Here is a 57,671-nt window from a genome sequence, read left to right on the forward strand (position 1 = left end):
TGGAGTTTTTCAAGGTTTTTTGTGGTGCGTCGGTTTTTTCGTAATGGCTGGTGTAATTCTACCATTTGCTACTAATTTAATTGAAGCATGGTCAAGTACTGATGTAACCGAAGCAAGTGGTTTGGTTGAAAGAGCAAGCTCTGGGTATTTGCGTTTTAATATCTGGTCACAAATGTTGCTTGCTGTACAGCAGCACCCTTGGTTAGGTTATGGTTGGAATCAAACCAGTGTGGCACAAATGACAGTTTACCATGCTTTCCCAACAGGAGAGTGGACTACCAGTGCACATAATGTACTGCTTGATTTAATTATCTGGAATGGTATTCCCTTGGGTACTGTAATCATTACCTACTTTGCTTGCTGGTTTATTTGGTTAAATCAACAGGCTAAAAATACCATCTCGATTATAGCGATTATGATGGTCTGTACAGTGCTTATTCATGCCATGTTAGAGTTTCCACAGCGCTATGCTTATTTCTTACTTACTTGTGGATTCCTACTGGGTATTGTGCAAGCACAAACTACTGTACTTAAGGGAATTATCCTCAACAAACATCTTTTTCGCTTATCATGGGTTGTAAGTTTATTGCTTATTATTGCAATTCTACGTGATTACAATGTCTATGTTCTGAATAGTAATTTGCTTTTTAATAATAAGCGTCCAAACGCTGAATTTATGGGAAGTGGTAAAATTTTTGTTTTAACACAGTTTGAGCAGCGTTTAAGTTGGATAGAACTTAATCCCCAAAATATTTTATCTGAAGGTGATTTGGTTGAATGGGAAAATTTTATAAAGAATAAGCCTACTCCATATAACTTACGTAAATACGCAAAATTGCTCGCTTACAACGGGAAAGTAGAACAGGCACAGCAGCAAATATTTATTTTGCAACATCTTTATAAGCAAAAAATAACGCTATCGGAATTACTAAAAGAGAAGTAATAAAAAATCCCCTTAAGTATAAGGGGATTTTTTTATGAGAAATTACATTTGGCTCTGGATATAATTTTCAATACCAACATTGCCAATAAGATCAATTTGAGTATCTAGCCAGTCCCAGTATTCTTCTTCTTTTTCTAGAATTTCTTGAACAAGGTCACGAGTGACATAATCTTGCTCTGTTTCAGCTAAAGCAACCGCTTTTTGAATTGCTTCTATATTTTCTTTTACTTTACGAATGTCACAGTGCAGAACTTCTTCTGTGTGTTGACCAATATAAAGCTTACCTAAATGTTGAAGGTTAGGTAGTCCTTCTAAAAATAAAATACGTTCAATGATTTTATCTGCATGCTTCATTTGACGAATTGATTCTTTATATTCAGCAGAGCCAAGCTGCTCAATTCCCCAGTCATTAAACATGCGTGAATGTAAAAAGTATTGATTAATTGCAGTTAAATGATGATACAGCACTTGGTTAAGCTGATTAATGACATCACGATTGCCTTTCATTGTAGCTACTCCAAAACAATTTCTGCCTCAAACTTAATTAAGGCAATCTATAAATCCATTTTAGTGAACAATCATGGAGATGGCGAGTAATTTATGGAACAGCAAATGAAAATCGCAATCAAAAACAACACAATATTAAAAAGGAGGTTTTTATGTCAAAAAAAACCGCTTGAATGAGGAACTATAAAGGTTCCGCAAAAAGCGGTGGAGGAGTCAATAAATTTTGTTAAATATTAATTTTTATTATGCAGCTACAGAAATGCGAGCAGCGATTTCTGCTAATTCTTCGCTAATAATAGCGCGAGCTTCTGGTGCACAGCGTCCACAGCATGTACCAAGATCAAGCAAATCGCGAATTTCACGATAGCTTTCAGCGCCATTTTCAATAGCGTCTTTAATATCCTGATCGGTAATGCCACGACACAAGCAAACGTACATGGGAGTGATCCCCAAATATAAATGCGATAATTGATATTATTGATAATTATTATCGTTTGTCAATGAAATTCATTTAAAATCTCATTTATCATTATTGGGATTTTGGATAAAAAAATACCACCTAAGCGGAAATCTAAAAAGAATTTAGATTTTTATGCCAAGGTGGTTCGTTTTTTAAAAACTAAATATTTAAAATTGGATAGTTTGAAAATTTATATCTTATTGATTAATAATTACAATTCCGTCCATTTCCACTAGTGCGCCTTTTGGCAAGCTTGCTACACCAAGAGCTGCACGTGCAGGGTAGGGCTGAGCAAAATATTCACCCATAATTTGGTTTACGAGTTGGAAATTTGATAGATCAGTTAAAAAAATATTGAGCTTAGCAATATCTGCAAGTGAACCACCAGCAGCTTCACAAACTGCTTTTAAATTATCAAATACACGGCGAATTTGAGCTTCGATACCTTCTACAAGTTCCATACTGTATGGGTCTAAACCAATTTGCCCTGAAAGATATAGCGTATTGTCTACTAAAATAGCTTGAGAGTATGTGCCGATAGCAGCAGGGGCATTTTCAGTATGAATGACTTGGCGGGACATTTGGTTCTCCTTGATTAAATCTATTTCCATCATAATCGATGATAGCTTTGGACAAAAGTATCATCGATTTAATTGATTAAGTGAATTTGGAAAGTTTGATTTTGTTAAGGAAACAAAAATTTATAACCAATAGTCTCTATAAAGATTTAACTTACTTTTGAAATTTCCATTTGTGGAGCAGGAGCGTCTAAACGTTCAATCCGTGGGAAACCATAGTGCATGCGTAAATCACGAATGACTTTTGCAATATGTTTACGGTTATTCACTACAATATTCACAAAAGTTCTTTGCTCATTTGAGTGAACCATCTCTACCCCAGCGTTATTTTTACGACATTGATAGATTAGGTCTGATACCTGTTCATCATTCATTGCCATATAAATAGCGAGGTAGGCTGTAAAACGTACATCATCTACATCATCTGCTTTCCATTGAAGCGGCATGATATTTTCAGGATGTAGATGTTGTTCATGTAATAAGTTATGACAGCGAATTCGATGAACAATTAACCCGCGACGCGTTAAATGTCCTTGAATTGGATCGCCTAGAATAGGGTTGCAACAATGTGCATATTTAACGTCAACTCCTTCAGTACTTTGAATAAGTCGATCTGAGTTTTCTACTTGCGGATGTTTATCATGAGCAAACAGGTGGTTTGCTACAAGCTGAGGTAGTAAATCACCAACCGCAATTTGTTCAAACAATGTATTTTTATTATCAATGTGACGCCATTGCAATAGATCTAGCCAATCAGCTTCAGAAAGATCATTGATTGAACGATTAAAGAGTTTCAGTGCACGAGAAAGGGCTTGTGCACCAACTAGACGTTGTTCTTCGATATCTTGATCTTTTAGTACATGCTGTAATGCACGACGAGCTTTCTGCGTATTAATAAAACTTAGCCAGTCTGGATTTGGTGTTGCCAAAACATCCGTAATAATCTCGATAACCTGACCGCTAACTAATGGTGTAGAGAGTGGTTTAATCTCTCCATCGACTTTTGCACCAACCGCATGGTTACCTAAAAATAAGCTTGCTGAATAAGCAAAATCAACTACGGTAGCGCCTTGCGGTAGCTCATGCAGTTGACCGTGTGGTGTATATACCCAGATTTTTTCTTGGTGTAGATAATCCAGCAAATCATTAAAAGTTGTTTTAGCACATTCGCCGTCAATCAATGTATTTAAGTTCTGCATTGAAGCCTGAATGGCAGAGCGGCAAGTTTGCGGTGCATTTTCACCTAAAACCACCCCAAAACGGGCAGCTTTACGCATGAGCTCGGTTTGAATGGTAAGAGATAGAGTTGTTTTTTCGCCTTTAAGCTTTATCAGTAAAGACTGATTACCGCCGGGTAATGGGCGACGAATATGGTCCTGATACTGGATAACCTGAAAGTTTTCTCTTAATGCTTCTTCTAAGCGGTCACAGTCAGCAATGCTTTGTAGAACTATTTCAAAAGCATGACTATGGGTAAGCTCTTGGAGATCCATCTCGTTTTTAACGAAATGGCGTAATAATTCGATATTGTTATTTTTCTTTTTAATGCGGCCTTGAATGTGATAATTATGCAGAAGTTCAGCGAGGTTTTGTTCCCAGATACTTTGGTATTTACAGCGTTCTGGCTTTGTTTGAAGCAGTGCATTTTGAACGTTATCAAACATATCTAGATCAAGGTTTTGATAACAGAGATTCTCTAGATTATCACCCATTTCATTCATGCCGACTAATCTTGCCATCGGTACAAATATATCAAAAGTTTCTTGAGCAATGCGGGCGCGTTTATCTGGACGTAAAGCACCTAGAGTTGTCATGTTATGATAGCGATCTGCTAATTTAATAATGATAACACGTGGATCTTGTAAGGTCGCTTGCAAGATTTTTCGGAATGAAGCTGCCTTGTTATATTCTTTATCGCTTGATTGACTAAGTTTGGTTACACCATCAACTAGCTCTGCAACGGTTAGGCCAAACTTCTCAATAATATCTTCTTTTGTATATTGAGTATCTTCAATAACATCATGCAAAAGTGCTGCCATTAAAGTTTCAGCATCTAAACGCATGTTTGCAAGAATGCAGCTTACCGCAATCGGATGCAAAATATAGGGTTCGCCACTTTTACGTGTAATGCCAGTGTGCGCTAGATCGGCAAAATCGCAGGCAGCAAGCACTTTTTCGACTTCGCTTACCGATAAGTAAGGGTCGATAATTAATTTGAGCTGTTGCTTGGCTTGGCTGACCTCTTCGCCTGGCATAAATCACCCTTTTTCCTATTGCTGAAAAACTAAATCTATCTGCTTCTTAATGAAAAGCATATTGCGGAACTTGTCAATTTTTTCATTTGAAAAAGTGTATTTTTTTTTCAATGAAAATAATTGCTTTTCTCAATATGTTTAAATATGGGACAAAGCCAAATAAAAAACCATCGCAGAAAAACGATGGTTTTTTTATGAAACAGGGTGAATTAGAAAGAAAAACCTTCTAAATTCAAGCTGTTTGTAGAAAGGGCAAGATCAAGACTAGAAGTTTGGTAATCTTGCTCACGTTGTTTAAGAATTTCTTTCGTAACGTGCCCAGCCGCGATTTCGCGCAAAGAAACTACAGTCGGTTTGTCGTTATCCCATTCTACAGTTGGCTCCATGCCTTGACGTGCCAATTGACGAGCACGTTTACTTGCAACGAGCACAAGCTCAAAACGGTTGTCTACATGATCTAAACAATCTTCAACGGTGACGCGTGCCATAAAAGTTCTCGTTTTGGAATGGTGAATTTGAACAGACTAAATAGTATAAAAGGCTTTCGATCTAGACTCAAGTTATTCCTGTTTTGGTTGAGGAGTAATCAAGTCCTGAATTAAAGTTTGATGACGTTTTGCTTGCTGAGATAGCACCAAACGGTTCGCTGTAATCACAGCTTCAAGCTCATGTAAGGCTTTATTAAAATCATCATTAATAATGATGTAATCAAAGTTCGTGTAGTGCTGCATATCTTCTACTGCACAGCTTAAACGATGCTCAATGACTTCAACAGAATCTGTACCGCGATTAGATAAACGCTGACGTAAATCAAATTGAGTTGGGGGTAAAATGAATATTTGCTTGGATTCAGGGAAAAGTTTGCGTACTTGTTCTGCACCTTGCCAATCAATTTCAAGTAAGACATCGTGTCCTTGAGCTAGCTGTTGTTTTACCGTAGCTTGAGAAGTGCCATAGTAGTTACCAAATACTTCAGCGTATTCGATAAATCCATCATGGTTGACTTGGTCTAGAAATTCATCTTTTGTAGTGAAGTGATAGTGAACACCATCTAACTCACCGGGACGTTGACCTCGGGTTGTATGTGAGACTGAAACATGTAAATTGCTCACACGGTCAAGCAGGGCTTTCACCAAAGATGTTTTGCCCGTTCCTGATGCAGCAGAAACGACAAACAATAGACCCGACATGATATTTTTCCTGATATGATAAAATATCTTCGCTATTGTAGTGTACCGTGCGTTTAAACTGAATAGTTTTAATTGCAAATATTCAAGAGAAATTCCCCTGTTTTATTAATTTTGAGGCTGTTATGGAAATTGTGTTAGCTAATCCGCGTGGTTTTTGTGCCGGTGTTGATCGAGCCATAGCAATCGTCAATCGGGCTTTAGAATGTTTCAATCCTCCTATTTATGTACGTCATGAAGTTGTACACAATAAATTTGTGGTAGATGACTTGCGTCAAAGAGGGGCCGTTTTTGTTGATGAACTAGATCAGGTTCCAGATGATTCAATTGTAATTTTTAGTGCACACGGTGTTTCAAAAGCAGTTCAACAAGAAGCTGAACGCCGAGGCTTAAAAGTTTTCGATGCGACTTGTCCTTTAGTGACTAAAGTTCATATTGAAGTGACTAAATATGCGCGTGAAGGTACTGAAGCTATTTTAATTGGTCATGAAGGGCATCCAGAAGTCGAAGGCACAATGGGGCAATATGACAAATTAAAAGGCGGTGATATTTATCTGGTTGAAGATGAAGAAGATGTTGCTGCACTTACCGTACGACATCCTGAGAAACTTGCATTTGTAACTCAAACAACGCTTTCTATTGATGATACAGCTAAGGTTATTGATGCTTTGCGTGCAAAATTTCCGCATATTCAGGGCCCACGTAAAGATGACATTTGCTACGCAACTCAAAACAGACAAGATGCTGTACGTGATTTAGCTGAAAAGTGTGATGTGGTTTTAGTTGTAGGTTCACCTAACTCATCAAATTCAAATCGATTACGTGAGCTTGCAGAGCGTATGGGTAAAGCCGCTTACCTTGTAGATAATGCTGATCAGTTAGAGCAGTCATGGTTTAATGAGACGTGTAAAATTGGTGTTACTGCTGGTGCCTCTGCGCCAGAAATTTTGATTAAACAAGTGATTCAACGTTTACAAGATTGGGGTGCTCAAGCACCGAAAGAATTAGATGGGCGTGAAGAGAACATAACCTTTAGTCTTCCTAAAGAATTACGTATTCATGTGACTCAAGCGTAAAGTGTGATGTATTTAACATACTGATTTTAAAAAGTTAAACAGATAATTGTTGATATGACAGTTATCTGTTTTTTTATACCCTTTATCTGCTTTGTATTTGTTTTGTAAACATAAGACGTAAAATTTAATTAATAAATAAAAAATTTTAAAGTTTATTTGGGGTGTGGGGATGAGGGGAATTATTCCGCAAGATGGGTTCACCTTGGTTGAGCTTATGGTGACGATTGCGGTCATGGCTATTATCGCGATGATGGCTGCACCATCTATGTCGAATTTATTAGAAAGCAAACGACTAGATGGAAACCAACGAGATCTAATCAATACTTTATCGGAAGCAAAGAGCCAAGCCATACTTGGTCGACAAGACGTTTCTATTAATCTGAATTCAACAGCTTTAAATACTCCCACTTCCTTGAATTGGAAAGCTGATTCCAATAACAGTCTTGAGCTTAAAAATATCGCTGCTGATGGTACGCAGAGTTCGTTAACAGCGACGACTTTAACTTTTAATGCGAATGGGGTGATAACCAACATCACCCAAGACACACTTTTATCTATTTGTAATTCAAAAATAAATAAAAAGAAAATTCTTATTTTAACAAAGCTTGGCACATTAATTTTTAAAGCTGAGGAGACATGTTAATGCAGGGCTCTAAACAAAAAGCTCAAGTTGGGGTGGGTTTATTAGAAGTGTTGGTTGCCCTAATTTTAATTGCGATAGGGGTTTTAGGATATGTTGCCTTGCAAGTCCGTGCTATGGATGCTTCTTCAGAGGCATTAAGCAAATCTCAAGCGATTATGATCATGAGAGGATTAGCAGAAAACATTCGCGTAAATAGTTCTCAAGCTAGTCAGTATCCCGCATTTGTCCGTAGTTATAGCAATTATTCATCTACCACCGCAGCTCCTACATTGTGTTTCAATGCGGCTTGTACACCTTCTCAGCTTGCCCAATTTGATGCATATCAAGCAGCAAGAAATGCTGATCAACTTGGCATGAAAATTACCATGACAAATTGCCCAGGGGTTACAAGCACAATGGCCCAGCAGAGGCAATGTTTGTTTGTTTTTTGGGGAAAAACTGCTCCAGTAATTACAACAAATGAGGGAGTCACGAGCGCGGATGTGTCGAGCTGTATGGGTACAAATGGCGTTTATGTCAATAATTCGAACTGTTTAATGATGGAGGCATATTAATGGCTCACTCATTTGTATTATTGAAACAACGAGGCTTTACATTAATTGAGCTGATGGTTGCATTGGCTTTAGGTCTAATTTTGGTAGCCGCGGCGACTCAATTATTTATTGGTGGACTTCTATCAAGCCGTCTACAAAAAGCAAATGCTGAAATACAAGATAGCGGTATTTTTGGTTTGGAATATATTGCCCGTGATATACGGCTTCTAAATTATGGAAATGTAACCAACCCAATATTAACTGATACAACCCCTTGGGGCGGTGTTGTATTAACTGGCTCAACTGCAACCAATAACAACAATGTTAATTTTGTCCCTAACGTTGGAACAAATACTTATATTGCTGACACATTACTTAGTCGTGGTGCAGGGGATACGGTGAGTACTGTGAGTAATCACTGGAAAGGTCTTTCAAATATACAGAACAGTTCAAATGCTGCTGTGCAAAGTGATCAGCTGACTATCCAATTTATTGCACCTACGAATATGACCAATTGTGAAGGTATAAATGTACTTGCAGGTGATTTAATTGTAGAGCGTTATTTTTTACGTCTGGATAGCAATGGTAGTTCCCAGCAAGATTATGCACTTGCATGTGATGCAAATACTCCCTCTACTGTAGCTACAGCTCAACCGACCACTGTTGCTGGGTTAGGCGACGCTGGTCAAATTGTATTGCCGCGTATTGACCACTTCCATGTGCTGTTTGGTGCAAAAAATGCGGCTGGCAATTTTGCTTATTATACCATTCCCCAATATCGCGCTGCTGCACAGGCTGCCCGAGATGCCACGCCATCTGTGATGCCGCCACGAATTCTTTCAATACAAATATCTGTATTAGCGCGCTCTACTAATAATGCCCAAAGCAAAGCAATAGATCCTGAGCAATCTTTTTTTATGTTAGATCAAACCGTACATGCTTCTGATAATACAACTCGATTCTTACGCCGCACTTATAACTTAACAATTGCTCTACGCAACGCGATGGGGGAAAGTCTATGACCCATTTAATTCATAAAAGTAGATCTAAGGAAAAAGGGGCAACCCTTATTGTTGTGCTTATTATTTTATTGATTGTTATTTCTGTAGGCGTTTTAGCAATAAGAGTGGCTATTGTTTCTTTAAAAGTTGCTACCAATAGTCAAGTGAGCCAATTAAATTTTCAGTCATCTGACACACCTTTAGAACTCATTGTGCAGATGAATCCTACTACCCTAACTAATATTACTAATGTGATTGGTGCCGCACTTAAAGAGCACGAAAGTAACCCTGGTGCGGAATACAACTTTTGTTATAAGCCTGTTTCTACAGCAACAAATTTTGCTCAGACCAGAGGCGCAAGTTTACTTCGAGCAGGAAGTGCTAATAATGCAGTTGTCGAAGATGGCGGAGTGGCTGGTTTCTGCAATTTAACAACTGACTATGGAAGTAATCGTCAAGCAGTGGTTACCCAAGTTGCTGTAAGTGTTCCAACAGATGCTGCTAGCGATATTCCAGGCTCAAATTTACCACGAGGAACAAACACCTCGGAAGGTACGCAACTACCTAAAAGCATGTTGTCTACACAACGTATTCGAGTGATTACAACTGCTTTTTTGCCAGCCTATGCATCTACCTCTATTGAAACTTTACAAAGAGATTGCTTAAGCACGAGTTCGGCAAAAATTAGCGACAATTTTGATACTGCATTAACGGCTAAACAAACATTGGCGGAGTGTTTGGCAAATCATAACGTGCCTTTTAGTACTCAAGTTCAAGAATTTAACTATACCAATAAACTCACTCAAATTACGGCACCAGGTTCATAACGGGGAATATCGTGAAACTAAAATTGAAGAATTTTAAGCCAAATAATTTATGGTATGCCATCTGTTCGAGTTCAGTTGCTTTTACATGGCTAATGACAAGCTCCGTTGTGCAGGCGAGTGATTTACAAATTTATGCTTCACCTACAGCTGGTAAAAAAACCATTGTGATGATGTTGGATACATCAGGAAGTATGACCAACAATAGTTATGGCGAAAACCGTCTGGCTATGCTTAAAAATGGTATGAATGCTTTTTTAGCAAGTAATAATCCTGTTTTAAATGACACTCGTGTGGGGTTGGGAAATTTCTCTGCAAATGGTGATAGCCGAAGTGGGCAGGTTCTAGTGGCTGCTGCTCCTTTAGGAGATGCGAGTACGTTAAATACAGTGGGTTCTCAACGTTATAAATTAAAACAGGCTGTTGCAAATTTAACTGCTGGAGGGTCAACGCCTTCAGCACATGCTTATGCGGAAGCTGCTGCTTATTTGATGGGTACAACGACCTATTCAGAGGCAAATTATGCCATTCGAAAAGATAGCTATATAAGGCGTGTGCGAAAATCTGATAATAGAACGGAATACTCATATTGTACGAATTATCGCGATTCACAAATCGATACTACAAATCTATGGCAACCTTGTCGTTCTAATAACTATTGGAGTAACTGGTCAACTTCTAATCCGGGTGTGGATACGGCAACTGCTTATGATACTTCGTCGGATTGGACCTATTCTTATACTTATTACTACACCACCTTTAATTATGCTGTAGCAAATGCAGATAGTGGTATCCCAAAATCAAAATCAAATGATACAGCTAGCAATCCCAATATTGTTGTAGATAGAAATGCCTCCAATTTAAATGCTATTTACCAATCTCCTTTACCTGCAGTGGCCAATCGCCAGAGTTGTGATGGGCAAGGAATCTACTTTTTATCAGATGGAGAACCGAACAATACCACAAATACACGTTCGGCAACTGTAATGTCGACAGCCCTAGGCAGTACTTTGGGAGCAAATTTTACTTGTTCTGGAGGTTTGTCTAACACTACAGCAGACTCTGGTTGGGCCTGTATGGGGGAATTTGCAAAAAGATTATTTGATAAAACAAAAAACCCAGCTGGAGTGTCTATTCAAACAGCATTTGTCGGTTTTGGTAGTGACTTTTCTAGTTTAAGTTCTTCTGATGTAAAAAATGCCTGTCGTTTAAGTTCGAGAACCCAATCTGACCGTAGAAGTGATGATAATTGTTCGCCGAATCAGACCACAAATGCGGTCACTGCACCTGGTTATGGAAATGGAGGCTTTTTCCCTACCCAAAGTGCGCAAGGTGTAACAGACAGTGTTATCGCATTTATTAATAACTTAGAAAAAGTTCCGTTACAACCCTTAACCACTGGCGCTATCTCAGTTCCTTATGATGCACTAAACCCTAAAAATTTACAGGAATATGGTTACTTACGGGCTTTAGAGCCAAACCCAGCTAACACATACTTAACATGGCGTGGAAATTTAAAGAAATATCATGTTGTTTTATCAGGGGGCAATGCAGGTGCTTTTGAAGCTAACACTGGTGGGTTGGTTTACAATGCAAGTGGGGCTTTTAGAACGGGTACGAAAGATTATTGGAATAGCTCTAATTATAATGATGGAGGTAACGTCTTTTTAGGTGGTTCATATGCAAAAGTTCCTTTACCAATTGCTGGACAAAATGAAACACGTGATGAAGATGGAAATATCATAAAATATTATTACGCAGTACAAACTAAAATCCGCAACTTATTTACTGATGTTTCCGCTGTTGCGGCAGATGGTAGCTTAACGAAAATATCGACTTCTGGAACTAATTTGCTAAAAATTCCAGCTACTCCACCAGAAGGAACTAATCCTTTTGATAGTGTGGCTAATACAGCAAGTTATGTTTTAGGAAAATTTAATGCATCAACTGGACAAGATATTTTAAAAGCTTTCCCGATTGGCTTGAAATTAAAAATATTAAATTATCTAGGTTATTCAACTGATATTAGCGCTACGACTTTACCTTCGTCATTAGTTACATCGAATGAACCCTATTTATCGATGGGCGGTAGTATTCATTCTTTACCGGTGCAGCTTACCTATAATGGAACATTAGATGAAAATGGGAATTTAACATCTGCGCGTGAACAATCTATTCTCTATGGAACGATGGAAGGTGGTCTGCATCTTGTGGATGCTTCAACTGGCGTAGAACAAATGGCTTTCGTTCCGGCTGATATATTAAATGATCCAATTGCATCAAAAGCTTTAGTGGTTGGCCAAAGTGATGCCTCAGCTCCTGCTCACGGTATGGATGGGGCTTGGGTATCTGACCCTGCATATAGTATTACTACAACGGGAAGCGGTAGCTCAGCAGTATCAAAAGTAACTGCAAAGCAAATGAATATTTATGGTGGCATGCGAATGGGTGGCAGCAGCTATTATGGCTTAAATGTCTTAAATCCTGTCTCACCTAAGCTCCTGTTTAGAGTAGGAGCAGATCAAACTGATTATAGTCGCATGGGGCAGAGTTGGTCTAAACCTGTACTTGCAAATATACGTTATAACGGAGTTATTAAACGGGTTATGATTGTTGGTGGTGGCTACGACCAATGTTATGAAAACCCGAATATTACCTTGAGTAATTCTTGCTTTACGAATGGAAAAGCAAAAGGGAATGCTGTTTATATTATTGATGCTAAAACTGGGGAACGCTTATGGTGGACTAGTGATACAGGCTCTAATATAGATAACTCTAATATGAAGCACAGTATTGTTAGTCGCATTAGTACCTTAGATCGAGATGCTGATGGTTTGGTAGACCATTTATATTTTGGCGATTTAGGCGGGCAAATTTTCCGTATCGATCTTAATAATAACCAGACAAAAACAAATTCAACTTATAGCAGTTTCGGTATTCGAGTTGTTCGATTAGCGAATTTAGCAACAAATGACTCAACTTATGATGCTTCGAATGACTATACCGCTGGGAATGCGCCGCGTTTTTATGAACCGCCAACAGTGACAATTCATGATTATGGAATCCGCACTTTTATTACTGTCGGTATTGCTTCAGGTGACCGTAGTACACCTTTAGATGTTTATCCGCTTACAGGTCGTGAGGGGATGTCACCGAGCACCGCATTAAGCGGAAGACCTGTAAACAATGTCTATGGGATTATCGATAAAGACTTTATCAAAAAGAATTTAATGTCTTTAGCTGATAACCAACTTGAAACAAAAGATATTACTCGATTGACGCTTCGAAAAAATCCACAAATTTTACGGTCTGGGGAAACACGAGTAGCACAGATTTTCTTTCCAAACACTGGGGTGGGGCAAAGTGGTTGGTATCGCTCACTTTCTAGTATGAGCGATGGCACAGAGAAAGCTAATAATAGTTTCCGTATTAAAGGTGGACTGAAAGCTTTTGAAGAACCTATGGCCGTTACGGGGACTTTAATTGTGCCTGTTTATGATCCGCAGGGAACAGGCATTGTAGCGGCAGACCCATGTTTACCACGTGTAGTAGGTGAAACTGACCAGCAGACGTTCTGTTTACCATTTGGCGCCTGCCTTAATTCTGATGGGTCAATTGATCAAAATAAAGAGAATGGAAGTGGATTCAAAACACAAACTGGTACTAATTGCCCAGTAGGAGCTTCCGAATGTAATAAAAACGTTATTGGCTCCGGTATTCGTGGCGTAACATTTGTACCAACGGAGGATAACCCACCTGCGACTAATAGTTGTGGGAAATTAAAGCTGTCTGGAAACGAGAGTGGAACGGGCGAGTGGCAATGTACAAGTCACTTAGTTCCTGCGCGCTGGTATGAGCGTTATCGCTAAAGGATGACTTATGAATAAATACTATATCCAACGGTTTAATCAGGGTGTTACCTTGATTGAGCTCATGGTTGTCATCGTGATTGTCGCTATTTTTGCTTCGATTGCTATCCCTTCATATCAAAGTTATAGCCGCAGAGCGACTGCCTCTGCTGCTAAAGGTGAAATTCTAAAATTGGCAGAACAGTTGGAACGGCATAAATCCAAGAACTTTACCTATAGAGGATTTACTACGACATCTGTAACTTTGCCACGGGGTGGTTATACGATTGAAATTAGTGATGATACGACGACAGGAAATTTATTGACGAATGCTGCTGCAAATGGGCAGACATGGGTCATTAAAGCGACAACTACAGATTCAAGAAATTTTAATTTTATTGCTAAGAATTCAGGTTTGCGTTGCCAAAGTTTAACAGCTACGGCTGTTGATAATGACTGTGGTGGAGCAGTCACTTGCAATGTATGTGAAACAAATAGTGAGAATTGGCAATGAAGAATGGTTTTACTTTAATAGAACTCATGATTGTAGTCGCAATAATTGCAATTTTAGCGGCTATAGCTACACCTTCGTATTTGCAGTATTTACGCAAAGGACATCGTACAGCTGTTCAATCTGAAATGATGAATATTGCCCAAACATTAGAATCAGAAAAAATAGTTCACAATCGCTATCCATCGAATGCAACGATTACATCGGTTTATGGTTCTAGTGTCAGTCCTCAACAAGGCCAAGCCTTATATAACTTAGCTTTCGCTAGCATAACTGATTCAAGTTGGGTGTTAACTGCTACACCTATTGCTACTAGTTCTCAAGCTGGTGATGGGATCATTTGTCTTAATGATCAAGGGCAAAAATTTTGGGCAAAAGGTGCAACTGATTGTGCGTTATCTGCCACATCAAATTGGCTACAGTAATTTTAAATTCAAAACTGCGGATAACTCAAAAAATAATCTTTCTTTCAGGGCGAAAATCACGTAGAATGTCGCCCTCTATGAAAGGGGTTTGAAGTGTTGCCGATGGTCGGCGCAGGGATAATCCGTAAGAATTATAAGGCTTTTATCATGGTTGTTATTCGTTTAGCACGTGGCGGCGCAAAAAAACGTCCATTCTATCAAATCGTTGTGACTGACAGCCGCAATGCACGTGATGGTCGTTTCATCGAGCGTATCGGTTTCTTTAACCCGACTGCACAAGGTCAAGCAGAAAAACTTCGTTTAGATGCAGACCGTTTTGCTCACTGGGTTTCTCAAGGTGCTCAACCTTCTGAACGTGTTGCTTCTTTAGCTGCTCAAGCTAAAAAAGCTACTGCATAATTTTTGTAGTAGGTAGCCCATGACATCAACACAGAATGTTCCCGAAGATCGTATTCAGATTGGACAGTTACGTTCAGCTTATGGATTGAATGGGTGGCTCTGGGTGTATTCAAATACAGAACCTATGAGCAACATGTTTGACTACCTGCCTTGGTACATTGAGACCAAGGCCGGTTGGCAAACAATAGATGTAAAACGTTGGAAACCACATGGCAAAGGCCTAGTTGTTGCGTTGAAAGGTGTGAGTGATCGCACTGGGGCGGAAAGCTTGGTTGGCGCTAATATCTGGATTGCTAAGTCTCAACTGCCAAAAGCAGATGTAGATGAATACTACTGGTCAGATTTAAAGGGCTTAACTGTGTTAGGTCTTGATGAAGAAGAACAGGAAGTAAACTTAGGGAAAATTCATGAGTTGTTTGAAACTGGAGCTAATGATGTGATGGTGGTGCATGCTACCCCAGACAGCATTGATTCAGAAGAGCGCATGATTCCTTGGCATAAAGATGTAGTACAACGTGTTGATCTTGAAGCTGGTCGTATTTACGTCAATTGGGGCGTAGATTATTAATCCTTTTAGGATTAATACAGCAGGAAAATAGAGGAGTCTGTAATGTTTTTTGCAGTCATTACGCTTTTTCCTGAAATGTTTGAAGCGATTACAGCCTACGGCATCAGCGGACGTGCGGCAAAACGAGATATTGTACAAGTCACTTGTATTAATCCTCGTGATTTTGCTGAGGGAAACTACAGAAGAGTGGATGAACGTCCATTTGGTGGCGGCCCAGGTATGGTGATGATGGCTGAGCCTTTGGCGAAAGCAATTGCACATGCCAAACAGCTTGCCTCACAAGCAGGACATGTTCATGTTCCTGTGGTGTATATGTCCCCACAAGGCAAAACCTTAAATGAGCAGGCAGTACAGCAGTTTGTTGATTATGACGGCTTAATTGTACTGTGTGGACGTTATGAAGGAGTAGATGAACGTTTGATCCAGCATTACGTTGATCAAGAATGGTCAATTGGTGATTATGTTCTATCTGGTGGTGAACTGCCCGCTATGGTGTTACTTGACAGTATTATTCGCCGTTTGCCGAATGTAATGTCAGATGAACAATCAGCAGTACAAGATTCTTTTGTTGATGGTCTTTTAGATTGTCCGCAATATACAAAGCCTGACCATTTTGAAGGGCTGGATGTACCAGAGGTATTAAAATCTGGACATCATGGCAACATTGAAAAATGGCGTTTTTTGCAGCGATATCAAAGAACTCTAGAGCGCCGACCAGAATTGGTCGAAAACGTAGAGTTGACTAAGCAGCAAAAAAAATGGCTAAAAGATACGCAAGAGAATGGTGGTAATTCTTAATCGTTATTCTCAAGAACGAAAGTTCTGCAACAAGACGAGAAGCAATGCTTCGAGTTAAAGCATAATTCTATTTAATGAATAGTTTTATGTAAATTTAAAGGCTCTTTATAGACATATTGTCGTAAAGGGAAAGATAAACGGGTTGATATGCGCTTTAGCCTCTATCCCCAGCGGAAATTCAGACCTCTTCTGACTCCGCACATATTGGAGATTCCCACAATGAGTGGTAAACATCCTTTAGTTCAAGCTGTTGAAAATGCACAGTTAAAATCTGATATCCCTGCTTTTGCTCCTGGTGACACTGTCATCGTTCAAGTAAAAGTAAAAGAGGGTGATCGTGAACGTCTTCAAGCATTTGAAGGTGTTGTAATCGCTAAGAAAAACCGTGGTTTGAACTCTGCGTTCACAGTACGTAAAATTTCTAGCGGTGTTGGTGTTGAGCGTGTATTCCAAACTCACTCACCAGTTGTTGCTAAAATCGAAGTGAAACGTCGTGGTGACGTTCGTCGTGCTAAACTTTACTACCTTCGTGACTTGTCTGGTAAAGCTGCACGTATTCGTGAAAAATTACCAGCTCGTAAAGCGTAAGCTTATAGCGAGTAAAAAAATGCGCCTTTTGGCGCATTTTTTGTTTAAAAACTATAGTCCTTGAAGTTTTAAACGGTTTGCATGTTGACGGTAAACCGAGACAGGATCGGAAGCGAAAATAGAACGTATACCAAGTACTTGGTTCACTTCATCTAAATGATTCCAGTTGTAATCATCACGAATTGTTTTACCAAATTTGGCACTGCATCGGGAAACAAGTCCATCATTATCACCAAATGGATCGACTACTAAACTACTGCCTGTAAGCGCAATATCAAATGGATCTAATGGGTTGGTCAGCGCTTTATTCCCCGAGAAAGAATACATATAAATACCTTTCTCTTGGTATGTCCCTTCACCACAAGAAGTAGTTGGTACACCCATAGGGAATTGAGCATTAAATTGAGCTGAACCTTGAGTTGATAAGCTATGAGCACCTGCTAAAGAGTCATGCGGATAGCTTGTTGGGTCTAGGCCTCCTGCCCAAGTAATGGCTGCTGAAAACCAGTTTACTAACGTTGCCAGTCCAGACAGAGGAGTACCCTCAACGTTCAGGATCACATCTGCCATTGGTGATCCCTTGTGAGGTGCACCGATCGTGGTGAGTGAGGCAACTTTCTCTGGCATGATACCGGCCACATAGCGAATTGTCGGGCCCCCATGGCTATGACCGATCAAGTTGACTTTAGGCTTACCAGTAATGGCAATAATCTCTTCTACTTGCTGGGCAAGTTGTTCACCACGCACTTCTGTTGAGTTAAAAGGTGACACTCTGGTTGCCCAGACATTTCCTCCATTACGTGCCAGATCAGGAAGGATTTGGTACCAGTAATCGAGACCAAGTGTATCTGTCCCAACTCGGTTAAAACCTGCCATACCGTGGTTAAAAACCAGTGGATATTTGGTTTGTGCATAAGATGAATAGACGAACGAGTTTTTAACTTGTTCAGCATTTGTGGCATGGGCCGCTGAAACACTCAATCCTGAGAGCATTGCAGCGCAAAAAAACATTAACTTCCTTTTCATTTTTTACTCACTATTTTTATTTTGTATGAAAAGCAGCTTCTTACTGCTAGTGCTTGTTTAGCCAGTTCCTAAAAGAAAAGGCTTAATAATTAAATGGCAGTTCACCTCCCTGATCATGGACCGTTTCAAAAGTTCGAAGTCTTAATTGTTCTTGTGATGAGCTAAATTGTTGTTGGCGTAATTGTTGTATGGCTTGGTTTTTAGCACTATCGCTCATATTGCTTTTAATAATTTCATCTCGTCCACTCAAGTAACTTGTAACCCTTTGCTGCCAAGCACTACGCTGTGTATCTAAAGTTTCTAGCCTTTGAGTTGCTTCAGCTCCGACGAGTGCCGTACGCATCTGCCGAAGTTCTTCTGCAGAACCATGACGAGCTTTAATTTGTTTAGTCAGCGTATGTAAATCATCAAGTTTAGAGAGCTCTTGTAGGTTTTGTTGCCAGTCTTCTGGTAGTTGTTCAAAGCGTTCTTTAAGCTTTTGAGCCTTTTCAATTTCACTTAAAGAAGAGTCCTCAAGTATTTGCATACGATCTAGTGTGTAATTCTGATAGATATCTTCAGCTGAGAAGAGCCCCTCAATTTCAGCGGACGAAAAGAAACGTTTTCTTAGATCTTGAATTGAATTAAAGATTTTTTGAAAAAAATTTTTATCTTGTTGTTTTGATGGAGGCGTTTGGATTTGAGCAAGCTGTTCACGGTATTTTAAGTAGCGGGTCCATAAATCCAATATCTGTGAGCGAGCTGGCTCTAAATATTTTCCCTGAATAAATTGTCCAAAGTGATTTTTGATTTGTTCTAAATCATTTTCTCCATATTGGGTAATAAAATATTCAAAGCAGTCACGAGTTTGACTGTTAACGACCAAATGTTGGGAACTATCAATTTTTAACTGGCAGTTAACTTCGGTATCTTGCTGACTTTTACTATGGTAAGCATCTGCATTTAGCTTTGAGTTATTTGTGGGTGGACCTGATGCTAAATTTTGAGCTGTCTTTTCACTGACTTGGGGTGATGTGTTTTTTGAATCAGGACTTAACCAATATACACATGCAATGAGGCTCAAAATAAAAAATCCGAGCACGCACCACAATACCTTCTTCTGCATCCCTTGCATAAAGATATCTTCCTTAAGTTTTAATTTGTTGTTTTTTTACTCGATCATTAATGTGCCATAAAATAAGTGAAAAGGCACCTAAATATTGTGAAAATATCTTGCCGAATTTGCTAACATGTCGGCACTTTTTTCTAGCTTTGTGTTCCAGTAAAAATGACGACAAAAAATCAAAAAATTTCTCGTCGCCATATCAGTGGTGTATTTCTATTAAATAAACCATTAGGCTTAAGTTCAAATGCGGCTTTGCAAAAAGTGCGTTGGTTATACCGCGCCCAAAAAGCAGGCCATACTGGAGCGTTAGACCCCTTGGCGACAGGTTTGCTCCCGATTTGTTTGGGAGAGGCGACTAAGTTCTCACATTATTTGCTGGACTCAACAAAGCGTTATCAAACCACTGTTCGATTGGGACAGACTACAACAACAGGTGATGTGGAAGGGGAGATTTTACAAGAGCGTCCTATTCCTGTTCTTAACCAAGAACTTATTGAACAAACTTTAGAAACGTTTAGAGGCGATATTCAACAAGTTCCGCCCATGTATTCGGCTTTGAAAAAAGAAGGTAAGCCGTTATATGAGTTGGCGAGAAAAGGTATAGAGATTGAGCGAGAGGCGCGTCCAGTCACGATTTATGCTTTAGAGCTTATTGCGTTTACCGAAAATAGTATCACTCTGGATGTAACCTGCTCTAAAGGGACATATATCCGTGTGCTAGGTGAAGATATTGGTGAAGCACTTGGTTGTGGTGGGCATTTAACGATGCTGAACCGGACTCAAACAGGACATTTTGAGCTTATCCCAAGTTATACCATTGAATATCTGGAAAGTTTAACAGAAGAGCAAAGAGAAGCTTTGCTACTTCCAGTTTATGCACCAGTTGACCATTTCCTAAAAATTCAGGTTCCGGAAGGGCGTGAAAAATATTTTTGCAACGGTTTAGAAAGCAATATTGAGCATTCTGCAGAAGCAGAAGTTTTGGTATTTTCGGGTGAGCGCTGTTTAGGCTTAGCCGAGATTACCGATAAAAAACGGTTGGTACCTAAGCGTATCTTAAATTTGTAGTAGATGTAGAGTATAGAGCATGGGCATGGAATGGGACGTTATCCTTAGTTTGATCTTTTTTGCGTTTACTGCGGGAGCAATTGATGCTGCTGTAGGCGGCGGTGGACTCATCCAGATTCCCGGGATCATGAGCACTTTTCCTAACATGTCGACTGCTACGGTGATTGGTACCAATAAAGTCTCATCCATTTTTGGTACTGCATCGGCGGCTTATACATTTGCTAAAAAAGTAAAGTTGCAATGGAAGCTTCTAGCAGTTATTGCCATTTGTGCCTTGATTAGTTCTTTTGCTGGCGCGGCATGCTTATCACTTATTCCTCAATCGGTATTGCGTCCTTTCGTTTTCGTAATGTTGATTGTGATTGCGATTTATACCCTAGTTAAAAAGAACTTCGGTCAAGTTCATACCGAGCAAAAAATTACCACGAAAATGTTAATTTTAGCTGGTATCGGTAGTTTGGCTATTGGTTTTTACGACGGTATTTTTGGGCCAGGTACAGGTAGTTTCTTTATTTTCTTCTTTATCCGTTTTTTACAAGTTGATTTCTTGCATGCTTCAGCTTTTTCAAAAATCGGTAATTTTATGACTAACTTAGCTGCGCTGAGTTTCCTCATCCCAACTGGTCACGCTATTTTACATATTGGTTTGATGATGGCAGCTGCTAACGTGCTAGGTTCTATTGTTGGGGTACGTACTGCACTTAAATATGGCAGTGGTTTTGTACGAATTATCTTTTTAATTTTGGTGAGTATTCTGATTTGCCGTTTGGGCTATCAAATGTTTGTTACGGGTTAAATAAGATTGAAAGTATGAGCTGTTTGAAAAAGGCAGTTCATACTTTTGTGTATCATTTAAAGCTAGAAATATAAAAATCATTACAGAAATTTACTAGAAAGAAAACTGTGTAAAAAATAGTCTCATTTTAAGCTACTTAAACATTATAAATTTCAAAGTATGATAAACCTTGAAATAAAAAAGATTTTTTAGCTAAAAAATGAGGAAGAGAATGAATATTTTCGAAGCATTAAGAGAAAGCCATGAAAATCAACGTAACCTTTCTGAACAACTCATTCAGACACACGGTTTAACCGAAGAACGAAAAGAGTTATTTGATGCATTAAAAAATGAACTTTATGCCCATTCAGTTGCAGAAGATCGTTACCTCTATATTCCTTTAATGTTTGATGATGTCGGTTTAGATATTACGAGACATGCTTTATCTGAACATCATGAAATGGATGAGTTGGTCGAACAACTTGAAAAAACCGATATGAGTAGCCCGAGTTGGTTAGCAACCGCCAAACAGTTGAGTGAAAAAGTCCATCATCATTTAAAAGAAGAAGAACATAAGTTTTTTCAACAAGCCGGAAAAATTCTTAAAGACAGCGAAAAAGAGACACTCGGCAATAAATATTTAAAGGAATATAAAAAGTATAAAAAGCAGCAGTAGAGTAAACCTATGCAGCTTTTTTAGTACTTCTTAAAGTAACACCAATAGAGGCCAGCATTACGCAAGCCAAAGCCACCCATTGCAGCATGCTGATTTCTTCGTGAAGTAATAAGAAACCCGTTAATGCTGCCAATGCTGGTGCTAAACTCGTTAGAGTCCCGTAAGTTAATTTATTAAGTTGTTTGAGAGCCATTAAGTCGAGTGCATATGGAATTGCAGTCGCTAACACTGCAATAAGTAAGGCTTTACCCCAGTACTGTGTTTCAAGTAATGCAGGAGCATTATGCCAGATTCCAATTGGCAATAACGCAAGTGCAGATACACCGATCCCAATCGTTAATGCGTGCATCCCGATATTTTGGGTCACAACTTTATGACCGAAATAGATATAGAAGGCCCAGCAAAGTCCGGCACCTAGCGCACATGCTGCACCTACATACGAGAAATGGTGTTGAATAGGGTTTTGCCAAGGTACCATGAGTGCAATGCCTAACATGGCTAGTGCTACCCAAATGTAGTCGCTCTTTTGTTTAATAGAAAGAAGCGCAAGACCCAATGGACCAATAAACTCTAATCCAACAGCAATACCTTGGGGTAATTTTCCAAGTGAGGTATAAAATAGGATATTCATTAAGCCTAAAGATGCGCAGTACATCAATAAATCACGCCATTTTAAATAAGGTAAGCGTGACCAGATTTTCCAAGATCGGAACATAATTGCGACAATAACCGTTGCAAAACTCAGCCTTAAAACTGTAACGGTGAGAGGGTCTAATGTTGCAATGAGCTGCTTAGCAAATGAAGCGCTGATTTGATATGAGACCATCGACAAAATCATATACAGCACAGCAATAATTGGAAGATTTTGCATGGAAAATACTCTAGCGCTTCATCTGATGTCTAAAAATAATGGTGGACAATTATAACGAATACTGTGTTTTAGCTGGCAAATTTCATTAAATTAACTTGCTACTTTTTCACGTTCTTGGCGAGCTTTTTGGGTGGTTATGGTACAACCAACAGAAGCGGTAATAATGGTTGCAAGTGCTAGCCATTGGTTCCATAACAGATATTCGCCTAAAAAGATAAAACCAGATAGCGCTGCAACTGCGGGTTCTAGGCTCATCAATGTTCCAAAGCTTAAAGGTGTCAAATTGCGTAGTGCCAACATTTCTAAAGAGAATGGAAGAGCACTGGCTAAAATGGCCAAACCAATAAAATAAAAAAGATAGGGAAGTTCAATCACTTGACCAATCGAGCCTGAAAAAAAGGTAATGGGTAATAAGATGCATGCACCTACACTCATTCCCAAGCACACCGTATGATTACCTGAAATACCAGAAGGTTTTTGCCCAGCAATAATATAAAGCGCCCAACAAGACCCTGCACTAATTGCAAATAAAACGCCGATCCAATCTAAGCTATGAGCCTGATTGAAAGGGAAAAGTAAAATCAGCCCAATAATTGCGAAGCTGACCCAAACAAAATCATATTTTTGGCGTGCGTGATATAACGCTACACTTAAAGGGCCAATAAATTCAAAAGCTACCGCAATCCCAATCGGTAAGCGTTCGATCGACAGATAAAATAAGGCGTTCATGCCTGCAAGTGCAAATCCATAAGCTAAAATTGCTTTCCAGCGGACCTGACTAAAATTAATTCGCCAAATTCTAAAAATAAAGGCAAGAATAATTGCACCTAAACATAGGCGCATTGCTGAAACAGTCAGTACAGGGAAGTTCTGAAATAAAATTTTAGCTAAAGATGCGCTACTTTGAACGCTTAACATAGCAAGAATAAGAAAACCCAACGCATGTAGCTGAGATTTCTGGTTTAAAGTGGACATTTTATTATTTGATCAATTGGTATACTTTTCACATGATAATGTAAATGCCCATAAAAAAGCCACAGACATTGCTGTGGCTTTTGACTTTACAGTTCGTATTAGAACAATACGCGCACGCGAATTGTACCTTCGACTTCATGCAACATATCTAAAGCTTCTTGAGAAGCAGAAGCGTCAACATCCATGATGAGGTAACCGATGTCACCTTTAGTCATAAGTGACTGACCAGAAATGTTGATGCCTTGTTCAGCAAACAAGTTGTTGATTTTAGACAATACACCTGGCACGTTTTTGTGGATGTGCAATAAACGGTGTTGACCAGCTGTCAATGGTAATGCGATTTCCGGGAAGTTCACCGCAGAAAGTGTCATACCTTTGTCAGAGTAAGCAACAAATTTCTCTGCAACTTCTAAACCGATGTTTGCTTGCGCTTCCATGGTTGAACCACCAACGTGAGGAGTTAAAATCACGTTGTCTAAGCCGCGAAGTGGAGACTGGAATTCTGCACCATTTGCTTTTGGTTCTTTCGGGAATACGTCAACTGCTGCACCAGCAATATGACCAGACTTGATTGCATCAGCTAAATCTTCAATCACTACACATGTACCACGTGCAGCATTTAAGAAGATCGCGCCTTCTTTCATTTTCGCAAATTGTTCTTTAGTGAAGAAGTTACGTGTAGACGGAACATCTGGCACATGCAACGTTACAACATCTGCAGTTGCTAAAAGTTCATCTAAAGAACCAACTTGGCGAGCATTACCCATTGGTAATTTCGTTACTGCATCATAATAAATAACATGCATACCCATGCTTTCAGCAAGAACTGAAAGTTGAGAACCGATGGAACCGTAACCCACAATACCTAAAGTTTTGCCACGAGTTTCAAAAGAACCGACAGCAGACTTGTCCCAACCACCACGATGACAAGCCGCCGATTTTTCAGGAACACGGCGAAGAAGAAGAATCGTTTCAGCAAGTACAAGCTCTGCAACCGAACGCGTATTTGAATACGGTGCGTTGAATACAGGAATACCACGTGCCATTGCTGCTTTAAGATCAACTTGGTTTGTTCCGATACAGAAACAACCTACTGCGATCAATTTATTTGCAGCTTCGAAAACTTCTTCAGTCAATTGGGTACGCGAACGAATACCAATAAAGTGAGCATCTTTAATTGCTTCTTTAAGCGCTTCGCCTTCAAGAGCAGTTTTACGATAGTCAATATTGGTGTAACCCGCAGCGTTTAAAGTATCGACTGCGTTTTGGTGAACGCCTTCTAACAAAAGGAAACGGATTTTATCTTTAGGTAGTGAAAGATGTTGGCTCATTACGGCTCCGCTACAAAGGCCAAATTTGGTGGCGGTATAATAACATACTGGGCAGCGCTATAGATATTTCGTTTATACCATCGCCTTATGGCAATTTTATCTATGTCTAATCACTTCTGTTTATGGCTTGTCGAGCATTTTAAAATATGCTTAGTAGGGGGATAAATGTGATTTTTCTCTGAAAGCCCCATAGAAAGTATTTATTTACGTTAAACATGTTTTGTAGTGACAGTATCTCTATTCTGAACTTTATCGCTTGCGCGGATACATGTAGAATATAGGAGTTCCTTGAACATTATGGCTTTGCTCAGGTGAGAACCTTGAGAATTATGAGGTCATATCCCACCACAGTTTACTTCTTGCTAGGTCTGCAAACGATGAATGCTCCAGTCGCTTTAACACCTGAGTTACTCACCCAATTAACAGCAATCGTCGGTGAAAACCGTATTAAAACCGATGCTGATAGTCTCGAAAACTGGGGTAAAGATCATACCAAGCATTTTAATCCGAACCCATCGGTCATCGTTTTTCCTTCAACGACTGAACAAGTTCAGGCGGTTGTTAAGCTTGCGAACCAGTTTAATGTTGCGATTACACCGTCAGGTGGTCGTACTGGTCTCTCTGCCGGTGCGGTAGCAACGAATGGTGAAATTGTCATTAGCATGGACAAAATGAACCAAATTCTTGAGTTCTTCCCGGCAGACCGTATGGTGCGTGTTCAAGCTGGTGTTGTGACTGAGCAATTGCAGAATTATGCAGAAGAACAAGGCATGTATTATCCGGTGGACTTTGCGTCAGCGGGTTCTAGCCAGATTGGCGGTAATATCGGTACCAATGCTGGTGGTATTAAAGTGATTAAATATGGCATGACACGTAACTGGGTACTTGGTTTAACTGTAGTGACTGGTAAAGGTGACATCCTGCGTTTAAACAAAGGCATGGTTAAAAATGCAACTGGTTATGCATTACAGCATTTGTTTATTGGTGGTGAAGGCACACTAGGCTTAGTGACTGAAGCAGAAATTAAACTTGAGCGTCAACCACAAAACTTACAAGTTTTAGTTTTAGGTGTTCCAGATTTCGATGCAGTAATGCCTGTGTTACATGCTTTCCAAAAAGACATCGACTTAACTGCATTTGAGTTCTTTGGTGAACTTGCAATGCAAAAAGTTTTAGACCACGGGCATGTACAACGTCCATTTGAAACTCAATGCCCGTTCTATGTATTACTTGAGTTTGAAGCACCATATGAGCCGATTCTCGATAAAGCAATGGAAATTTTCGAGCATTGTATGGAGCAGGGTTGGGTACTTGATGGTGTAATGAGCCAGAGCCTTGACCAAGTAGAAAGCTTATGGCGTTTACGCGAAGATATTTCTGAATCAATCGCGCCGTTTATTCCATATAAAAATGATATCTCAGTATTAATTACTCACGTACCTGCATTTATTCGTGAAATTGATGCGATTGTTCAAGAAAACTATCCAGATTTTGAAATTTGCTGGTTCGGACATATCGGTGACGGTAACTTACACTTAAATATTTTAAAACCTGAAAACTTAACCAAAGATGAGTTCTTTGCGAAATGTCAGGTGGTTAATAAATATGTGTTTGATACCGTTAAAAAATACGATGGTTCAATCTCTGCTGAACATGGTGTAGGCATGACGAAAAAGCCATATTTGGAATATTCACGTTCGCCTGAAGAAATCGAATATATGAAAGCTTTGAAAAAAGTATTTGACCCGAATGGTTTAATGAACCCAGGTAAATTGTTTGATCTTTAAATTAGATCTATTTTGTAGAACTACATAGTTTCTACAGAGTAACCAACAAAGCCATAGCATCATAAAGCTATGGCTTTTGTTTTTGGTGATAAAAATGCAACGTTTATTTTTAATTTCAGCGCTCTGTGCTGGACTTTTCACTGGGTGTGCGACGACCAGTAAATTAATTCCTTTTGTGGGTTCGGAAACTCCGATGCAACAAGTACTTAAAGCCCAGCCTGAGATCGTAAAAGAGCATAACAATACCTCAGTTCAGCAAGTATTTAACCGAGTAGAATCTCCAACAGTTTCCCGTATTACCGTTATCCAAACTGGTTTAATGGATGATTCTATTTCTGCAATCCGAACAGAATATTCATTCAAATTGGTTGATGAAAAGTGGCAATTGCAAAATAAGCAAAAGAGCTACCAATGTGCGAGAGGGAAAGGCTCTAGAGGTTTCCAAACACAACTTTGCTCTTAAAAATAAAAAAGACGATAAATATATCGTCTTTTTTAATGACCTAAATTATAGGCCGCTTTCTAAAATTTTAATTTTGACATCAACGACATCGTTTTTAACTGTCTCATGGTGCGCTTGCATATGAGGTGTAGCTAAATGCGCTTCAAGATGGGCAACACTTTGCCATTTTTCTAGCATGACAATCATGTCAGGCTCTTGGGTTTGGAAGCTCGCATTTGATTTGTGATCAACTAAAGGTTCATAACCATGACAACCATCTTCTGCTAAAACAGTTGGAATGATTTTTTGAAATGCATCCAATACGTTCTGGCGATGCTGTCCACCCGATTTAGTACGAATTTCCGCAATAATGGTTAGCATGGATTTCTCCTTATTAGGCTGCTGCAAATACAGTATTTAAGTGTGCTTTATATTCTTCAACATAACTATCAACGTTAGGCATTTTAATTACGTCATTTACGATAAATGTCGGAAGGGTGCTCATGCCTAAGAACTGATTGGCTTTATGAAATGGTAAATAAACACCATCTACACCTACGCCGTGGAAGAATTGATCTGCATCTTCAAATGCTTCCATTGGAGCATTCCAAGTCAATGACAGCATATATTTTTTGTCATGAATTAGACCACCTGAACCATATTTTTTTGAGGCATCAGAACGGCTACGGCCATCACTTGCATAAAGTGAACCATGACCAGTGGTAAAGACATCATCAATATACTTTTTGACTGTCCAAGGTGCGCCCATCCACCAGCCTGGCATTTGATAAATAACAACATCTGCCCATAAGTATTTTTCAACCTCACTTTCAGCATCATAGTTGCTGTCTGCACGGGTGACTTGGACTTCATGGCCGAGTTCCGTGAGATGTGTGGTTGCTAGGGTGGTTAATGTGTCATTTAATTCACCGTTTGAGTGGGCAAATTGTTTAGCACCATTAATCACTAAAATCTTACTCATGGAGGTTGCTCTCATTAAATTCCTGTATTTGACGCATACTCTATGAGAATTACTGTTGTAGAAAAATGCATGAATAGGAAAAATATTGTTGATAAAAAATCAATAATTATTATTGGATTTCTATTTAAAATTAATCTATCTCATTAATATCAATAAATTTATAACAATTTACAAAGCTCAAAAGGAAAAAGTGGCCTATTATCTTTAGCATTAATTTTGAGTAAATAGAGGGGAAGAGTGATGAAAAAGAATGGTTTGTTGATTATTTTCAGCTTAAGCATATTAACAGCTTGTGCTCCACCTCAAAAATCTTCTGCTCAACTTGCTGATAGTCCTATACAGGCTGTATTACTCGATCAACCAGATCTTTTAAATGATGCAAGCAATTTAGATATTTCACAGCAAATGAATGCTTCGGATGATCCTTCCAGTGCGCAAGTTACTATTTTGCAAACAGAACCTAGTCCAGATGCGGTGTCGAAAACACGTACTGAATATTTATTAAAACGAGATCAGCAAATCTGGAAAATTGTAAATAAAAAGCAAAGCTATCAATGTACACAAGGACAAGATACCCCAGACTTTCAAGTTAATCCTTGTCCTTAATGCTTAATTTTTTATCGAATATGTGGATAACTTTGAGTTTGTGCACAACAAGAATTTGTGGGTCTTTTAGTACAAAAAACTGAAATTTAAGCTTCTTGAAATTGCATGATTGCTGATCAATTTAAAAAGTGCTATTGTTGCGCTCGGCAATTAAGCCAATTGGTAAAAATTACCGAATCTCACGTCATACATTTTTTCTCGTTTTAGACACCCTGTGAATACGGTGTTTCACATTCTAAACATGCACTCTCACGGCATATAAAAACTTAACTAAAGATTGATAGACCATACTGTCATCGTCATCACTACATTATTTAATTCAATATGTAGTTACTGAGACATTTTGGCCGCTATTTTGAAGTGTACAACTCATGAAAAATATTCAAACGACAACGTTGAACCGTACAACGTTGATGTTTCCTTTGGCCTTAGTGCTATTTGAATTTGCGGTTTATATTGGTAATGACCTAATTCAGCCAGCCATGTTGGCAATTACTGAAGATTTTGGTGTAAGTGCAACTTGGGCACCATCTTCGATGTCATTTTATTTATTAGGTGGCGCATCTGTTGCATGGTTACTTGGTCCTTTGTCGGACCGTCTCGGACGTAAAAAAGTACTATTAGCAGGAGTTTTATTCTTTGCTCTATGCTGTTTTTTAATTTTACTGACGACGCAAATCGAGCAATTTCTAGCTTTAAGATTTTTACAGGGTATTGGTTTAACTGTAATTTCAGCCGTTGGTTATGCGGCCATTCAAGAAAGTTTTGCTGAACGTGATGCGATTAAAGTCATGGCACTCATGGCAAATATCTCATTACTTGCACCTTTGCTAGGACCTGTACTTGGCGCTTTCTTAATTGATTATGTGTCATGGCACTGGGGCTTTGTCGCCATCGCAGTATTGGCATTACTTAGTTGGATCGGGTTGAAAAAACAGATGCCAAGCCAGCAAGTCAGTGTAACCAAGCAACCTTTTAGTTATCTTTTTGATGATTTTAAAAAGGTGTTTGCCAACCGCCGTTTTTTAGGTTTAAGTCTCGCATTACCTTTAGTGGGTATGCCTTTAATGCTATGGATTGCTTTATCTCCAATCATTTTAGTAGATGAATTAAAGCTCACCAGTGTGCAATATGGCTTAGCTCAATTCCCCGTATTTTTGGGTTTAATCGTAGGCAACATTGTCTTAATCAAAATTATTGACCGTTTGCCTTTGGGTAAAACAGTCATGATGGGTTTACCGATTATGCTCACTGGTACACTCATTTTAATATTAGGTGTGGTATGGCAAACCTATCTCATACCTTGTTTGCTTACAGGGATGACACTCATCTGTTTTGGTGAGGGAATTAGCTTTTCAGTCTTATATCGCTTTGCACTCATGTCATCTGAGGTATCAAAAGGAACAGTTGCAGCAGCAGTTTCAATGTTACTGATGATGAGCTTCTTTGCAATGATTGAGCTTGTACGTTATCTCTATACACAATTTCATTTATGGGCTTTTGCATTGTCTGCATTTACCTTTATTGCTCTTTGGTTTAGCCAACCGCGAAGTGCTTTGAAGCAGGAAATGCAAGAAAGACTGCAACAAGGCAACAATTAAATAAAAAATACCGGAATTGATATTCCGGTATTTTTTTATTCTACTTAATCTCTTGTTCTAAAAGTTTGTCTTTAAGTGTTAATAGTTCTGGCAAAGTTTCTAGCAATAAACTGATTTGTTTTAACACGAGTGTGTAATTTTCTGAAAAGTGCTCATAAGTAGTTAGGCTTTGAATTTGCGCTAAAGTCTGCTCAAGGAAATTGAAATCAATATAAGCCGGATCAAATAAGCTCTGTTTAAGAATTTGCTGACAATCCAGTAAGAGTTGTAATACCTGTTGATCATCAATTTTTTGTCGTTGGCTTCCTAACGCTGCTACGTAACTCAGTTGGCTGTGGCTATAAACCAAATAACGAAAAGCATAATGGATGAGTTGAGGGTTCGGGTTGGGTTCAGCACTTAGGCTTGAAATCATGTTGGATAGCTCAATCTGAGCGTTATGCGCAGCACGACGAATTCGGCGGTACTCTATATCCTGATTTTTGCCATATTGATATTGCTCAACAATCACATTGAAATAATCTAAGGTCGCTTTGCTGCTTTTATTAATATTATTGGGGATGTTTCGAAAGTTCCAGTCGGGCCAAATAAAGTTTACGGCAAGCCATGCAATAAAGCAGCCTAATAAGGTATCTATCAGTCGAGGCAAAATAATACTGTAGCCAGCGCCTTTTAAGTTGAAAATTAATAGCACCATAAGGGTAGCCATGAGCGTAGCCAAAGCATATTTCTTTTGACGTAAGTAAAAAAAGCAAACTCCACAAATAATTGTAATGATGAGCTGGCCTTCAATACTCGGTACAAAATATAAAATTGGTATTCCTAATAAAACGCCGAGTAAGGTACCAATCGTTCTTAATTTAAGACGGCTTTTAGTCGCAAAATAAGTAATCTGACAGACAAACAAACTGGTGAGTAAAATCCAGTAACCATGCTGCGCAAAGGGTAACAGTGAAATTGCATAACCTGCGGCGAAAACCACAGCAATTCGTATGGCATGCCTAAACAGCGCTGACTGTGGCGTAAGTTGTTGCCGAAGTTTTAAGATAAGATCTGAAAATCCTTGAATATCATCATCAAGTAAATTTAAGTGTTCTTGTCTTGTTTGAGTGTTATTTTCAGGAACAGGTTGGGCATATTGCAGTTGTTCAAACTGTTCATGCATTCCTTTTAAATTATCAAAAATAAGTTTTAAATTTTTAACTTCAAAATTTTGTGGATGTTGTTGTATCCAATCTTTTAAAGAACTTTCCAAATGTCCTAATACTTTCTGACTTTCTTGCGAAGGCTGATATGGCTGGTTATATAAAATACATTGAGCTAAGTCTTGGCATGCTTGTGCTTGTAGACGCAGGTTTTTTTGGAAACGGAAAATAAGATCACTACGGCTAAAATTCTGTTGAATATGTTCGTAATGTAAATAATTTGAAGTGGCTTGCTCGTGAATATCTCGTGCGAAAAAATATAGGTTTAGCCAATAGATACTTTTATTACTGACTCTGGAAGCTTTGAGCCGAGTCAGTAGTGAACTGCGTATTTGATTGAGACTTTGGGCAACTTGCGTATTTTGTAGAGATAACTCATATAAAAGCTGCTCAACATTCTCTTTATTGTCCGGATCAAACAAACGAGCTTTTGCTTGTAGTAGAACAGAGATTTCTTTAAAAATTTGTGAGAGCTTATCTTGTAAGGGAAGTGTCGGTTTAATAATAAAAAATAAAATAGAAGTTAAACCGTACCAGAGAGCGCCATAAACAAAATAAGTAGGTTGTTGATACCAATGTGCATATTCGCCTAAACCGAACATACTATAAATAGAGAGCAAAATAGTACCAAAAGAAATCGTGGCATAACGTTGCCCTAAGGCGCCTAGTAATATGAAAAAAGCGCTTGAGATAGAGAGATATAAAATAAAGAAAATTTTGTAAGGTGCTAAAAAGCCAAGAATACTACTGACTGTAAAAAAGAGCAGGCAGACATAGACCAAATTGCGTAATCGAATACTTAAGCGATCATCAAAGTCTGTTAATGCTGCTGCAATTGCGCCTAAGGTTACGGGAACAATAAGTTGATTATAGCCCAGCCACAGCAAACCTAAAGTTGTGCCAGTAAGTACAATCAGAATTTGCAGGCAATAAATTAAAATAGAGTTTGTCTTAAAGCTATTAAATATTTGGGTCAGATAATTCACGGCTTTTGTTCTAAATTAGAGAATACGTGAGAAAGCAGTATGTAACTTTAAATTTTTATTACTTCAAAAATATTATTCTTTTTATCTACAAAAGTCAGTCATTTTTTAAGATTTTATTAGACTTAAACCAAGTTGTAACGATCAATAAATTAACAAAATTGTGGATATCTTTTTAGATACCCACAATTTGAAAAATACATAAATTATTTAATCACACCACATGCAATTCGTGCTCCACCACCGCCAAGAGGTTGAGGTGAGTCTGAATAATTGTCGCCACCCGCATGGATCATAATCGCTCGACCTTGAATATCAGCAAGTTTCAATCGAGGTGCGATTACGGCAGTTGTCGCAACACCTGTATTATCAACAACTAAAACAGGTAGATCGCCTAAATGGCCAGTGGTTGGAGTACCATGATGAGGGGCTTGGTTCGGGTTATAGTGGCTACCCGCAGCTAAAGCAGCGCCAGGTTTTCCATCTTTTACAGCAGGTGCACAAGAAGCGTTTTCATGAATATGGAAACCACGAGTACCACTTGGTAAGTCAGCAAGAGCAGGGGTAATAATTAAGCCTTTGTCGCTATCTTGAAAGCTAATCGTACCTATTTTTTTGCCAATACCGTTAGCTGTCACTTCATTTACGTCGACCACTTTTTTTGTATGCATTGAGGTTAATGCTTGGGCTGTGTCAGATACAGTTTTAGTTACCGAACTACAGCCAACGGTAAAAAGGGCTGTAAGCGCACAGACTGCGCCAATTTTATTAAACATCTGCATGATTGGATGTCCTTATAAATATATATGATTGTTTGATTCAAACAAACAGAGGTCTGACCTACAAGTTAATTTAAATAGTTAATTTGTATCTAGAAACATTTTTAAATTAAATTACTATGTCACTCTTTATCATTGGACGATTCACTCTCAGAATCATAAATCATAGTCGTTTTTGGCATAGGTTCAGGTTCAATCGTTTCATGTAACCATTCACGCCAAATTGCCAATAAAATAGCCAAAATTACAGGACCAATAAATAATCCAACCAAGCCAAAACTCGCAATACCGCCTAATACACCAAACATAATTAATAAGAATGGAATTTTGGTGGCACCAGAAATGACGAGTGGTCTAATCACATTATCTGAGCTACTAACAATCAGCACACCCCAAACCACAACACCAATTGCTTCCATGGTTTGTCCCTGAGAGAACAACCATAAGCCAACGCCTAAATAAGAAATTGGAGTACCAAATGGAATTAAAGCCAATAAGAAAGTAACAATAGTGAGTACCATAGGGTTTGGTACACCTGCTACGAAGTAACTTAATCCAGCTAAAACAGCTTGAGCAATTGCAGTTAAACCCACACCATAGACTACTGCACGAGTTGTTTCAGAAATTGTATCTAGATAATGATGAATACGAGGGCCAATGACCATTTCTAAAGCTTTACTCACTTGAGATAAAATCATTTGACCATCACGATAGAAGAAAAATAGGCTAAATACTGCAAAGCCAAGTTTGACAATATTTTTACTAATTTCACCAAGCAGCACACGGCCATAACTTAAATGGCTTTGTACCCAAGCTGCGATATTTTGAATCGTACTATTAGGATCGTTATTTAATTCATTGAGTGTACGAGAAATCTCTTTTCCTACAAAGGGAAGATCACGAATAAAATCTGGAACGCTTAAATGACCCGAAAAAACCTGACGTTGTAAATCAAAATATAAGTTACGTCCCTCATGCTGCAAAATAAAAACCGCGCATGTAAAGGGGATACCAACTACCAAAATGACCAGACTAATCATTAGGGTTGCGTTTAAAGTATTACGTGATTCTCCAAAAAAGCGCTGAATTCTTAAATAAATAGGCCAAGTCATATATGCAATGATGGCAGCCCAAAGTACAGGAACAATAAAATATTTCAGGATATTAAATCCTAAAAAAATCAAAATAAAAAACAGCCCAAACAATAAAACGCGCTGTAAATTAGGAGCGTATGGATGCACGAACAATATTTCTCTAATTTTCTACATAGAATAAAGTCATATTAACTGAAAAATAACCTGAGGCAAATTTTAAGGCCGTAATGTAAAGAACCTTATACATCCAGTTTCAAAGGCTAAAATTCCTTTAAAACCACTCAGCTTTATCTTCAATTAACTTGTTTAGCACAGGTTGCCATTGATTTTGGATACTAATAAAGTTCTTTTGCGGTTTATCAAAAATGCTTAAACCTTGCATTGCTAAGCTGCCATAGGCAGTGCGTTCAGCAATCCATGCAACAGGTTCCTGTTCAATTTTTTCAAAGAACTGCTGGATATCTTTTGAGCTTGCACTGTTTGGTTTTACACGGTTAGCAAGAAGCAAAATCTGTACTTTGCCTTTGCGAATACGTTTAATATCTTGTAAATGCTTCAAAAAGCGACGAGTACTGTCTATGTCAAAAAATGAAGGCTGAAGCGGAGTAATAATGGCATGAGCTTCACTAATAAGTTGTTCAGCATGCTCACCTGACAGAGCACCAGGCGCATCAATAATTAAATAGTCCAGATTTTTGGGTGCATCACCAATTGATTTCTCATGACGCCAGTCTAGGCTTTGAATCGTTGCAACGGTATCAGGACGCTGTTTTAACCATTGTAAAGCCGATTTTTGATTGTCCGAATCTGCTAATGCTACTTTATATCCTTTTTGTGCCAATGCTGTTGCCAACGTAATGGCCGTCATGGTTTTTCCGCATCCGCCCTTTTGATTTGCAATAAGTATCGTTTTCATAAATCCAATTATTTTCAGCAGCACATTTGTTTATGTTTTATACCTTAGCATCTTTTTATGTGAAGGAGATGACCACATTTGACAAAAGTTTAAGCTGTTTCGTTATTTTAGATATGATTAGATCTGTAATCTTAATTCGTGCTTTTTAAGGAAAATTTATGTCTGTATGGCTTGCCATGCTTATTGGTGCTGGAATTGGCATTATTATCACTACTCTTATTTTATCAAATACACGTAATGGACGAATTAAGGCTGAATATGAGCAATATATTGCTGAACTTGAACTAGAGCATCAACAAGCGCTTACTCAAGCACAAAAGAGAAGTGTAAATACAAGTCGTGCGGTGTTGAAAGGAAAAATGGCAGAACAATTTGCTCCGGTTTTACCTGAATTTCAGTATTTACCAAGCGATGCAAAATTCATGGGCGATCCGGTGGACTATATTATCTTTGATGGATACACCGATTTTCGCGATGGCGATGGTACGGCAGAAGACATCAATATTATTTTGCTTGATGTAAAAAGTGGAGGAGCTAGACTTACGAAAGGTCAACAGGCAATTGCACAAGCTGTTCAACAAGGTAAGGTTCGTTTTGAAACGTTGAGAATAGATTTCGAAGATTAACAAGCTGTTTAATTCAGCACAAAAATAGACGAAATTGATCTGTATTGTTACTAAATTTCGATATTTTTTTCATCGCTTAAAGCTATTATAAATTGAAGATCTATTCACTTTGATCTAGCAATATTTGAGGTGTAACACGATGAAAAAACAACGTTTGATGATGGGCTTACTCGCCGCGCTTGGCATGAGTTCAACATTTGCATCGACCTCAAGTGAATATAATATTGCCAATGGTTTGAGCCCGATAGAAAAAGATCAATCTATTTCTGTATTACAACCTTTTCAAGGCAATTTTAGAATCTTGGGTTCAAAAGTTTATCAAAATGATGAACAAGCTAAATTTTCTCCTATCGACTATGCAGTAAGTTGGGGATTGTTTGCACAGCCTGAAATCGCACGTCATATTTCAGTGAAACAATATGACCGTTATTTAAACTGGAAAATTCCTAAATTACCTGTTCCAGCAGAGCAAGCAATGCAAATGGTGTCTAACATGCACATCATTCCTGCAAACCCTGAGATTGCTCAGCAGATTAAACAGGTTAAACGTGGTGATTTAGTTTATCTAAAAGGTGACCTTGTCGAGATTAAGGACAAAAATTTGGTCTGGAAATCTTCACTTACGCCGACTGATACTGGTGATGGTGCATGTGAGTTATTCCGCGTTCAGGCAATTCATTGGGTTGAAAAGCAAAATATATAATTTAAAAAAAAAGCCTTCATAAGTTTGAAGGCTTTTTTATAACCACTACATTGCTTATTTCTGTTGCGATGCTTTCCAATATTTTAATTGATTTTGTGCTTGTAAATAGTCGGCAAGATCATTGATCTGTTCATCTTTATTGGCTTGCTTATCACTCAAGTGTTTTTCTTGGTTTTCCCAATATTGATAAAGTAGTCCCTGAATGTAACGGCCCTGCTCAGTTTTTAGATCTAAATCTTTTAACATGGTTAGAGCAGAGCGCACATTATCGAGAGTACGCTGTTGCTCAAACTCTGTAGTGAGGGTTCCAGCTTCATGCATTTTTGCTAATTCACTTTCCATCTCGTCACTCATTTCTGTAAAGCGACGGTCATAATCCTCTAACAGCGCAATATCGTGCGCATCATCAGCAGTGGCAGGGAACGTCTTAACAGGTCTTTCATTCAGTTTTTCTAAAACCTGATCGGTAGATGAGGTGGCAGAAGGTTGCTCCGTCTTAGCAGGCTCATCCGCTTTTTTACAAGCAGTCAGAAATAGGCTAGAGCAAAGCAAAGACATTAATATGATTTGAGGTGTTTTCTTCATAACTTTCAACCAAACCTATTCACTAATTATTTAATGGGTAACGTACTTTTCTGAAAGTGATATGCATACGTAATATATGGAAAATCAATCTGATCTTGAGGACCTAATCCCGTAAAATCATAAACAATTTTTTCAAACTGTGCTTTGAGTTGTAATTGATCTTTTTCAGTCATTGCAGCAATAAAACTCGTAGAGAGTAAACGTTTACTCACGACTTGTTCGACAGAACCATATTGTGACTGTGTAAATGTTTGTAGGCTATCAAATAAAAATAAATCTTGTTGTTCAAATACGCGTTTCCACTTTTCACTATGATAACGAGGTGTATCACCTTCAAGAGGGAGTAGGAAGTCAGCTAAAGCCTTGACCCAATCTGTACGTTCGTCACGTTGATTCCAAACTAGCCCTAAATGTCCTTTTAGTTTTAATACTCTATGCATTTCTGTTAGGGTATCGAGATTGTCAAACCAGTGAAAAGATTGCGCACAAATAATGGCATCAATTTTATGGTCTGCTACAGGAATTGAATTACTAAAAGCCTGTAATGTTTTGATATCAGGATAAACTTGTTGAAGCTGCTGTAACATCTCGCCAATTGGCTCAACTGCAATAACATCAGCATGTGTTTGTTTTAAGTAGGGTAAGAATTTGCCAGTACCCGATCCAAGATCAATAACAGTAGATTTTTCCTGTATTTGTAGGCAATTTTGCAGCCAACTTACTATTTCTGCGGGATAATTAGGTCTAACTTGCTGATATAGTTCAGCAGCTGAGCTGAAGCCTTTTTGAGCGGCAGGATGTAAGGATTGTGTCATATTTTGCGCTTTTTAATCTGACTGGCATCTATAAAATAAGATACTCCGCAATCATAAATTGGCAAAACACCTATTTTGTTTCATTTTTGACGTTGTATGTGGGAGTAAATTTTCTTTCGGTGTGAGCATGGATAAGCAAATTATTTTTGAAGACGAACACATTAGAGCCATTTTTTTACCAGGCAATTCTAATACATTGGTTCTCTCTTTTGGCGATTTGATTACCCGAGCGAGTGGCTTATCTATCAATGCTGAAAAGTCTCTAATTAAATACCAATATAATGTTATTGGGGTAATGCCAAAACAAAAATCATGGTTTCCTCAAGCAAGCATGATTGAGCTGGCAAAAGCGATTTCGCCTATTTTAGAAGGCTTTAAAAATATTGTGGGTTATGGCGGTTCAATGGGCGGCTATGCGGCAATCAAATATTCTAATTTATTGAATATGAACCGTGTGATTGCATTTGTGCCTCAATATTCAATTGACCCTGAACACGTTGAAGACCGACGCTATGCTGAGTTTTTTGATTCGGTAGCAAACAAGGACATGGAGATTCAGCCGCAAGATGTTGATGCAGCGCGTGAATACGTCATTGTTTATGACCCATATTTCTCGATTGACCGTGAACATTACTTAAAAATAAAAGAGCTGTTACCAAGCTTACATACGATTCATTTGCCATTTACTGGTCATGAAGCATTGTCTGTATTGGCTAGTTCAAGTTTATTACATGATTTTATTGAACATGATTTCGATGAAATCTATTTTTATCAGCAAGTTCGTAAGGTCAAAAAACAAAGTAAGTTTTACTTCCGTAATGTACTTGCGCATGTTCTTACCCAACATGATGAAATGTTGTTAAAAATATTACGCCAAAATGATTTTCAGCTAGATGAACGTTATTTTGATAACCCACTTAAACAGGCTATTACACGTAGTCTGATAAAAACAAATCAAGCAACTGAGTTGGACTTTCAAAAGCTCGGTATTAAAGTACAAAGAATTCAAGAAGATGCAAATTACAAAGAAGGCTTGCAGACTAGCTTTGGTTTAATTTTGGTATTCAACCTCATCAACTCAAAATTTGAAAGTTACACGGTAGACACTCTACTGGCGAATAAATCTTATTTGGTTCCAATTGTGGCTGAGCAAACTGGTGTAGTACATATTGAATTAAATAATGAAATTTATTTGTTAGCGATGAATGATCGCAAAGTCATTAAATTGTTCAAGAGTGAAGAGCCTTTAACATCGGATATGAGTCCTTTTCTAATCAAAAAATATTCCGACTGCTTTGCGATTAGCTATAAGCAACTAAATTTATCTTGTGATGAACAAGGGCTGTGTGAATTTACGGAAGGTTCAATTCAACCTACAGAACAGTTGACTACCATCAGCTATTAAAACTTTATAGTGTTTAAATAAAGCTCAGACCTTTAGGTTTGGGCTTTATTTTTTGCTTAAAAAATATTTTTTTATAAACTTATTTGTATATTATTTTAAAATTCATTATTTAAATAAATAGTAGGTTTATTATATGGTGATCTGCTGTATTTAAAGTAGGCATAACTAGTAATATATAAATATTATATTTAAAAATAAATGTGTTTTCCTAATACATAAATTATAGAAATAATATAAGATTAATTAAAATACAGTTATAGCTATAAAAAAATATAAATAAATGTTTTTACTATATATTTTATTTTGACTTGAAGAGCTTGGTTAAAATAAGTTCACTATTCAAAGATAATTGCATATTTATTTTTTTCTCCTAAAATGATTTTTTACTAAATTGTCGTTACAGTTTTTTATATGCAATCATTAAATTATCGGAATAATGATGCATCGCAACATGGAAGTTCTGCACCTTTGAAACGAGCAATGAGTACTCGACATTTGGTGATGATCTCCCTTGGCGGTGCCATAGGTACAGGTCTTTTTTTAGGGTCTGGTGATGTAATTTCCCAAGCAGGCCCAATTGGCGCAATTATTTCTTATTTTTTGGGCGGTTTAATTGCCTATACCGTGATGTTATGCCTTGGTGAACTTGCGGTTCATGTGCCGGAATCAGGTTCTTTTGGGGAGTATGCGCGTCGTTATATTGGTCCGGGTACAGGCTATATGATTACTTGGCTCTATTGGTTAACTTGGACTGCAACTTTAGGAACTGAGTTTACCGCTGCGGCTTTATTGGTGCAGGAGTGGTTTCCATCTACCTCGGTATGGGCTTGGACTCTTTTTTTTGGAGCCTTAGTTTTTTTCCTTAATATTAGTTCAACTCGATTATTTGCCGAATCTGAATTCTGGTTGGCCCTCGTCAAAGTTATTACAATCATCTGTTTTATTGGTTTAGGTCTACTGGCAATTTTTGGCTTTATTCCTTACCAAGGACATGAAACAGCGCCATTATTTAGTAACCTGACTGCTCACGGTTGGTTCCCAAACGGTCTCTTCCCAATTTTTGCTACTATGCTGATTGTTAACTTTGCTTTTTCGGGCACAGAATTAATTGGAGTAGCGGCGGGGGAAGCTGAGAATCCAGCACAGACAGTTCCTAAAGCAATCAATGCGGCTATTTGGCGTTTACTGATTTTCTTTGTTGGTACAATTGTGGTGATTAGTTCATTACTGCCGTTCCAGCTTGCAGGCCTTAGTGCAAATGAAGTAAGTAATAGTCCTTTTGTGACGGTATTTAACTATATTGGTATTCCATACGCAGAAGACATTATTCGCTTTGTAATTATTACGGCTTTACTATCTGCTGCAAATTCTGGTTTGTTTGCTGCTTCACGTATGATGTGGTCGCTTTCGGCAAAAAATCAATTACCAAAAATATTTTCTAAATTAACTCCTTCTGGAACACCGATTGTTGCCATTACTGTAACTATGTTTGGTGCAATTCCTGGATTGCTTTCAGAACAATTCGCGCCAGAAACAATTTTTAAGAATTTGTTGGGCGTTGCAGCTTTTACAATGGTTGTGGTTTGGATTGCGATTTGCGTTTCACAGTTTAACTTCCGTAGACAGTGGTATAAGTCGGGTAAAACAGCAAAAGATTTACGCTTCGCGGCACCTCTTTTCCCTCTTACTCCAATTGTAGGTGGGCTGTTCTGTATCGTTACCTGTATCAGTATGGTGTTTGACCCATCTATGCAAGTTGGTTTTATCTGCTGCATTATTTTTATCATTTTATGCTATGCAAGCTACTTCATTTTTTATCGAAAGAAAGATCTAGTGTAAAGCTAAGCTTTTTAGTCGAAAAATGTGTTTTTAAAGGTCCCGAAAGGGGCCTTTTTTGTGCCTTAAAGGAACTGCAAAAGAAAGAATTTCTGTATTTTTTTTAAAAATGAAGTTTTATTTTTAATCATGAAAACAAATATTGTTTTATAAAATTACCATTTATCGGATTCTTATTAATATTTATTTATTATTAATAGTTGATTAAGTCTATGTTTAGCTTGGTTATTTGATAAAGAGGTTTTTTGGATTTTATGAAATATGAATTAGAAATGGACTTATTATAGATTTAATGTAGAGAGAGTATAATTTTTTGACAAATTTATGAAGGTGATTAATTTTTAAGTTATTGTTATTTATAATTTTAATTTGGTATATTTTTTTAAATTATGATTTTATGTTTTCTATAAATTTTTTTTATTAAAGTTAAGCTTTTTTTAATATTTGTTGTTTTTTTATTATAAAGATTAGTGCGATTTGATTATTTTTTCTCTGCTTATTTATTTTAAAATGTTCTAAATGAGTGTGCTCTATGCTATATTTATTGGAAGATTTTATAGCTATGTTCCGGCTTAATTTTAAGCGGTATGTGTAGAGATAATTAATCTGTAGCATTATTGAACAATGTTTATTTTTAAAAAGACTAATGGAGGGATCTATCGATTAGTCAAAATAATTTTTATGGACACATGATTTTTTTATAAATCATCGTTCTTTTTAACTCCCAAACGGTTATGCCATTTCTTTTGTATTTATATTTCAGCCGACTGGATTAAGTGGGTTGTGGTTAAACTTTGCTTTTATAAAGATAGCTTTATAAACAGTAAGTTACATGAAAGAAAGCTTGTAAAAGATATCGATATATAAAAGTAGATCATACTTTTAGTATCAACAAATGGAATTTAAAAAATCTAATGCTTTAGAAGAGCAGAAGGTTTAGTAAATAAACTAACACTTTGTTATTGCAAGGTTTTAGTTGCTGAATAATAAAGACTACGGATTTATCAAATCTGAGTCTATGAAGGTATATAGGAAAAAAGATGTCAGATCTTTCATACGTAAACGAACACAGCGATGCATGGCAAACTTACTTGGCACAAATTGACCGTGTAGCGCCATATTTAGAACACTTAGCTGATTATATCGATACTTTAAAACGTCCTAAGCGTGCGCTTATTGTTGACGTGCCAATCGTGATGGATGACGGTTCGATCCAGCACTTTGAAGGTTACCGTGTACAACACAACTTGTCTCGTGGTCCGGGTAAAGGCGGTGTTCGTTACCATCCAAATGTTGATTTGAATGAAGTAATGGCGCTGTCTGCATGGATGACAATTAAAACTGCTGTTTTGAACTTGCCATTTGGCGGTGCAAAAGGTGGTATCCGTGTTGATCCACGTAAATTATCAACTCGTGAATTAGAGCGTTTAACTCGCCGTTATACGACTGAAATTGGTCATATTATTGGGCCTCAAAAAGATATTCCTGCTCCAGACGTTGGTACGAATGCCAATATCATGGGGTGGATGATGGATACTTATTCTACTAGCCAAGGTCACACGGTAACTGGTGTTGTAACTGGTAAACCAGTTCACTTAGGCGGTTCTTTAGGTCGTGTGAAAGCAACTGGTCGTGGCGTATTCGTTACAGGTCGTGAAGTAGCAGCAAAAATCAATTTACCAATTGAAGGCGCGAAAATCGCTGTTCAAGGTTTTGGTAACGTAGGTAGTGAAGCTGCTTTCTTGTTTGTTGAATCAAAAGCAAAAATCACTCACGTTCAAGACCACACTGGCACAATTTTCAATGCTGACGGTATTGATCTTGTTGCATTACGTGAACACGTAAATGCAAACCAAGGTGGTGTTGGTGGTTTCGCTGGCGCGCAAGCAATTGCTGATGAAGATTTCTGGACTGCAGATGTAGACATCATTATTCCTGCTGCGTTAGAAGGTCAAATCACAGTTGAACGTGCTCAAAAACTTAAAGCTAAGTTGATTTTAGAAGGCGCGAACGGCCCGACTTATCCTAAAGCTGAAGATATTTTAGTTGAGCGTGGCATTGTTGTGGTTCCTGACGTGGTATGTAACGCCGGCGGTGTAACTGTAAGTTACTTCGAATGGGTTCAAGACATGGCGAGCTACTTCTGGACCGAAGAAGAAATCAACGAGCGTTTAGATAAGTTGATGGTTCAAGCTATGCATGACGTTTGGAATACAGCAAACAGCAACGCTTGTACTTTACGTACAGCAGCTTACATCTTGGCATGTGAGCGTATTTTAAAAGCTCGTAAAGAACGCGGTATTTTCCCAGGCTAATCTGCGGAAATTACTTTAGAAAAAGTGGTTTGAGCAAATATAAAGGATGTTATAGGGTTTATTTGCTCATTCCCTTTTTCTGAATTATTCAAATTTAAGTGTTATCGAATATATTAAATAAATACTGAGGTAAGCATGGAACAGCCAATTTCTGTAACTCGAAGCAACTTTAACGACTGGATGGTTCCAGTTTTTGCACCGGCAAATTTCATTCCGGTACGTGGCGAAGGTTCACGTATTTGGGATCAAGAAAATAAAGAATATATCGATTTTGCAGGCGGGATTGCAGTAAACGCATTAGGTCATGCGCATCCAGTGGCAGTAAATGCTTTAACAGAACAAGCAACAAAACTTTGGCATGTAGGCAATGGTTATACAAATGAACCCGTTCTACGCCTTGCAAAACAACTCACTGAAAATACATTTGCAGATAAAGTATTCTTCTGTAACTCAGGTGCAGAAGCGAATGAAGCGGCATTAAAACTAGCTCGTAAAGTTGGTCTAGACAGCGGTGTTGCTGGCAAAAGTGGTATTGTGGCATTTAACAATGCGTTCCACGGCCGTACCTTATTTACCGTTTCGGCGGGTGGTCAACCTAAATATTCACAAGACTTTGCACCTCTTCCAAATGGTATCAACCATGTTGCCTTTAATGATTTAGAAGCTGCAAAAGCGGTCATTAATGAACAAACTTGTGCCGTGATTGTTGAGCCAATCCAAGGTGAAGGCGGTGTTATTCCTGCTGACATCGAATTTTTAAAAGGCTTAAGAGCACTGTGTGATGAGTTCGGTGCCTTACTTATTTTTGATGAAGTACAAACTGGTGTTGGCCGTACAGGTGCACTTTATGCCTACATGAACTCTGGTGTTATTCCAGATGTGTTAACGACTGCAAAAGCACTAGGTGGTGGTTTTCCAGTAGGCGCAATGCTAACAACTGATAAGTTTGCTCCGCATTTTTCTGTCGGTACACATGGTACGACTTATGGTGGTAACCCGTTAGCAAGTGCGGTTGCAGGCGCAGTATTTGAGTTTATTAATACGCCTGAAGTACTTGAAGGTGTAAAACATCGTCATCAATATTTCCTAGATGCATTAAATAAATTAAATACTGAGTACTCGATTTTTGAAGAAATTCGTGGTCAAGGCTTACTCATTGGTTGTGTATTAAAAGCTGAGTATGCAGGGAAAGCGAAAGACATTACGACTTGGGCGGGCGAAGAAGGTTTACTTGCTTTAATCGCGGGACCAAACGTAGTTCGTTTTACACCGTCTCTAATTATTCCTGAACAAGATATTGATGAAGGAATTGCTCGTTTAAAACGCGCATTGGCAAAGTTGGCTAAATAAAAAAAGGAAAGCTAGCCATGATGATCGTCCGTCATGCCGAGTTTCGAGACCTTGAAGATATTTATAAATTAGCAGGTAAGTCGGGTGTAGGCCTGACTTCCTTGCCGCAAAATATGGATACACTTTCGGCTCGAATTTCACGTACTCGCAATACTTTAAATGGCAATGTCCATAAAAGTGAACAAGGTTATTTATTTGTTCTTGAAGATACAGAAGCTCAACGTGTTATTGGATTAAGTGCAATTGAAGTTGCTGTAGGGCTCATTGAACCTTGGTACAACTTTCATGTTGGTACTCAAGTACACGCTTCAAAAGCATTAAATGTCTATAAGTCATTACCTACTTTATTTTTAAGTAATGACAGAACAGGTAGTAGTGAACTCTGTACACTATTTTTGGATCCAGAGCGTCGTGAAAACCAAAACGGTAAATTCTTATCGAAAATCCGTTTTATGTTTATCGCTGCCTTTAAGCAATATTTCGAGAAAAAGTTAATTGCTGAAATGCGTGGTTTCTCAGACGAAAATGGATGTTCTCCATTTTGGGATGCGATTGGTCACCATTTCTTTAATATGGATTTTTCAACAGCAGACTATTTGAGTGGAATTGGGCAAAAAGTATTTATTGCAGAGCTTATGCCACGTTTCCCAGTCTATGTAGATCTCTTGCCAAAAGATGCGCAAGAGGTAATTGGAAAAATGCATCCACAAACTTTACCTGCTTATCATGTGCTTGAGTCGGAAGGCTTACGCTATCAAGGATATGTCGATATTTTTGATGCTGGTCCAACTATTGAAGCCAATATTGATGAATTGCGAGCAGTAAAAGAAAGTCAGTTACTAAACGTCAAAATTATAAGTGAAGCTGCGGTCGGTAAGACCCAATATCTCATTGCTAATGATAATTATCATGACTATAAGGCAATGCTGTTAAAGCTTGATCTTGTTGATAACACAATAAATTTAACACATGAACAAGCTGAAAAACTCGGTGTACAAGAAGGTCACGTTGTTCGTGTGTTATCACTAAATCCAATGGAAGTATCCTGATGTCAAACTCTTTATTTATAAACGGTGTCTGGTTACAAGGCAGCGGCGCAACATTTGAGAAAACAAATCCTGTTGATAACCAAACTGTATGGTCAGGTGCCGAGGCTACTGCTACTGATGTAGAACAAGCTTGTCAGGCAGCGCGTACTGCGTTTCCAGCTTGGGCGCGTTTACCACTTGCAGAGCGTGTAGCGATTGTTGAAAAATTTGCCGCTTTGCTTGAAGAAAATAAAAAGCATTTAGCAGAAGTTATTAGCCAAGAAACCAGTAAGCCATTTTGGGAAACATTAACTGAAGTTCAATCAATGATTGGCAAAGTTGCGATTTCGATTCGTGCTTACCACCAGCGTACAGGCGAAAGCTCAACTGAAATGGCCGATGGTGTAGCATCTTTACGTCATCGTCCGCATGGTGTGCTTGCAGTTTTTGGCCCATATAACTTCCCGGGCCATCTACCAAATGGGCATATTGTTCCTGCATTGCTTGCTGGCAACACAGTTGTATTTAAACCAAGTGAATTAACGCCTTGGACTGCTGAAGAAACTGTAAAACTTTGGCAGCAAGCTGGTCTGCCAAATGGTGTAATGAACTTGGTGCAAGGTGGTCGTACCACGGGCGAAGCATTAGCTGCCTCACATGAAATTGATGGTTTATTGTTTACCGGAAGTGCAAACACTGGTTATCACTTGCATAAGCAAATGGCGGGTGCACCTGAAAAAATTCTTGCGCTTGAAATGGGTGGCAATAATGCATTGATTATTGATGAAATTATCGATGTCGATGCAGTAGTTAATCTTGCTATTCAATCTGCTTTTGTTTCGGCAGGTCAGCGTTGTACATGTGCACGCCGTATCTTGGTAAAAAATGGTGCTGAAGGTGATGCATTCATTCAACGTTTTGTTGAAGTTGCTAAAAACCTAAAAGTTGGCCGTTGGAACGACGAACAACAACCATTTATGGGTGGCGTTATCTCATCGGTTGCTGCAACAAACATGATGCATGCTCAGCAAAAATTACTTGAGCTGGGTGCAAAAAGTTTATTAGCAATGACGCGTCCTCAAGAAGACAGCTCGCTACTTACTCCGGGTATTGTTGATGTCACAGGCGTGAAAGATATTCCAGATGAAGAATATTTTGGCCCGCTTACCACCATTCAACGTTATGACAACTTTGATGAAGCATTAAAAATTGCTAACGCAACTCGTTTTGGCTTGTCGGTTGGTTTGGTTTCACCAAAACGTGAACTGTTTGATGACTTACTCATTGAAGCACGTGCCGGTATTGTGAATTGGAATAAGCCATTAACTGGGGCTTCAAGTGCCGCACCATTTGGTGGTGTAGGGGCGTCAGGTAATCACCGCGCGAGTGCTTTTTACGCTGCTGACTATTGTGCTTGGCCAATGGCATCACTTGAAAGTGATAGCTTAACCTTACCAGAAAAATTATCTCCAGGGATTGTGTTGCCTTAAACACTAGGGAAAGAAAAAATGAAAGGATATGAAGTAAATTTCGATGGTTTAGTTGGACCAACACATCACTACGCGGGTTTGTCGTTTGGTAATGAAGCATCGACAAAAAACCGTAATAATACCTCGAATCCAAAATTAGCAGCTAAACAAGGTTTGCTAAAGATGAAAGCTTTGGCTGACATGGGAATGAAACAAGGTGTACTTGCTCCGCATGAGCGTCCACATGTTCCAATGTTACGCCGTTTAGGTTTTACAGGTGATGACATTAGCGTTGTTGCTCAAGCAATGCGTCATTCACCTGAACTATTATCATCTTTAAGTTCAGCTTCTCCAATGTGGACTGCCAATGCGGCTACCGTTTCACCTTCGGCAGATAGTCAAGATGAGCGTGTGCATTTCACAGCAGCGAACTTGAACAATAAGTTTCACCGTTCAATTGAAGCTGAAACTACAAGCCAAGTTTTACAAGCGATCTTTAAAAATGAACGCCACTTTGTACACCACGAAGCATTGCCACAAGTGGCTTTGTTTGGTGACGAAGGTGCAGCCAATCACAACCGCTTAGGGGGTGATTATGCTAAGCGCGGTGTTCAGGTGTTTGTTTATGGTCAACAACATTTAAATAATGGCTTGCCGGGACCAAAACGTTATCCTGCTCGTCAAACGCGCGAGGCAAGTGAAGCTATTGCACGTTTGCACTGTTTAGATGATGCGCATACCGTTTTTGTTCAGCAAAATCCAGATGTAATTGATCAGGGCGTTTTCCATAACGATGTGATCGCGGTAAGTAACCAACAGGTTTTATTCCACCATCAACATGCCTTTTTAAATCAAGATCAGGCCTTTGCTGAAATTCGACAAAAAATGGCAAGCATCGGTGAAGATTTTATTTCAATTGAAGTCCCTGAAAACCGTGTTACCGTTGACGATGCCGTAGCAACCTATTTATTTAATAGCCAAATTTTGACTCGTCCAGATGGTGGAATGACTATTGTTGTACCAGAAGAGTCTCGTCAAAATGCAGCAGTCTGGGGCTATTTGAATGACATGATTCAAATGGGCACACCAATTGATGCTATTCAGGTATATGACTTACGTGAAAGTATGCGTAACGGTGGTGGTCCAGCTTGTCTACGTTTACGTGTAGCTTTAAACGAAACTGAGTTAAATGCCGTAAATCCAAAAGTACTGATGAATGATCAGTTGTTTGGCACACTCAATCAATGGGTTGATAAACATTATCGTGATCGTTTAGCACAAGAAGATTTGGCTGATCCGCACCTACTCATGGAAAGCCGTATGGCGCTTGATGAACTAACCAAAATTTTAGGTTTGGGTTCGGTTTATCCTTTCCAAAAATAATGAGGAGGTGACATGCAAGATTTTCTAGCATTAACCTTACAAGGTGAGCAGCCTACAACTCGCGAAGGAAAACAAAATAATTTTTCTTGGCGTTGGTTGGGTGAAGGACTTCTTGAATGTACGCCAAACGCACAGTACGACAAAGCTGTCGTACTGTCAGCTGGAGTGCATGGTAATGAAACAGCACCAATTGAATTGTTATCTCATCTTTGCACGGATTTATTTGCAGGGCGTTTAAACCTTGCTGTGAGGTTGCTGCTTGTATTGGGTAACCCCTATGCAATGCGTCAAGGCAAACGCTATGTGCATGATGATGTAAATCGAATGTTTTGTGGTGGATATAAAACTCTAGCCGTGACTCAAGAATCAAAGCGTGCTGAAGTTTTAGAGCAAGTTGTCACCAACTTCTTTCAAGAAAGTGCAAGTGACGCTAAACGCTATCACTATGATTTACACACAGCAATTCGTGCTTCATTGTTACCAACGTTTGCTTTATTTCCCTATCAAACGCATGGCTATGATGCTGATTTAACAGCAAGTCTTGAAGCAGCCGATTTAGATGCTTTGGTTTATCACAATGCAGTAGGTAAAACGTTTACACATTTTACGAGTGAAAATTTTAAAGCTGCGAGCGCAACGTTAGAGTTAGGCAAAGCCTTACCATTTGGGCAAAATGACTTGAGCCAATTTGCAGCAATTGATGAAGTTATTCGTAATGTAGTTTCTGATCAAGCCTTGCCGCTACGCAATAAAACAAAAATTCGAGTCTTTAAAGTGTCTGATTCTTTAATTAAAAAAGATGAAGATTTTAAGATGAATTTATCAGCTGAAGCTCCGAATTTTTCGACTTTTACCAAAGGTGAAATCATTGCAACTCAACCTTCTGGTAATTATGTGGTTGAGCAAGATCGAGTCTGGATTTTATTTCCAAACCCAAATGTGAAGCTTGGTTTGCGTGCAGGCTTAGTTTTAACTGAAACGAGTTGAATACTTGATTTTGAGAAATAAAAAAGGGCAATTAATTGCCCTTTTTTATTTATAACGGATTAGTTATTACCGAAAAGACCTTTAACCCAAGATTTCTTTTCAGCTTTTTGTGTAGTCGCTTGAGCGCCTGCATTTACGTTTGCATTTGCATTAATACCAGCAACATTAACACCAACGTTTACACCTGTTTGAGCGTTAACTCCATGAGCTGGTTGAGCTGTATTTAATTTTGCTTGAGCATCAGCTTTAGTGTCAGCTACAAACTCTTTTTGCTCAGCTTGGTTTTGAGCTACACGAGTTTTTACAGCATCTACATGTGCTTGAGCATTAGCTTGTTTTTCAGCAGTAAACTCTTTTTGATCTGCTTGTTTTTCTGCAACTTTAGCTTTTACAGCATCAACACCTGCTTTTGTATCAGCTTTCGCTTCAACTGCTAAGTTTTTAGTGCCGTTTGCAGCTTTAGTCGCTACATTTTTAGTACCTGTTACTGCTTCGGTAGCAAAATGTTTAGTACCAGTTGCGGCTTTAGTTGCTACATTTTTAGTACCTGTCGCAGCTTCGGCAGCAAAATGTTTTGTACCATTTGCAGCTTTAGAAGAAAGTTCAGTCACTTTTCCTGTTGTTTTTTTTGTTGCTTTAACTGTAGTGTCAGCCGCTACATGACCAGCATGCTTTGCTGTGCTACCCACAGTATGTGCAGTATTTTTGACTGTATTGGCTACGCCACTAACAAGACCACCCGGTTGTACATTTACTTGAGCAGAAGCACCTGCATTAACGCCCGCACTTTGTGCAAAAATAGAGGCAGAAGCAAGAACACTTGCAGTAACGATAGCTGTTTTCATCATTTTCATTGCGATATCCTTCAAAGAATATACCCTTTTAGTGAGGTATTTCATAAACGCAAACGAATCATAGCCAAGGGAATATAGTCTTGTGAACTGTCTTCATCAAAATGTTACAACAGTGTTACGTTGAGTAAACAGACTAGGGATAAATTGTGAAGATTAATAAAAATTAATAATAAAGTGAAAAAGAACATTTATTTGTTAGATATTCTAATTAGACTCTCTTGTCTTTCCTTTTTTAAAAAATATCCTTTAATTTTTTCCCTTTCGGTTTTTCTTGACTTGTCCTTTATATCTTTAAATATGATGTGAATCTAATTATTTATTAGAGGAAACGGCATAATTATTGCTTATTATGAGAATGAAGTGCTTTTTTAGCACTTTTTTGAACCATATTCTGCCAGAAATATAAATGTACAGGGCAGAACTGTATTTTTGCTTATTCGGGAAAAGGTACTTTAGCTTTTCTCTGGTTTGTACATTTCATGAAATAGAAATTTCACATGAAATGTATTGAAAGAAATAGCACTTTATTTCGAATAATCAAAAATAAAAATAGATATCTATAAACAAAAAAACAGAGATATGACAGATGAAAATTATTGCTTCCCTTCTTGTATTGGTCGGCTTGGTCGCCGTTGTTCTCTATCTTAAGCCCACAAGTGGTGCATCTGATGTGTTCAATTCTGCTTTACATGAGTCGAATTCGCCACAACCAGACACATCGTCGTTTCTTTCTAAACTTAAGGAGCCTACTCAACCTAAAAATCTATCTCAACATTCAACTCATCCTCAATCGGTATCAGCTGATACTGTTCCTTTTTATGACACAAAAAGTGATCTTTCTATTCAACCGATTGATCCAGAAAAAGATCCATCAAATGAAATAAAAGCGAAATAAGCAAATTGTTAGTTGAAAAACTACGGAGAAAAATAATGCAAAGTAAAACGTTATTTCTATTAGGTCTATGTACGATATTAAGTACAACTGCATCCGCTCTTCCTTTGGATTCTCAAGGTGCTAAACAGCGGTTAAATCAAGCAGCAAAACAAAAAGTATTTCAGGGCAAAATCGATTTGGATGCCTTGGTCAATAATGATTCGAATGATTTAATCGTCGAATACAATATTCCTTCGGTGAGTGTGCCTTCCGGTTTAGAGCGGCGGAGTTATATTGCAACAAATAAAAAGAATATACAGGCAAGGTTTAACCGTGCTGGTGGTGTCCAAGTACTTCGGGACTACAATAATTTGCCTTTAGCTTTCTATCGAATTAGTAATCGCGAAGCTTTGGTGACTTTATTAAATGATCCAAATGTTAAAGCAGTTTATCCGAACCGTATTAACCGGACTACGACGAATGAAAGTTTACCTTTAATTAATCAACCACAGGCCAATACCAATGGTTTTACCGGCGAAGGCTCTAGTGTGGCAGTGATTGATACAGGTGTGAATTATCTTCACTCTGATTTTGGCTGTACGGCAGTAAATACACCATCAAGCACATGTCGAGTGGTTTATTCATTTGATAGTGCACCAGATGATGGCGCTTTAGATGATGATGGACATGGGAGTAATGTTTCAGGCATCGTATCTAAGGTTGCAACCAAAACCAAAATTATAGGCATAGATGTTTTTAGAAAGGTCAGATCCCAAGGTAAATGGGTAAGCACAGCTTATGATAGTGATATCCTCGCAGGGATTAATTGGGCTGTAAATAATGCTCAGACTTATAACATCAAAGCGGTTAATTTAAGCCTTGGCGTGCCAGGTGTTAAATATACCTCGGAGTGTAGTGATAGTAGTTATGGAACTGCATTTGCCAATGCACGAGCTGCTGGGGTAGTGCCTGTAGTTGCTTCAGGCAATGATGCATTTTCAGATGGCATCTCATCTCCTGCTTGTGTTGCTGGGGCAGTAAGAGTGGGGGCTGTTTATGATAGTAATATTGGTGGTGTGTCATGGGGGAATCCTGTGAAATGTTCGGACCCAACCACAGCGGCAGATAAGGTGGCGTGCTTTAGTAATGGTGGTAGTCTTGTGACCTTATTAGCACCGGGAGCAATGATCACGGCGGGTGGTTATACCATGGGCGGTACATCTCAAGCGACACCACATGTGGCAGGTGCAATTGCTTTATTACGAGCAAATCGTGTGAGTCCAACAGAAAGTATTGATCAAACCATCAGCCGTTTAAAAACGACAGGTAAACCAATTACTGATTCAAGAACGGGCTTGGTTTTCCCACGTATTGATTTACTGGCAGCAACAAATGGTTTAACCATTAATTAATAGCTTATTTATAATTTTTTAAATTAGGTCCAAGAAATTTTTAAATAGCTATAACCCGTTGCAAAGGGTAACTTCTGCAACGGGCTTTTTATGAAAAAAGTACTAATTACACTTTGCTAGATTCGCTGGATTAAAGTTGCTTTGGAGTTTTTTGAAATTATTCTGAATTTCTGGATCTTGAATATTAAATGTCGTTGAGCTTTTGGTTGTAGAGTTGGTTGCCTGATTTAATATGCCTGATTCATCAGGATACTGCATAGTCGATGAGGTCGCTGAAATTAGACCATTATTATTAAAAGTCCAGTGCTCAGTTACATGTCCACCCCCTAAATAGCCAGTAAATTCAATCATACAAGCTTGTTTATCTTGTTTAATGAGTTTGGCTACATTACCTGTGGTAGAGGGATAAGCCTCGATATTCGTATCTTGTTCTAAAACTTGTGCTTGAGAATAAGATGAAGGAGGTGTAGAGGTCGCACATGCAGTTAATGCTAAGCAGCATAGTGTTGAAAAGAGGAGTTTTTGACTATTCATAAGGCAGATTCCTAGCTTTCTTATAGTTAATGACATTATTTCTAGATGAATATCTGGGTTTATAAGTGCGCGAAGTTATCGCGCTATCCAAAAAATTAGTTAGCTGTTGTGCTCGATTTACTTAATTCACCTTGCTCGATCGGGATATTTTCACCATTTCGACTACTGGTAATATTTTGTTTGGCTTGCTCTATTTTCTGTTCAGTAAATACTTTAGCTGTATCTGCTTTTTGTTGAACGACTTCTGCTTTTTCAGCAGTAAATTCTTTGGTGTTTTGCCATTTCTTACTAATTTTATTCGATGTTTTTTCAGAAGCACCTTGAATAGAGTTTCCTAAATTTTGTATGCCTTTGCCTGTTTTATACAACAGTACGCGTCCTAAGCTAGGATTGTCACCATAAGGTTGTGTTTTAGGTGTTGTTTCAACAATTTGCTGTGGCTGTGTTGTTTCTGCAAATAAGGTTGATGAAGCCAATATAGAACTTGCAACGCATAACACTTGTAAGGTTTTCATATGGATCAATCTCCCCAACCAGAATCAAAAGATGAAGTGGTGATCTTACTGTTAAAAATAAAGCTTGTACTGCAATGAGATAAAACCCATACGATTTGATTACGATAAATCATCATTTAATGGCGCTAAACCAATCATTGCAATAATTCATAAACTAAATTCAGTCTTAATCAATTCTATAAACATGTCTCTAGCTTTATGGTTACTCACATTTTTGTGCCAGAAAAAGTGGTTCTGCATAAAAGCAAGATATTCAAATTTATAACTTTGGATATGGGCCAAATTTTTATATTGCTCATAAATACTTTTAGGCACTAACGCCACCCCTGAGCCTGCACTGACACAGCCAATAATCGTGGCATAGCTAGTAATGCTGGTAATAGGAAGAGAGATATTCTTAAGTTTAAGCCATTCTTCAAGGGCAGCACGGTAAGGGCAGCCTTCGGTCCACATAAAAATTTCTTTACCAATCAAATCTTCTTGGCAGTGGATTTCACCGAAAGATGCAGGGGCAATTAAAATAATTTCTTCTTGATAAATACTCAGTTTATTTAGCATAGGAAAGTCAATATTGCCCGCGACAATTGCACCATCAAGTTTGTGCTGAGAAATATCGACTAATAACTGTTTCCATGTGCCTGTAATAATTTGAATGGAAACCTCTGGAAAACGTTGATGATATTTCGCAAGTAAATTGGGGAGGCGAGTGGTAGCAGAAGATTCAATTGCTCCAATTTTTAATGGGCCAGAAGGTGGGGCATCCGGATGAATGCTTCGTTTTGCCTCATCGCATAGCGCTAAAATTTTATGACAATAATCGAGAAAGATTTCTCCTGATGGGGTGAGTTTTAAAGCTTTACCTTCACGATAAAACAAAGGTGCTCCAAGCTCTTCTTCGAGTTGTTTAATGCGCGTTGTGATATTGGATGGTACACAATGCAGTTGCATTGATGCTTTTGCCATTGTTCCGCACTCAACCACGGTTTGGAACATCTTTAATTGAGTGATATCCATGTTTTATCATTCACTTTTAATGAATATTTAACTCAATATAAGTTAATTTTATTCAACTATCTATGTGCATATGATGAAAGAGTTCCATTTCATTAGTGCAGATTTAACATGGCAATTTCTCTTGCTACCGAAACCCAGCCTCCCGCATTTAAGCTCTATTTATGTATTGCTGTGACTGTCTTTTGTTGGGGCTATTCACCTATTGGCGTACATAGTGCCTTGCATTCATATACACCGCAGCATATTGCGTTGCTTCGTTTTTTGATCGCATCGGTTTTTTTACTGCTTTTGGTCATGAAAAAAGGCATTCAGCCGTTAAATTGGAAAGATGCTCCTGCACTTGCTGTATTAGGATTTTTCTCTGTGACGCTGCATCATTTGCTGATAAATACAGGGCAGCAATATGTGACTGCGGTTGCCTCTAGTATTTTGAGCCAATCTATTCCGTTATTTACCTTTATTATTTCAGCTTTGCTTTTTAAGGAACAAATCAATTTCAAACAATGGTTATGTATTTTATTGGGACTTTGCGGCGCCGTGTTAGTGGTTAGTGGTGACCATGGTTTTGGTATACCGAGTCCTTATAGTTTATTGATTGTTTTGGCTGCAATTGCTTGGGGGCTTTATTTTAATTTATATAAAAAATTTGCTTTAAATTACGATGCCTTGAGCATGATGTGCTACATCATTTGGTTCGGAACCATTCCTTTACTATTTTATAGTACTCATTTACCCCATGAAATTTTACATGCCACTTGGCAAGCCAATATGTCGGTTGTCTTGTTGGGTATTTTTCCAAGTGCGATGGCTTATGTGCTTTGGGGATATGTACTTAAAAATATGCCGTTAACGATTGCATCGAATTTTTTATATTGTTCGCCGATTGTCGCAATGAGTTTGGCAGTTGTTTTCTTAAATGAAAAACCGTCAATAATGGTGCTGCTAGGTGGAGTGATTATTGTAGGGAGTTTGGTGTGGATGAATTGGGGGAATAGGCGTACTATCGAATAAGCTATGTCATGCGCTACTTGCTTTAAGAGAATGAAATGATTGTTGTTACCTTGACCTATAAAAAACCATTAGCCGAAGTTGATGCTGTACTCAAAGAGCATATTGCTTTTTTAGATCATTACTATGAGCAGAAGAAATTTCTAGCATCAGGACGCCGGGAAAATAGAGTAGGTGGGGTAATTTTAGTTCTAAGCTCTTCGATTCAAGAAGCTGAAGAAATCATGAAAAATGATCCATTTTATATTCATGATGTGGCCGATTATGATTTTATGTGGTTTGAGCCGTCGAAAAGTTTAGAAGAAATTAAAGACTTTGTTTGATTACATTAGAGAACTACTTAAATTTAAGTAGTTCTCTAGTCTTTTTGGTTAATATTTATTATTGCTCAACAATATAAATACTATTTTCGAATACATCTCCTTTACTTGTTTTAACTACACCAACACATAAATTGTCAGGGGTTTGAATAAAAGAAACTAAGGATGTATCTGCATTAGTTTTACAGCTCTTTTGCTTGTTCTCATCAAATGCTTTTAAATTTAATTGATGTTGTAAATCTAAAGTGAATACTTGGCTAAGAGCGCTAAATGCTTGATCTGCTTTTTTCATAAATAATAAATTATTTTGAGCTTCCCATTCAGATAAAGAAATACGTTCCTTACTTACGTAGTGATATAAGCGTTTTGTATCTGCATTATTGTCTGCCGCATTTTTAAATTGGGTTTTTAAACCAAAATTCACTTTTACAACTGGCTTTTCGCGGAAAGAAAGACGTGAATAAGGCACAATTTTAACTTCAGATGCCTGATTTAAATCGAGTAGTTTAAGTGTTGGATCTGCTTTATTTTGGGCGAAAGAATCGTTAATTTTTTGATGTATTAACTGGTCAAATTTAATAGGTTGATTGAGAGAGCTTTTTTCAATGGCTGAACTATTTGCATTTTTATCAATTGCCATGGCAACACCTACTCCGATAAGACCGAACATTCCAGAAACTGGGCTGGCAGAAGCATTGCTTGAATCACCAACTAATATTTGACTGTCTTTTACAAAGTAATCACCTGCACCTGATTCAGTCATTGAAGATAATTGTTCTGAAGAAACGGAAAGAGAGGTTTGTTTACCCGCAGCTGGATATTGAATCGATTTGGTCGTTGCACATCCAGTGAATAGTAATGTTGATATGAGTAATAAATTTAAGTTTTTCATTGCAATGAGACTTTGTTAAGTTTGGTAATTATTTGTTTTAGTTTATTGAATTGTGGATAAAAAGTGAAGGAAGTAAATAATTCTTATTTATTAATTGGGTGTAAAATAATCATTTATAATTATATTGAATGAAATTCTTCAATAAAAAACCATGTTTCCAACTAGAGTGAAAACATGGTTTTTATTAAAGCTTAATTATACAAAAATTAATTTTTATATAATTTTAACCCTGCAACACACTCACATCAGCCACAGCAGTAAACAAGTTACGTAACTGAGCCAATAAACGTAAACGGTTTGCTTTTAGGTCAGCATCATCTGCCATAACCATTACGCCATCAAAGAATGCATCAATCGGCGCGCGAAGTGCTGCAAGCTTA

The 57,671-nt window shown here is 38.2% G+C and carries 59 protein-coding genes and 2 pseudogenes (2 of these 61 running past the window's edge); 35 read left to right on the forward strand and 26 right to left on the reverse strand.

Translation table 11 applies throughout. The features are described from left to right. Positions 1–943, forward strand: partial view of a PglL family O-oligosaccharyltransferase gene (locus tag H7R46_RS01610; RefSeq protein WP_005067111.1) — the 3' portion only. It extends 686 nt beyond the left edge of the window; only the last 943 of its 1,629 coding nucleotides appear in the window; the start codon falls outside the window, past its left edge; its stop codon occupies positions 941–943. A 42-nt stretch (positions 944–985) separates the two neighbouring features. Here the strand turns inward: H7R46_RS01610 and bfr are convergent, their stop codons facing one another. Together bfr and H7R46_RS01620 are read right to left on the reverse strand one after the other, a co-directional pair. After that, positions 986–1,450 carry a heteropolymeric bacterioferritin subunit Bfr gene (gene bfr / locus H7R46_RS01615; RefSeq protein ID WP_005067113.1) on the reverse strand — a complete coding sequence of 155 codons (465 nt, stop codon included), beginning with the start codon at positions 1,448–1,450 and terminating at the stop codon, positions 986–988. Positions 1,451–1,693: 243 nt separating this feature from the next. Next, the gene (locus tag H7R46_RS01620; protein WP_000289091.1) at positions 1,694–1,888 is read right to left on the reverse strand and encodes a bacterioferritin-associated ferredoxin; all 195 of its coding nucleotides are present in this window, start codon (positions 1,886–1,888) and stop codon (positions 1,694–1,696) included. Positions 1,889–1,990: 102 nt separating this feature from the next. Between H7R46_RS01620 and H7R46_RS01625 the strand changes: the two are divergent. Beyond that, a pseudogene (locus H7R46_RS01625) lies at positions 1,991–2,118 on the forward strand (hypothetical protein). Here the strand turns inward: H7R46_RS01625 and H7R46_RS01630 are convergent. The 5 genes and pseudogenes from H7R46_RS01630 to gmk form a co-directional block, all read right to left on the reverse strand. Beyond that, positions 2,108–2,491 (reverse strand): RidA family protein, encoded by a 384-nt coding sequence (locus H7R46_RS01630; RefSeq protein WP_002116996.1) that lies wholly within the window; start codon positions 2,489–2,491, stop codon positions 2,108–2,110. The pseudogene H7R46_RS01625 and the gene H7R46_RS01630 sit on opposite strands and share 11 nt — an antisense overlap. Before the next feature lie 146 nt (positions 2,492–2,637). Then, entirely contained in the window at positions 2,638–4,743 is a 2,106-nt protein-coding gene (locus tag H7R46_RS01635) for a RelA/SpoT family protein (RefSeq protein ID WP_002116807.1), read from the reverse strand. Between the two features lie 15 nt (positions 4,744–4,758). Continuing rightward, positions 4,759–4,914 (reverse strand): annotated as a pseudogene (locus H7R46_RS01640) (hypothetical protein). Between the two features lie 38 nt (positions 4,915–4,952). Continuing rightward, on the reverse strand, positions 4,953–5,231 hold the full coding sequence (rpoZ, locus tag H7R46_RS01645) for a DNA-directed RNA polymerase subunit omega (RefSeq protein WP_002116990.1): 279 nt from the start codon (positions 5,229–5,231) through the stop codon (positions 4,953–4,955). A 72-nt stretch (positions 5,232–5,303) separates the two neighbouring features. Then, positions 5,304–5,933, reverse strand: coding sequence for a guanylate kinase (gmk, locus tag H7R46_RS01650; RefSeq protein WP_002116973.1), 630 nt, complete (start codon positions 5,931–5,933; stop codon positions 5,304–5,306). Positions 5,934–6,055: 122 nt separating this feature from the next. Between gmk and ispH the strand changes: the two genes are divergently transcribed. The 12 genes from ispH to rplS all read left to right on the forward strand — a co-directional run bounded on the left by ispH (position 6,056) and on the right by rplS (position 17,144). Further along, positions 6,056–7,006 carry a 4-hydroxy-3-methylbut-2-enyl diphosphate reductase gene (gene ispH, locus H7R46_RS01655; protein WP_002116992.1) on the forward strand — a complete coding sequence of 317 codons (951 nt, stop codon included), beginning with the start codon at positions 6,056–6,058 and terminating at the stop codon, positions 7,004–7,006. A gap of 169 nt (positions 7,007–7,175) precedes the next feature. After that, positions 7,176–7,649 (forward strand): Tfp pilus assembly protein FimT/FimU, encoded by a 474-nt coding sequence (locus H7R46_RS01660; RefSeq protein ID WP_005067119.1) that lies wholly within the window; start codon positions 7,176–7,178, stop codon positions 7,647–7,649. Next, a complete protein-coding gene (gene pilV, locus H7R46_RS01665; RefSeq protein WP_080631029.1) occupies positions 7,643–8,203 on the forward strand; it encodes a type IV pilus modification protein PilV in 561 nt (186 codons plus the stop codon). The genes H7R46_RS01660 and pilV overlap by 7 nt, the downstream gene beginning before the upstream one ends. Next, positions 8,203–9,204 carry a PilW family protein gene (locus H7R46_RS01670; protein WP_005067125.1) on the forward strand — a complete coding sequence of 334 codons (1,002 nt, stop codon included), beginning with the start codon at positions 8,203–8,205 and terminating at the stop codon, positions 9,202–9,204. Before pilV ends, H7R46_RS01670 begins: the two co-directional genes overlap by 1 nt. Then, complete coding sequence (locus H7R46_RS01675) at positions 9,201–10,010, forward strand: PilX N-terminal domain-containing pilus assembly protein (protein ID WP_005067126.1); 810 nt, start codon at positions 9,201–9,203, stop codon at positions 10,008–10,010. The genes H7R46_RS01670 and H7R46_RS01675 overlap by 4 nt, the downstream gene beginning before the upstream one ends. 11 nt (positions 10,011–10,021) lie before the next feature. Beyond that, positions 10,022–13,876: a PilC/PilY family type IV pilus protein gene (locus H7R46_RS01680; protein WP_005067129.1), complete on the forward strand. Its 3,855-nt coding sequence runs from the start codon at positions 10,022–10,024 to the stop codon at positions 13,874–13,876. A gap of 10 nt (positions 13,877–13,886) precedes the next feature. Then, complete coding sequence (locus H7R46_RS01685; protein WP_002116770.1) at positions 13,887–14,369, forward strand: type IV pilin protein; 483 nt, start codon at positions 13,887–13,889, stop codon at positions 14,367–14,369. Continuing rightward, positions 14,366–14,791, forward strand: a complete 426-nt coding sequence (locus tag H7R46_RS01690) for a type IV pilin protein (RefSeq protein WP_002117055.1) — start codon at positions 14,366–14,368, stop codon at positions 14,789–14,791. The genes H7R46_RS01685 and H7R46_RS01690 overlap by 4 nt, the downstream gene beginning before the upstream one ends. A gap of 147 nt (positions 14,792–14,938) precedes the next feature. Then, entirely contained in the window at positions 14,939–15,190 is a 252-nt protein-coding gene (gene rpsP / locus H7R46_RS01695; RefSeq protein ID WP_000260334.1) for a 30S ribosomal protein S16, read from the forward strand. A gap of 19 nt (positions 15,191–15,209) precedes the next feature. Continuing rightward, positions 15,210–15,758, forward strand: coding sequence for a ribosome maturation factor RimM (rimM, locus tag H7R46_RS01700; RefSeq protein WP_002116736.1), 549 nt, complete (start codon positions 15,210–15,212; stop codon positions 15,756–15,758). A gap of 42 nt (positions 15,759–15,800) precedes the next feature. Further along, complete coding sequence (gene trmD / locus H7R46_RS01705) at positions 15,801–16,556, forward strand: tRNA (guanosine(37)-N1)-methyltransferase TrmD (protein WP_005067137.1); 756 nt, start codon at positions 15,801–15,803, stop codon at positions 16,554–16,556. Between the two features lie 219 nt (positions 16,557–16,775). Next, on the forward strand, positions 16,776–17,144 hold the full coding sequence (gene rplS, locus H7R46_RS01710; protein WP_002116654.1) for a 50S ribosomal protein L19: 369 nt from the start codon (positions 16,776–16,778) through the stop codon (positions 17,142–17,144). Between the two features lie 51 nt (positions 17,145–17,195). On the opposite strand, the gene H7R46_RS01715 is transcribed toward rplS, so the two are convergent. Next, positions 17,196–18,137: a lipase family alpha/beta hydrolase gene (locus H7R46_RS01715; RefSeq protein WP_080591800.1), complete on the reverse strand. Its 942-nt coding sequence runs from the start codon at positions 18,135–18,137 to the stop codon at positions 17,196–17,198. A gap of 115 nt (positions 18,138–18,252) precedes the next feature. Continuing rightward, positions 18,253–19,284: a lipase secretion chaperone gene (locus H7R46_RS01720; RefSeq protein WP_005067141.1), complete on the reverse strand. Its 1,032-nt coding sequence runs from the start codon at positions 19,282–19,284 to the stop codon at positions 18,253–18,255. Between the two features lie 153 nt (positions 19,285–19,437). Here H7R46_RS01720 and truB point away from each other — a divergent pair, with 153 nt between their 5' ends. The 3 genes from truB to H7R46_RS01735 all read left to right on the forward strand — a co-directional run bounded on the left by truB (position 19,438) and on the right by H7R46_RS01735 (position 21,794). Continuing rightward, positions 19,438–20,343, forward strand: a complete 906-nt coding sequence (gene truB / locus H7R46_RS01725) for a tRNA pseudouridine(55) synthase TruB (protein WP_005067144.1) — start codon at positions 19,438–19,440, stop codon at positions 20,341–20,343. Between the two features lie 19 nt (positions 20,344–20,362). After that, positions 20,363–21,139, forward strand: coding sequence for a sulfite exporter TauE/SafE family protein (locus H7R46_RS01730; protein WP_005067146.1), 777 nt, complete (start codon positions 20,363–20,365; stop codon positions 21,137–21,139). Between the two features lie 211 nt (positions 21,140–21,350). Then, on the forward strand, positions 21,351–21,794 hold the full coding sequence (locus H7R46_RS01735) for a hemerythrin domain-containing protein (protein WP_001019905.1): 444 nt from the start codon (positions 21,351–21,353) through the stop codon (positions 21,792–21,794). Positions 21,795–21,801: 7 nt separating this feature from the next. On the opposite strand, the gene H7R46_RS01740 is transcribed toward H7R46_RS01735, so the two are convergent. The 3 genes from H7R46_RS01740 to serA all read right to left on the reverse strand — a co-directional run bounded on the left by H7R46_RS01740 (position 21,802) and on the right by serA (position 24,971). Continuing rightward, positions 21,802–22,665 carry an EamA family transporter gene (locus H7R46_RS01740; RefSeq protein ID WP_005067148.1) on the reverse strand — a complete coding sequence of 288 codons (864 nt, stop codon included), beginning with the start codon at positions 22,663–22,665 and terminating at the stop codon, positions 21,802–21,804. 90 nt (positions 22,666–22,755) lie between these two features. Further along, positions 22,756–23,640, reverse strand: coding sequence for an EamA family transporter (locus tag H7R46_RS01745; RefSeq protein WP_005067150.1), 885 nt, complete (start codon positions 23,638–23,640; stop codon positions 22,756–22,758). Between the two features lie 98 nt (positions 23,641–23,738). After that, on the reverse strand, positions 23,739–24,971 hold the full coding sequence (gene serA, locus H7R46_RS01750; protein ID WP_182924237.1) for a phosphoglycerate dehydrogenase: 1,233 nt from the start codon (positions 24,969–24,971) through the stop codon (positions 23,739–23,741). A gap of 377 nt (positions 24,972–25,348) precedes the next feature. Between serA and H7R46_RS01755 the strand changes: the two genes are divergently transcribed. Further along, positions 25,349–26,758 (forward strand): FAD-binding oxidoreductase, encoded by a 1,410-nt coding sequence (locus H7R46_RS01755; RefSeq protein ID WP_002116692.1) that lies wholly within the window; start codon positions 25,349–25,351, stop codon positions 26,756–26,758. A 94-nt stretch (positions 26,759–26,852) separates the two neighbouring features. Further along, positions 26,853–27,221, forward strand: coding sequence for a hypothetical protein (locus tag H7R46_RS01760; RefSeq protein ID WP_005067154.1), 369 nt, complete (start codon positions 26,853–26,855; stop codon positions 27,219–27,221). Between the two features lie 45 nt (positions 27,222–27,266). Here the strand turns inward: H7R46_RS01760 and H7R46_RS01765 are convergent, their stop codons facing one another. Together H7R46_RS01765 and H7R46_RS01770 are read right to left on the reverse strand one after the other, a co-directional pair. Beyond that, a complete protein-coding gene (locus H7R46_RS01765; protein WP_005067156.1) occupies positions 27,267–27,581 on the reverse strand; it encodes a putative quinol monooxygenase in 315 nt (104 codons plus the stop codon). Between the two features lie 13 nt (positions 27,582–27,594). Further along, entirely contained in the window at positions 27,595–28,182 is a 588-nt protein-coding gene (locus H7R46_RS01770) for an NAD(P)H-dependent oxidoreductase (protein WP_002117050.1), read from the reverse strand. A gap of 237 nt (positions 28,183–28,419) precedes the next feature. On the opposite strand from H7R46_RS01770, the gene H7R46_RS01775 reads away from it, so the two are divergent. Continuing rightward, positions 28,420–28,788, forward strand: a complete 369-nt coding sequence (locus H7R46_RS01775; RefSeq protein WP_080631031.1) for a hypothetical protein — start codon at positions 28,420–28,422, stop codon at positions 28,786–28,788. A gap of 371 nt (positions 28,789–29,159) precedes the next feature. Then, on the forward strand, positions 29,160–30,389 hold the full coding sequence (locus H7R46_RS01780; protein ID WP_005067162.1) for an MFS transporter: 1,230 nt from the start codon (positions 29,160–29,162) through the stop codon (positions 30,387–30,389). 40 nt (positions 30,390–30,429) lie between these two features. Here the strand turns inward: H7R46_RS01780 and yccS are convergent, their stop codons facing one another. The 4 genes from yccS to H7R46_RS01800 all read right to left on the reverse strand — a co-directional run bounded on the left by yccS (position 30,430) and on the right by H7R46_RS01800 (position 35,366). Next, positions 30,430–32,580 (reverse strand): YccS family putative transporter, encoded by a 2,151-nt coding sequence (gene yccS, locus H7R46_RS01785; protein WP_005067165.1) that lies wholly within the window; start codon positions 32,578–32,580, stop codon positions 30,430–30,432. A gap of 203 nt (positions 32,581–32,783) precedes the next feature. After that, entirely contained in the window at positions 32,784–33,353 is a 570-nt protein-coding gene (gene sodC, locus H7R46_RS01790; protein ID WP_075383285.1) for a superoxide dismutase family protein, read from the reverse strand. 125 nt (positions 33,354–33,478) lie between these two features. After that, complete coding sequence (locus H7R46_RS01795) at positions 33,479–34,597, reverse strand: AI-2E family transporter (RefSeq protein WP_005067168.1); 1,119 nt, start codon at positions 34,595–34,597, stop codon at positions 33,479–33,481. Positions 34,598–34,721: 124 nt separating this feature from the next. After that, a complete protein-coding gene (locus tag H7R46_RS01800; protein WP_005804567.1) occupies positions 34,722–35,366 on the reverse strand; it encodes a ParA family protein in 645 nt (214 codons plus the stop codon). A 158-nt stretch (positions 35,367–35,524) separates the two neighbouring features. On the opposite strand from H7R46_RS01800, the gene H7R46_RS01805 reads away from it, so the two are divergent. Together H7R46_RS01805 and H7R46_RS01810 are read left to right on the forward strand one after the other, a co-directional pair. Further along, the gene (locus H7R46_RS01805) at positions 35,525–35,992 is read left to right on the forward strand and encodes a Holliday junction resolvase-like protein (protein ID WP_002116954.1); all 468 of its coding nucleotides are present in this window, start codon (positions 35,525–35,527) and stop codon (positions 35,990–35,992) included. 139 nt (positions 35,993–36,131) lie between these two features. After that, positions 36,132–36,695, forward strand: coding sequence for a hypothetical protein (locus H7R46_RS01810; protein ID WP_005067171.1), 564 nt, complete (start codon positions 36,132–36,134; stop codon positions 36,693–36,695). 54 nt (positions 36,696–36,749) lie between these two features. Here the strand turns inward: H7R46_RS01810 and H7R46_RS01815 are convergent, their stop codons facing one another. Together H7R46_RS01815 and H7R46_RS01820 are read right to left on the reverse strand one after the other, a co-directional pair. Continuing rightward, complete coding sequence (locus H7R46_RS01815) at positions 36,750–37,280, reverse strand: hypothetical protein (RefSeq protein ID WP_005067173.1); 531 nt, start codon at positions 37,278–37,280, stop codon at positions 36,750–36,752. A 26-nt stretch (positions 37,281–37,306) separates the two neighbouring features. Continuing rightward, the gene (locus H7R46_RS01820) at positions 37,307–38,095 is read right to left on the reverse strand and encodes a class I SAM-dependent methyltransferase (protein WP_005067175.1); all 789 of its coding nucleotides are present in this window, start codon (positions 38,093–38,095) and stop codon (positions 37,307–37,309) included. A 127-nt stretch (positions 38,096–38,222) separates the two neighbouring features. On the opposite strand from H7R46_RS01820, the gene H7R46_RS01825 reads away from it, so the two are divergent. The 8 genes from H7R46_RS01825 (at position 38,223) to astE (ending at position 49,868) form a co-directional block, all read left to right on the forward strand. Next, a complete protein-coding gene (locus H7R46_RS01825; RefSeq protein WP_005067178.1) occupies positions 38,223–39,500 on the forward strand; it encodes a hypothetical protein in 1,278 nt (425 codons plus the stop codon). 411 nt (positions 39,501–39,911) lie between these two features. Continuing rightward, complete coding sequence (locus H7R46_RS01830; protein ID WP_005067179.1) at positions 39,912–41,339, forward strand: amino acid permease; 1,428 nt, start codon at positions 39,912–39,914, stop codon at positions 41,337–41,339. Positions 41,340–42,376: 1,037 nt separating this feature from the next. Beyond that, positions 42,377–43,651, forward strand: coding sequence for a Glu/Leu/Phe/Val family dehydrogenase (locus H7R46_RS01835; RefSeq protein ID WP_005067181.1), 1,275 nt, complete (start codon positions 42,377–42,379; stop codon positions 43,649–43,651). A gap of 135 nt (positions 43,652–43,786) precedes the next feature. Further along, positions 43,787–45,001, forward strand: a complete 1,215-nt coding sequence (locus tag H7R46_RS01840; RefSeq protein WP_005067183.1) for an aspartate aminotransferase family protein — start codon at positions 43,787–43,789, stop codon at positions 44,999–45,001. Between the two features lie 17 nt (positions 45,002–45,018). After that, on the forward strand, positions 45,019–46,050 hold the full coding sequence (astA, locus tag H7R46_RS01845; protein ID WP_005067185.1) for an arginine N-succinyltransferase: 1,032 nt from the start codon (positions 45,019–45,021) through the stop codon (positions 46,048–46,050). Continuing rightward, entirely contained in the window at positions 46,050–47,519 is a 1,470-nt protein-coding gene (gene astD / locus H7R46_RS01850) for a succinylglutamate-semialdehyde dehydrogenase (protein ID WP_005067186.1), read from the forward strand. Before astA ends, astD begins: the two co-directional genes overlap by 1 nt. Before the next feature lie 18 nt (positions 47,520–47,537). Further along, a complete protein-coding gene (gene astB, locus H7R46_RS01855) occupies positions 47,538–48,881 on the forward strand; it encodes an N-succinylarginine dihydrolase (RefSeq protein ID WP_005067188.1) in 1,344 nt (447 codons plus the stop codon). Positions 48,882–48,893: 12 nt separating this feature from the next. After that, positions 48,894–49,868 carry a succinylglutamate desuccinylase gene (gene astE / locus H7R46_RS01860; protein ID WP_005067189.1) on the forward strand — a complete coding sequence of 325 codons (975 nt, stop codon included), beginning with the start codon at positions 48,894–48,896 and terminating at the stop codon, positions 49,866–49,868. Positions 49,869–49,927: 59 nt separating this feature from the next. Here astE and H7R46_RS01865 read toward each other — a convergent pair whose 3' ends face one another. Further along, positions 49,928–50,722, reverse strand: a complete 795-nt coding sequence (locus H7R46_RS01865) for a hypothetical protein (RefSeq protein WP_005067191.1) — start codon at positions 50,720–50,722, stop codon at positions 49,928–49,930. 586 nt (positions 50,723–51,308) lie between these two features. Between H7R46_RS01865 and H7R46_RS01870 the strand changes: the two genes are divergently transcribed. Together H7R46_RS01870 and H7R46_RS01875 are read left to right on the forward strand one after the other, a co-directional pair. After that, the gene (locus tag H7R46_RS01870; protein WP_005067193.1) at positions 51,309–51,617 is read left to right on the forward strand and encodes a hypothetical protein; all 309 of its coding nucleotides are present in this window, start codon (positions 51,309–51,311) and stop codon (positions 51,615–51,617) included. Positions 51,618–51,652: 35 nt separating this feature from the next. Then, the gene (locus tag H7R46_RS01875; RefSeq protein WP_005067195.1) at positions 51,653–53,008 is read left to right on the forward strand and encodes a S8 family peptidase; all 1,356 of its coding nucleotides are present in this window, start codon (positions 51,653–51,655) and stop codon (positions 53,006–53,008) included. 102 nt (positions 53,009–53,110) lie between these two features. On the opposite strand, the gene H7R46_RS01880 is transcribed toward H7R46_RS01875, so the two are convergent. From H7R46_RS01880 to H7R46_RS01890, 3 genes are all read right to left on the reverse strand, one after another. Further along, the gene (locus H7R46_RS01880; protein ID WP_005067197.1) at positions 53,111–53,542 is read right to left on the reverse strand and encodes a hypothetical protein; all 432 of its coding nucleotides are present in this window, start codon (positions 53,540–53,542) and stop codon (positions 53,111–53,113) included. Positions 53,543–53,637: 95 nt separating this feature from the next. Beyond that, on the reverse strand, positions 53,638–54,057 hold the full coding sequence (locus H7R46_RS01885; protein ID WP_005067200.1) for a hypothetical protein: 420 nt from the start codon (positions 54,055–54,057) through the stop codon (positions 53,638–53,640). Positions 54,058–54,204: 147 nt separating this feature from the next. After that, positions 54,205–55,071, reverse strand: a complete 867-nt coding sequence (locus tag H7R46_RS01890; protein WP_025469783.1) for a LysR family transcriptional regulator — start codon at positions 55,069–55,071, stop codon at positions 54,205–54,207. Positions 55,072–55,179: 108 nt separating this feature from the next. Here H7R46_RS01890 and H7R46_RS01895 point away from each other — a divergent pair, with 108 nt between their 5' ends. Both H7R46_RS01895 and H7R46_RS01900 read left to right on the forward strand, forming a co-directional pair. After that, complete coding sequence (locus H7R46_RS01895; RefSeq protein WP_005067205.1) at positions 55,180–56,082, forward strand: DMT family transporter; 903 nt, start codon at positions 55,180–55,182, stop codon at positions 56,080–56,082. A 35-nt stretch (positions 56,083–56,117) separates the two neighbouring features. Then, a complete protein-coding gene (locus H7R46_RS01900; RefSeq protein ID WP_002116836.1) occupies positions 56,118–56,402 on the forward strand; it encodes a YciI family protein in 285 nt (94 codons plus the stop codon). A 58-nt stretch (positions 56,403–56,460) separates the two neighbouring features. On the opposite strand, the gene H7R46_RS01905 is transcribed toward H7R46_RS01900, so the two are convergent. Beyond that, positions 56,461–57,291 carry a hypothetical protein gene (locus H7R46_RS01905; RefSeq protein WP_005067208.1) on the reverse strand — a complete coding sequence of 277 codons (831 nt, stop codon included), beginning with the start codon at positions 57,289–57,291 and terminating at the stop codon, positions 56,461–56,463. A gap of 223 nt (positions 57,292–57,514) precedes the next feature. Beyond that, positions 57,515–57,671 carry the end of a glycine--tRNA ligase subunit beta gene (glyS, locus tag H7R46_RS01910; RefSeq protein ID WP_005067211.1) on the reverse strand. 1,913 nt of this gene lie beyond the right edge of the window, so only the last 157 of its 2,070 coding nucleotides appear in the window; its start codon lies beyond the right edge, outside the window; its stop codon occupies positions 57,515–57,517.

It is taken from the genome of Acinetobacter sp. BEC1-S18-ESBL-01, from assembly GCF_014169935.1.
Taxonomy (GTDB): Bacteria; Pseudomonadota; Gammaproteobacteria; order Pseudomonadales; family Moraxellaceae; genus Acinetobacter; species Acinetobacter pittii.

Excerpts from the sequence above, each read along its gene's own strand:
- bfr (WP_005067113.1), bottom strand. The coding sequence starts at position 1,450 with ATGAAAGGCAATCGTGATGTCATTAATCAGCTTAACCAAGTGCTGTAT.
- H7R46_RS01620 (WP_000289091.1), bottom strand. The coding sequence starts at position 1,888 with ATGTACGTTTGCTTGTGTCGTGGCATTACCGATCAGGATATTAAAGAC.
- H7R46_RS01630 (WP_002116996.1), bottom strand. The coding sequence starts at position 2,491 with ATGTCCCGCCAAGTCATTCATACTGAAAATGCCCCTGCTGCTATCGGC.
- H7R46_RS01635 (WP_002116807.1), bottom strand. The coding sequence starts at position 4,743 with ATGCCAGGCGAAGAGGTCAGCCAAGCCAAGCAACAGCTCAAATTAATT.
- rpoZ (WP_002116990.1), bottom strand. The coding sequence starts at position 5,231 with ATGGCACGCGTCACCGTTGAAGATTGTTTAGATCATGTAGACAACCGT.
- gmk (WP_002116973.1), bottom strand. The coding sequence starts at position 5,933 with ATGTCGGGTCTATTGTTTGTCGTTTCTGCTGCATCAGGAACGGGCAAA.
- ispH (WP_002116992.1), top strand. The coding sequence starts at position 6,056 with ATGGAAATTGTGTTAGCTAATCCGCGTGGTTTTTGTGCCGGTGTTGAT.
- H7R46_RS01660 (WP_005067119.1), top strand. The coding sequence starts at position 7,176 with ATGAGGGGAATTATTCCGCAAGATGGGTTCACCTTGGTTGAGCTTATG.
- pilV (WP_080631029.1), top strand. The coding sequence starts at position 7,643 with ATGTTAATGCAGGGCTCTAAACAAAAAGCTCAAGTTGGGGTGGGTTTA.
- H7R46_RS01670 (WP_005067125.1), top strand. The coding sequence starts at position 8,203 with ATGGCTCACTCATTTGTATTATTGAAACAACGAGGCTTTACATTAATT.
- H7R46_RS01675 (WP_005067126.1), top strand. The coding sequence starts at position 9,201 with ATGACCCATTTAATTCATAAAAGTAGATCTAAGGAAAAAGGGGCAACC.
- H7R46_RS01685 (WP_002116770.1), top strand. The coding sequence starts at position 13,887 with ATGAATAAATACTATATCCAACGGTTTAATCAGGGTGTTACCTTGATT.
- H7R46_RS01690 (WP_002117055.1), top strand. The coding sequence starts at position 14,366 with ATGAAGAATGGTTTTACTTTAATAGAACTCATGATTGTAGTCGCAATA.
- rpsP (WP_000260334.1), top strand. The coding sequence starts at position 14,939 with ATGGTTGTTATTCGTTTAGCACGTGGCGGCGCAAAAAAACGTCCATTC.
- rimM (WP_002116736.1), top strand. The coding sequence starts at position 15,210 with ATGACATCAACACAGAATGTTCCCGAAGATCGTATTCAGATTGGACAG.
- trmD (WP_005067137.1), top strand. The coding sequence starts at position 15,801 with ATGTTTTTTGCAGTCATTACGCTTTTTCCTGAAATGTTTGAAGCGATT.
- rplS (WP_002116654.1), top strand. The coding sequence starts at position 16,776 with ATGAGTGGTAAACATCCTTTAGTTCAAGCTGTTGAAAATGCACAGTTA.
- H7R46_RS01715 (WP_080591800.1), bottom strand. The coding sequence starts at position 18,137 with ATGCTCTCAGGATTGAGTGTTTCAGCGGCCCATGCCACAAATGCTGAA.
- H7R46_RS01720 (WP_005067141.1), bottom strand. The coding sequence starts at position 19,284 with ATGCAAGGGATGCAGAAGAAGGTATTGTGGTGCGTGCTCGGATTTTTT.
- truB (WP_005067144.1), top strand. The coding sequence starts at position 19,438 with ATGACGACAAAAAATCAAAAAATTTCTCGTCGCCATATCAGTGGTGTA.
- H7R46_RS01730 (WP_005067146.1), top strand. The coding sequence starts at position 20,363 with ATGGGCATGGAATGGGACGTTATCCTTAGTTTGATCTTTTTTGCGTTT.
- H7R46_RS01735 (WP_001019905.1), top strand. The coding sequence starts at position 21,351 with ATGAATATTTTCGAAGCATTAAGAGAAAGCCATGAAAATCAACGTAAC.
- H7R46_RS01740 (WP_005067148.1), bottom strand. The coding sequence starts at position 22,665 with ATGCAAAATCTTCCAATTATTGCTGTGCTGTATATGATTTTGTCGATG.
- H7R46_RS01745 (WP_005067150.1), bottom strand. The coding sequence starts at position 23,640 with ATGTCCACTTTAAACCAGAAATCTCAGCTACATGCGTTGGGTTTTCTT.
- serA (WP_182924237.1), bottom strand. The coding sequence starts at position 24,971 with ATGAGCCAACATCTTTCACTACCTAAAGATAAAATCCGTTTCCTTTTG.
- H7R46_RS01755 (WP_002116692.1), top strand. The coding sequence starts at position 25,349 with ATGAATGCTCCAGTCGCTTTAACACCTGAGTTACTCACCCAATTAACA.
- H7R46_RS01760 (WP_005067154.1), top strand. The coding sequence starts at position 26,853 with ATGCAACGTTTATTTTTAATTTCAGCGCTCTGTGCTGGACTTTTCACT.
- H7R46_RS01765 (WP_005067156.1), bottom strand. The coding sequence starts at position 27,581 with ATGCTAACCATTATTGCGGAAATTCGTACTAAATCGGGTGGACAGCAT.
- H7R46_RS01770 (WP_002117050.1), bottom strand. The coding sequence starts at position 28,182 with ATGAGTAAGATTTTAGTGATTAATGGTGCTAAACAATTTGCCCACTCA.
- H7R46_RS01780 (WP_005067162.1), top strand. The coding sequence starts at position 29,160 with ATGAAAAATATTCAAACGACAACGTTGAACCGTACAACGTTGATGTTT.
- sodC (WP_075383285.1), bottom strand. The coding sequence starts at position 33,353 with ATGTTTAATAAAATTGGCGCAGTCTGTGCGCTTACAGCCCTTTTTACC.
- H7R46_RS01800 (WP_005804567.1), bottom strand. The coding sequence starts at position 35,366 with ATGAAAACGATACTTATTGCAAATCAAAAGGGCGGATGCGGAAAAACC.
- H7R46_RS01805 (WP_002116954.1), top strand. The coding sequence starts at position 35,525 with ATGTCTGTATGGCTTGCCATGCTTATTGGTGCTGGAATTGGCATTATT.
- H7R46_RS01810 (WP_005067171.1), top strand. The coding sequence starts at position 36,132 with ATGAAAAAACAACGTTTGATGATGGGCTTACTCGCCGCGCTTGGCATG.
- H7R46_RS01815 (WP_005067173.1), bottom strand. The coding sequence starts at position 37,280 with ATGAAGAAAACACCTCAAATCATATTAATGTCTTTGCTTTGCTCTAGC.
- H7R46_RS01820 (WP_005067175.1), bottom strand. The coding sequence starts at position 38,095 with ATGACACAATCCTTACATCCTGCCGCTCAAAAAGGCTTCAGCTCAGCT.
- H7R46_RS01825 (WP_005067178.1), top strand. The coding sequence starts at position 38,223 with ATGGATAAGCAAATTATTTTTGAAGACGAACACATTAGAGCCATTTTT.
- H7R46_RS01830 (WP_005067179.1), top strand. The coding sequence starts at position 39,912 with ATGCAATCATTAAATTATCGGAATAATGATGCATCGCAACATGGAAGT.
- H7R46_RS01835 (WP_005067181.1), top strand. The coding sequence starts at position 42,377 with ATGTCAGATCTTTCATACGTAAACGAACACAGCGATGCATGGCAAACT.
- H7R46_RS01840 (WP_005067183.1), top strand. The coding sequence starts at position 43,787 with ATGGAACAGCCAATTTCTGTAACTCGAAGCAACTTTAACGACTGGATG.
- astA (WP_005067185.1), top strand. The coding sequence starts at position 45,019 with ATGATGATCGTCCGTCATGCCGAGTTTCGAGACCTTGAAGATATTTAT.
- astD (WP_005067186.1), top strand. The coding sequence starts at position 46,050 with ATGTCAAACTCTTTATTTATAAACGGTGTCTGGTTACAAGGCAGCGGC.
- astB (WP_005067188.1), top strand. The coding sequence starts at position 47,538 with ATGAAAGGATATGAAGTAAATTTCGATGGTTTAGTTGGACCAACACAT.
- astE (WP_005067189.1), top strand. The coding sequence starts at position 48,894 with ATGCAAGATTTTCTAGCATTAACCTTACAAGGTGAGCAGCCTACAACT.
- H7R46_RS01865 (WP_005067191.1), bottom strand. The coding sequence starts at position 50,722 with ATGAAAATGATGAAAACAGCTATCGTTACTGCAAGTGTTCTTGCTTCT.
- H7R46_RS01870 (WP_005067193.1), top strand. The coding sequence starts at position 51,309 with ATGAAAATTATTGCTTCCCTTCTTGTATTGGTCGGCTTGGTCGCCGTT.
- H7R46_RS01875 (WP_005067195.1), top strand. The coding sequence starts at position 51,653 with ATGCAAAGTAAAACGTTATTTCTATTAGGTCTATGTACGATATTAAGT.
- H7R46_RS01880 (WP_005067197.1), bottom strand. The coding sequence starts at position 53,542 with ATGAATAGTCAAAAACTCCTCTTTTCAACACTATGCTGCTTAGCATTA.
- H7R46_RS01885 (WP_005067200.1), bottom strand. The coding sequence starts at position 54,057 with ATGAAAACCTTACAAGTGTTATGCGTTGCAAGTTCTATATTGGCTTCA.
- H7R46_RS01890 (WP_025469783.1), bottom strand. The coding sequence starts at position 55,071 with ATGGATATCACTCAATTAAAGATGTTCCAAACCGTGGTTGAGTGCGGA.
- H7R46_RS01895 (WP_005067205.1), top strand. The coding sequence starts at position 55,180 with ATGGCAATTTCTCTTGCTACCGAAACCCAGCCTCCCGCATTTAAGCTC.
- H7R46_RS01900 (WP_002116836.1), top strand. The coding sequence starts at position 56,118 with ATGATTGTTGTTACCTTGACCTATAAAAAACCATTAGCCGAAGTTGAT.
- H7R46_RS01905 (WP_005067208.1), bottom strand. The coding sequence starts at position 57,291 with ATGAAAAACTTAAATTTATTACTCATATCAACATTACTATTCACTGGA.